Origin of the sequence: Burkholderia cepacia (genome assembly GCF_001039005.1) — a bacterium.
GTDB classification, from domain to species: Bacteria; Pseudomonadota; Gammaproteobacteria; order Burkholderiales; family Burkholderiaceae; genus Burkholderia; species Burkholderia theae.
The window spans coordinates 1-57,671 of the sequence record NZ_LDWR01000034.1; the positions used below are offsets into that span (position 1 = coordinate 1).

46 protein-coding genes (1 of these 46 running past the window's edge) are annotated in these 57,671 nt (G+C 65.2%); 20 read left to right on the forward strand and 26 right to left on the reverse strand.

The window, feature by feature from the left end; genetic code table 11:
* Positions 1–83: 83 nt before the first annotated feature.
* The 4 genes from VL15_RS19925 to VL15_RS19940 all read right to left on the reverse strand — a co-directional run bounded on the left by VL15_RS19925 (position 84) and on the right by VL15_RS19940 (position 4,252).
* Positions 84–1,241 carry a hypothetical protein gene (locus VL15_RS19925; RefSeq protein ID WP_230684488.1) on the reverse strand — a complete coding sequence of 386 codons (1,158 nt, stop codon included), beginning with the start codon at positions 1,239–1,241 and terminating at the stop codon, positions 84–86.
* Positions 1,242–1,404: 163 nt separating this feature from the next.
* Positions 1,405–2,574 (reverse strand): class C beta-lactamase, encoded by a 1,170-nt coding sequence (ampC, locus tag VL15_RS19930; protein ID WP_048248030.1) that lies wholly within the window; start codon positions 2,572–2,574, stop codon positions 1,405–1,407.
* A 295-nt stretch (positions 2,575–2,869) separates the two neighbouring features.
* A complete protein-coding gene (locus VL15_RS19935) occupies positions 2,870–3,682 on the reverse strand; it encodes an alpha/beta fold hydrolase (RefSeq protein WP_048248031.1) in 813 nt (270 codons plus the stop codon).
* Between the two features lie 87 nt (positions 3,683–3,769).
* Positions 3,770–4,252: a hypothetical protein gene (locus tag VL15_RS19940; protein WP_048248032.1), complete on the reverse strand. Its 483-nt coding sequence runs from the start codon at positions 4,250–4,252 to the stop codon at positions 3,770–3,772.
* A gap of 402 nt (positions 4,253–4,654) precedes the next feature.
* On the opposite strand from VL15_RS19940, the gene VL15_RS43590 reads away from it, so the two are divergent.
* Positions 4,655–4,789, forward strand: coding sequence for a hypothetical protein (locus tag VL15_RS43590; RefSeq protein WP_048248033.1), 135 nt, complete (start codon positions 4,655–4,657; stop codon positions 4,787–4,789).
* 6 nt (positions 4,790–4,795) lie between these two features.
* Here the strand turns inward: VL15_RS43590 and VL15_RS19950 are convergent, their stop codons facing one another.
* Both VL15_RS19950 and VL15_RS19955 read right to left on the reverse strand, forming a co-directional pair.
* On the reverse strand, positions 4,796–7,684 hold the full coding sequence (locus tag VL15_RS19950) for a glycoside hydrolase family 2 protein (RefSeq protein WP_048248034.1): 2,889 nt from the start codon (positions 7,682–7,684) through the stop codon (positions 4,796–4,798).
* A 28-nt stretch (positions 7,685–7,712) separates the two neighbouring features.
* Positions 7,713–10,205, reverse strand: coding sequence for a glycoside hydrolase domain-containing protein (locus tag VL15_RS19955; RefSeq protein ID WP_196319603.1), 2,493 nt, complete (start codon positions 10,203–10,205; stop codon positions 7,713–7,715).
* Between VL15_RS19955 and VL15_RS42745 the strand changes: the two genes are divergently transcribed.
* Positions 10,204–10,545: a hypothetical protein gene (locus tag VL15_RS42745; RefSeq protein WP_196319604.1), complete on the forward strand. Its 342-nt coding sequence runs from the start codon at positions 10,204–10,206 to the stop codon at positions 10,543–10,545. The genes VL15_RS19955 and VL15_RS42745 overlap by 2 nt on opposite strands.
* A gap of 245 nt (positions 10,546–10,790) precedes the next feature.
* Here VL15_RS42745 and VL15_RS19960 read toward each other — a convergent pair whose 3' ends face one another.
* From VL15_RS19960 to VL15_RS19980, 5 genes are all read right to left on the reverse strand, one after another.
* Complete coding sequence (locus VL15_RS19960; RefSeq protein ID WP_048248036.1) at positions 10,791–11,978, reverse strand: beta-propeller fold lactonase family protein; 1,188 nt, start codon at positions 11,976–11,978, stop codon at positions 10,791–10,793.
* 122 nt (positions 11,979–12,100) lie between these two features.
* Complete coding sequence (locus tag VL15_RS19965) at positions 12,101–13,603, reverse strand: M81 family metallopeptidase (protein ID WP_048248037.1); 1,503 nt, start codon at positions 13,601–13,603, stop codon at positions 12,101–12,103.
* Positions 13,604–13,747: 144 nt separating this feature from the next.
* Positions 13,748–15,172, reverse strand: coding sequence for an aldehyde dehydrogenase family protein (locus tag VL15_RS19970; RefSeq protein ID WP_048248038.1), 1,425 nt, complete (start codon positions 15,170–15,172; stop codon positions 13,748–13,750).
* A gap of 36 nt (positions 15,173–15,208) precedes the next feature.
* Entirely contained in the window at positions 15,209–16,606 is a 1,398-nt protein-coding gene (locus tag VL15_RS19975) for an aspartate aminotransferase family protein (protein WP_048248039.1), read from the reverse strand.
* A gap of 50 nt (positions 16,607–16,656) precedes the next feature.
* Positions 16,657–18,048: an APC family permease gene (locus tag VL15_RS19980; RefSeq protein ID WP_048248040.1), complete on the reverse strand. Its 1,392-nt coding sequence runs from the start codon at positions 18,046–18,048 to the stop codon at positions 16,657–16,659.
* 251 nt (positions 18,049–18,299) lie between these two features.
* Here VL15_RS19980 and VL15_RS19985 point away from each other — a divergent pair, with 251 nt between their 5' ends.
* A complete protein-coding gene (locus VL15_RS19985) occupies positions 18,300–19,394 on the forward strand; it encodes an AraC family transcriptional regulator (RefSeq protein WP_048248041.1) in 1,095 nt (364 codons plus the stop codon).
* A 30-nt stretch (positions 19,395–19,424) separates the two neighbouring features.
* Here VL15_RS19985 and VL15_RS19990 read toward each other — a convergent pair whose 3' ends face one another.
* Positions 19,425–19,814: a surface-adhesin E family protein gene (locus VL15_RS19990; RefSeq protein ID WP_048248042.1), complete on the reverse strand. Its 390-nt coding sequence runs from the start codon at positions 19,812–19,814 to the stop codon at positions 19,425–19,427.
* A gap of 277 nt (positions 19,815–20,091) precedes the next feature.
* Between VL15_RS19990 and VL15_RS19995 the strand changes: the two genes are divergently transcribed.
* Positions 20,092–22,527, forward strand: a complete 2,436-nt coding sequence (locus VL15_RS19995; RefSeq protein ID WP_048248043.1) for a PEP-utilizing enzyme — start codon at positions 20,092–20,094, stop codon at positions 22,525–22,527.
* Between the two features lie 70 nt (positions 22,528–22,597).
* A complete protein-coding gene (locus VL15_RS20000) occupies positions 22,598–23,365 on the forward strand; it encodes a DUF169 domain-containing protein (protein ID WP_048248044.1) in 768 nt (255 codons plus the stop codon).
* 33 nt (positions 23,366–23,398) lie between these two features.
* On the opposite strand, the gene VL15_RS20005 is transcribed toward VL15_RS20000, so the two are convergent.
* Positions 23,399–23,773 (reverse strand): hypothetical protein, encoded by a 375-nt coding sequence (locus VL15_RS20005; RefSeq protein ID WP_048248045.1) that lies wholly within the window; start codon positions 23,771–23,773, stop codon positions 23,399–23,401.
* 282 nt (positions 23,774–24,055) lie between these two features.
* Between VL15_RS20005 and VL15_RS20010 the strand changes: the two genes are divergently transcribed.
* A complete protein-coding gene (locus VL15_RS20010) occupies positions 24,056–25,033 on the forward strand; it encodes a bifunctional helix-turn-helix transcriptional regulator/GNAT family N-acetyltransferase (protein ID WP_048248046.1) in 978 nt (325 codons plus the stop codon).
* An 84-nt stretch (positions 25,034–25,117) separates the two neighbouring features.
* A complete protein-coding gene (locus VL15_RS20015; protein ID WP_048248047.1) occupies positions 25,118–25,942 on the forward strand; it encodes a lysozyme inhibitor LprI family protein in 825 nt (274 codons plus the stop codon).
* A 90-nt stretch (positions 25,943–26,032) separates the two neighbouring features.
* Here VL15_RS20015 and VL15_RS20020 read toward each other — a convergent pair whose 3' ends face one another.
* The gene (locus VL15_RS20020; RefSeq protein WP_048248048.1) at positions 26,033–26,503 is read right to left on the reverse strand and encodes a GNAT family N-acetyltransferase; all 471 of its coding nucleotides are present in this window, start codon (positions 26,501–26,503) and stop codon (positions 26,033–26,035) included.
* Positions 26,504–26,871: 368 nt separating this feature from the next.
* Here VL15_RS20020 and VL15_RS20025 point away from each other — a divergent pair, with 368 nt between their 5' ends.
* Both VL15_RS20025 and VL15_RS20030 read left to right on the forward strand, forming a co-directional pair.
* A complete protein-coding gene (locus tag VL15_RS20025; RefSeq protein ID WP_080970893.1) occupies positions 26,872–27,093 on the forward strand; it encodes a hypothetical protein in 222 nt (73 codons plus the stop codon).
* Positions 27,094–27,334: 241 nt separating this feature from the next.
* Positions 27,335–28,444: a polyamine ABC transporter substrate-binding protein gene (locus VL15_RS20030; RefSeq protein ID WP_048248049.1), complete on the forward strand. Its 1,110-nt coding sequence runs from the start codon at positions 27,335–27,337 to the stop codon at positions 28,442–28,444.
* Positions 28,445–28,532: 88 nt separating this feature from the next.
* Here VL15_RS20030 and VL15_RS20035 read toward each other — a convergent pair whose 3' ends face one another.
* The 5 genes from VL15_RS20035 to VL15_RS20055 all read right to left on the reverse strand — a co-directional run bounded on the left by VL15_RS20035 (position 28,533) and on the right by VL15_RS20055 (position 33,506).
* On the reverse strand, positions 28,533–29,090 hold the full coding sequence (locus VL15_RS20035) for a DNA-binding protein (RefSeq protein WP_048248050.1): 558 nt from the start codon (positions 29,088–29,090) through the stop codon (positions 28,533–28,535).
* Positions 29,091–29,126: 36 nt separating this feature from the next.
* Positions 29,127–30,374 (reverse strand): MFS transporter, encoded by a 1,248-nt coding sequence (locus tag VL15_RS20040; protein ID WP_048248051.1) that lies wholly within the window; start codon positions 30,372–30,374, stop codon positions 29,127–29,129.
* Positions 30,375–30,667: 293 nt separating this feature from the next.
* Positions 30,668–30,997, reverse strand: coding sequence for an H-NS family nucleoid-associated regulatory protein (locus VL15_RS20045; protein ID WP_048248052.1), 330 nt, complete (start codon positions 30,995–30,997; stop codon positions 30,668–30,670).
* A gap of 321 nt (positions 30,998–31,318) precedes the next feature.
* Complete coding sequence (locus VL15_RS20050) at positions 31,319–32,668, reverse strand: reverse transcriptase family protein (protein ID WP_048248053.1); 1,350 nt, start codon at positions 32,666–32,668, stop codon at positions 31,319–31,321.
* 265 nt (positions 32,669–32,933) lie between these two features.
* Positions 32,934–33,506 carry a plasmid fertility inhibition factor family protein gene (locus tag VL15_RS20055; RefSeq protein WP_048248054.1) on the reverse strand — a complete coding sequence of 191 codons (573 nt, stop codon included), beginning with the start codon at positions 33,504–33,506 and terminating at the stop codon, positions 32,934–32,936.
* Positions 33,507–34,311: 805 nt separating this feature from the next.
* On the opposite strand from VL15_RS20055, the gene ugpB reads away from it, so the two are divergent.
* The 7 genes from ugpB to VL15_RS20090 all read left to right on the forward strand — a co-directional run bounded on the left by ugpB (position 34,312) and on the right by VL15_RS20090 (position 42,395).
* Complete coding sequence (ugpB, locus tag VL15_RS20060; RefSeq protein ID WP_048248055.1) at positions 34,312–35,631, forward strand: sn-glycerol-3-phosphate ABC transporter substrate-binding protein UgpB; 1,320 nt, start codon at positions 34,312–34,314, stop codon at positions 35,629–35,631.
* Positions 35,632–35,718: 87 nt separating this feature from the next.
* Entirely contained in the window at positions 35,719–36,603 is an 885-nt protein-coding gene (gene ugpA, locus VL15_RS20065; protein WP_048248056.1) for a sn-glycerol-3-phosphate ABC transporter permease UgpA, read from the forward strand.
* A gap of 67 nt (positions 36,604–36,670) precedes the next feature.
* The gene (gene ugpE, locus VL15_RS20070; RefSeq protein WP_048248057.1) at positions 36,671–37,516 is read left to right on the forward strand and encodes a sn-glycerol-3-phosphate ABC transporter permease UgpE; all 846 of its coding nucleotides are present in this window, start codon (positions 36,671–36,673) and stop codon (positions 37,514–37,516) included.
* Positions 37,517–37,530: 14 nt separating this feature from the next.
* The gene (locus VL15_RS20075) at positions 37,531–38,613 is read left to right on the forward strand and encodes a sn-glycerol-3-phosphate import ATP-binding protein UgpC (RefSeq protein WP_048248058.1); all 1,083 of its coding nucleotides are present in this window, start codon (positions 37,531–37,533) and stop codon (positions 38,611–38,613) included.
* A gap of 100 nt (positions 38,614–38,713) precedes the next feature.
* Entirely contained in the window at positions 38,714–39,922 is a 1,209-nt protein-coding gene (locus tag VL15_RS20080; RefSeq protein WP_053077679.1) for a porin, read from the forward strand.
* Positions 39,923–39,974: 52 nt separating this feature from the next.
* Complete coding sequence (ugpQ, locus tag VL15_RS20085; RefSeq protein WP_048248060.1) at positions 39,975–40,712, forward strand: glycerophosphodiester phosphodiesterase; 738 nt, start codon at positions 39,975–39,977, stop codon at positions 40,710–40,712.
* A gap of 33 nt (positions 40,713–40,745) precedes the next feature.
* Positions 40,746–42,395 (forward strand): Na/Pi cotransporter family protein, encoded by a 1,650-nt coding sequence (locus VL15_RS20090; RefSeq protein ID WP_048248061.1) that lies wholly within the window; start codon positions 40,746–40,748, stop codon positions 42,393–42,395.
* Between the two features lie 82 nt (positions 42,396–42,477).
* On the opposite strand, the gene VL15_RS43595 is transcribed toward VL15_RS20090, so the two are convergent.
* From VL15_RS43595 to VL15_RS20115, 6 genes are all read right to left on the reverse strand, one after another.
* The gene (locus VL15_RS43595) at positions 42,478–42,600 is read right to left on the reverse strand and encodes a hypothetical protein (RefSeq protein ID WP_268991210.1); all 123 of its coding nucleotides are present in this window, start codon (positions 42,598–42,600) and stop codon (positions 42,478–42,480) included.
* A 100-nt stretch (positions 42,601–42,700) separates the two neighbouring features.
* Positions 42,701–43,666, reverse strand: coding sequence for a dTDP-4-dehydrorhamnose reductase family protein (locus tag VL15_RS20095; protein WP_048248062.1), 966 nt, complete (start codon positions 43,664–43,666; stop codon positions 42,701–42,703).
* A 134-nt stretch (positions 43,667–43,800) separates the two neighbouring features.
* On the reverse strand, positions 43,801–44,271 hold the full coding sequence (locus VL15_RS20100; RefSeq protein ID WP_155420264.1) for a hypothetical protein: 471 nt from the start codon (positions 44,269–44,271) through the stop codon (positions 43,801–43,803).
* Positions 44,265–48,707 (reverse strand): RHS repeat-associated core domain-containing protein, encoded by a 4,443-nt coding sequence (locus VL15_RS20105; protein WP_048248063.1) that lies wholly within the window; start codon positions 48,705–48,707, stop codon positions 44,265–44,267. Before VL15_RS20105 ends, VL15_RS20100 begins: the two co-directional genes overlap by 7 nt.
* 84 nt (positions 48,708–48,791) lie before the next feature.
* The gene (locus tag VL15_RS20110; RefSeq protein ID WP_048248064.1) at positions 48,792–49,223 is read right to left on the reverse strand and encodes a DcrB-related protein; all 432 of its coding nucleotides are present in this window, start codon (positions 49,221–49,223) and stop codon (positions 48,792–48,794) included.
* Between the two features lie 40 nt (positions 49,224–49,263).
* Positions 49,264–51,195, reverse strand: coding sequence for a type VI secretion system tip protein VgrG (locus VL15_RS20115; RefSeq protein WP_048248065.1), 1,932 nt, complete (start codon positions 51,193–51,195; stop codon positions 49,264–49,266).
* 341 nt (positions 51,196–51,536) lie between these two features.
* Here VL15_RS20115 and VL15_RS20120 point away from each other — a divergent pair, with 341 nt between their 5' ends.
* The 3 genes from VL15_RS20120 to tssF are packed head-to-tail and all read left to right on the forward strand — an operon-like array spanning position 51,537 to position 55,020.
* Entirely contained in the window at positions 51,537–52,673 is a 1,137-nt protein-coding gene (locus VL15_RS20120) for a hypothetical protein (RefSeq protein WP_048248066.1), read from the forward strand.
* On the forward strand, positions 52,670–53,179 hold the full coding sequence (locus tag VL15_RS43215) for a hypothetical protein (RefSeq protein ID WP_230684489.1): 510 nt from the start codon (positions 52,670–52,672) through the stop codon (positions 53,177–53,179). The genes VL15_RS20120 and VL15_RS43215 overlap by 4 nt, the downstream gene beginning before the upstream one ends.
* A gap of 11 nt (positions 53,180–53,190) precedes the next feature.
* A complete protein-coding gene (gene tssF / locus VL15_RS20130) occupies positions 53,191–55,020 on the forward strand; it encodes a type VI secretion system baseplate subunit TssF (RefSeq protein ID WP_048248067.1) in 1,830 nt (609 codons plus the stop codon).
* Between the two features lie 100 nt (positions 55,021–55,120).
* On the opposite strand, the gene VL15_RS20135 is transcribed toward tssF, so the two are convergent.
* Positions 55,121–55,534 carry a DoxX family protein gene (locus VL15_RS20135; RefSeq protein ID WP_048248068.1) on the reverse strand — a complete coding sequence of 138 codons (414 nt, stop codon included), beginning with the start codon at positions 55,532–55,534 and terminating at the stop codon, positions 55,121–55,123.
* 1,058 nt (positions 55,535–56,592) lie between these two features.
* On the opposite strand from VL15_RS20135, the gene fliD reads away from it, so the two are divergent.
* Positions 56,593–57,671 carry the 5' portion of a flagellar filament capping protein FliD gene (fliD, locus tag VL15_RS20140; RefSeq protein WP_048248069.1) on the forward strand. The gene runs 433 nt beyond the window's last position, so only the first 1,079 of its 1,512 coding nucleotides appear in the window; its start codon is at positions 56,593–56,595; its stop codon lies beyond the right edge, outside the window.

Below are 57,671 nucleotides of genomic sequence, written 5' to 3' on the forward strand. Positions count from 1 at the left end.
CAGATCGCGACGCCGCCCGCCGGCACGACGACCTATACCGACAGCAATCTCGGCCTGACCGCGGCCGGCACCTACAGCTTCGATTACGTCGTGCCGGCGGGCAGCGTCGCGATCTGCTGGCCCGCGCGGTAGATCGCGATCGCGCCGCTCGAAGGCGCGGCCCAGGTCAGCACGACACTGTGGCCGTCGGTGCTCGTCGTGCCGGCGAGCTGCGACACCGGTTGCGCGCCGATCAATTCGCCGCCGTCCATTTCATATGCGGACGGCGCGGGCAACGCACCGAATTGCGCGAGCACGGTCGGCGCGATGTCCGCGATGCTGGCACGCGTGTGCAGGTCGGCCAGCGACGCCGGCTGCGCGGCACTGCCGAGGCGCCCGTTGTCAGCCTGGTTCATCGCGATGAAGGTCGTCGCTTCGGACAGCAGCGGCAGGCCGTCGCTGCCGCCGGCCGCGTTCAGGCCGTGGCCGCCGGTCACGACGACCAGCCAGTTCTCCTTGTTGCGCTTCGCGGTTTCGGCGACGAGCGCGCCGACGGCCGTGTCGAGCTGCTTCAGCGTGTTCGCGTATGCCGACGCGCCGAGGCCGTAGTTCAGCGCCGCATCCTGCGCCGAGTGGTATTGCGCGACGACCAGCGCGTAGCCCTGCTGGATCATCGTGGTGCTTTGCTGCGTGACGCAGCTGTCGACCGCCGCGCAGTTCGCGAGCGTGTCGAGGTTGCCCGCATTGCGCCCGGCGGTCAGCAGCGACGCCAGCGCCGGCGACCCGACGGCCGCGCCGAGCAGGCCCGCGTTCGCGGTCTTCAATGCGTCGAACGCGGTCGGCGCCTGCAGCGCCTGGTTCGGCGCATCGGACAGCACCTGGTGGCGGTTGCCCCATGCGCCGGTCAGCAGCGTGGCCCAGCTCGGCGTATCGAGGTTCGGCTGCTGCGACAGCAGCCCGTTGACGCCGCCGCTATAGGCGGGCGCGACATGCAGCTTCGCGAGGTTCGGCAGCGTGCCGCCGGCGATGCCGGCCGTCAGCGCCGCGTACGTCACGCCGTCGAGCTCGATCACGAGCGCGCGGTTCGCGGCCTGCTGACCCGGCGGCGTGCCGCCGTTGCCGGTGCCGTTATCGGTGCCGCCGGCCGCGTTCGACGCCGTGCCGCCGGCCCCTGCCGTGCCGTCCATGTTGCCGCCGCACGCGCCGAGCGCGCCGACCAAGGTCAGCCCGCACAGCAACCGTGCGAGAGTGGTCTTCCGCATGTTTCCCCCTGATTGGAATATCCGGACACGCCCGGAGATCTGCCCGGATTCTGCTCAGGGGATGCGATGCGCGTATTTCGTTTTGCAGAAGCGCGCCGATACAGGTATCAGTTTTTTTGGGGCGGGCCGGACCCGCGGAACAGCCGGCCCGCCGGTGGAAACGTTACCGCCCGTCGCCGAGCGACCCGAGAATCTGGTACGCGACCTTCACGCGATCCTCGATCGGGTAATTGCGATTCGCGAGCATCACGATCGCGATCCGCTTCGCGGGGACGAACGCGACATACGTGCTGAAGCCGTTGGTCGAGCCCGTCTTGTTGATCCACATGTTCGGGCTCGGCGCCAGCGGCGGCGTGATCGCGCTCGCCGGCGTCGCGTTGAACAGCATCTTCGGCGCGTTGCCTTCGAGCAGCGTCGGCAGTGCGACCGGATACGGATACTGTTCCCAGATCAGGTCCTGCGTCAGCGGCGCCGAGCGGAAATAGCCGGTGTGCGTGCGTTCGATCGCGCGCTGCAGTCGCGGCGCCGTGTCGACCAGCCCCATGTTCGCCTGCACGAAGCGCAGCAGGTCGGCCGCCGTGGTCCGCACGCCATATGCCTGCTGCCACAGCATGCCGCCCGTCATCCGGATCGGCTTGCCGTCCTGCGTATAGCCCTGCGCATAGTCAGTCTTGCGCGCGTCGGGCACGTTGATATACGTATGCGTCATCCCGAGCGCGGGGAACAGCCGCTGCTCCATCAGCACTGCGAAATCGCGGTTCATCGCCTTCGCGGTGAGCCACCCGAGCATCCCGATCGCGACGTTGGAATACGTGCGGCGCGTGCCGGGCGTATACGCGGGCCGCCACGCGTCGAGATAGCGCATCAGGCCGGCTTCGTCGTGGATGCTGTCCGGTACCTGCAGCGGCATGCCGCCGGGCGTGTGCGTGCCGAGCTGGAGCAGCGTCAAGGCCCCGAACGGCTTGCCCTGCATTGCGGGCAGGTACTTGCCTGCCGGGTCCGACAGCGACAGCTCGCCGCCCTCCTGCGCGTCGGACGCGAGCGTCGCCGTCAGCGTCTTGCTGACGGAGCCGATCTCGAACAGCGTGTCGCCGGTGACGGGCTTGCCGGTTTGTGTCGACATCACGCCGTAGTCGAACACGTAGGGCTTGCCGTCGGCGACGACGCCGATCGCCATGCCGGGAATGGCGTACTGCTTCATCAGCGGCGCGACGTGGCGGGTCACGGTGGCGTGGATGTCGTCCTGCGTGACTGCGGCCGCGCGGCCGGCCGTGGCGGTGGCGCACGCGGCGACGAACAGGGTCGCGGCGAAGCGGGTCGCGTTGAATCGCATGGTTGCGGTTCCTTTGGTATCGGATGGTTGCGTGAACAACAGATCCGGCCGCGCCGCGCGGGAATCACGGCGGCCGGCCTGTCGAAGCAGGACTATCCGCTACCGGCCGGCCGCCAACAATCGACGATATGTTGCGCGAGCCTAAAGAAAATCTTATGAGATACGCGTGTTGCTGGATTGGCTCGCGTGCAGCCGTTTCAAGCGCCGTGAATATGAACGGCCTATGCGCGATTGCAGGAAGCCGAGCGCGACCGGCAGATCAACGACAACCAAGCGATCGAGATGGGCGCGCGCGTCAGCCCGACAGCCGGTCGAGAAAGGCCAGCATCGCCGCGTTGAACCGCGCGGGCCGCTGCAGCGGCGCGAAATGGCTCACACCGGGCAGGATCGTCAGCGTCGCGCCCGGAATCGTGCGCGCCAGATACGCCGCATGCTCGGGCCGAATGAATTCGTCGTGCTCGCCCTGCACGATCGTCACCGGCACAGCGATCGCGGCGAGGTCCTGCGTGCGGTAATTCGGTTGTGTGCGCATCATTTCGCTGACGGCCGCGACGAATGCGTCGAACTGGTCCGGCGTCGCGGACAGTTGTGCGTAGTCCTTCCGGTGCCGCGCGAAACAGCGGTCGATCAACGGGCTCGGCACCATCTCCTTCGTGCCGCCCGGATCCATGTTGCACGCGAAGAAGAACACGCCGGCCGCACGTTCCGGCGCGCGGGCGGCGAGCACGAGCGCGATGCACGCGCCGTCGCTCCAGCCGACGAAGCGCGCGCGATCGATGTGCAGCGCGTCGAGGACCGCGAGCACATCGGACGCCATGCGTTCGTAGGAATAGGGTTGGTCGTCGCGTGTGCTGCGGCCGTGGCCGCGGCTGTCGATCAGGATCGCGCGATAGCCGGCCGCGAGCAGCGCCGGCACCTGGTTGCCCCAGTTGCCGCCGTGGCCGAGGCCGCCGTGCAGCAGCACGACCGGTGGGCCATCGCCGAACGACGCGTGCCAGATGCGCGCGCCGTCATGTTCGAGCCATCCTTCGGCATCGGCCGCCGGCAGCGGCGTGCCGCCGTGCGCGTCGAAGCGGACGAGTTCGTCGTCGTCGAGTTCCGCATTCATCGTTCTGCCGTCCTTTCGAGGGAGACGAGCTTGCGATTGTAATGCGTACGACGAAAGCGGCCGCGACGATCGCGCGGCCGGAACGCGTCACGCCTGCGTCGACACCAGCCCGCCCGACGTCGAGCCGCCCGACTTCTCGAGCGCCGCGGCAAGCTGCGAGATCGCCGTCGCCAGCGCCCCCGAGATCGCGCTGGCTTCCGCGCTCAGCGACTGCTGTTCGATCGCCGCGGACGGGTCGTCCTTCGCGCGCTGGGCCGCGCTCGCCATCTGCCGCTCCAGCGTCGCGAGCTGCTGCTGCAACCGCTCGATCAGCGCCTTCAACTGGTTGACCGCCGGACTATCCGACGAGCCACCCGATGCGCCGAGCGTTTCGCCGGTGCCGCCGGTCGAATCCTTCGTGCCGGTGGTACTGGTCGTGCTGGTCGTGCCCGTGGTACCCGTCGCGCCATCGCTGGACGAAGTCGCGGCGGATGGGGCCGACGTCGCCGTCGCGGCACCCGGCGACGCGTTCGCGGTCAGGCTGCCATCGGTAAGCGGGGATCGCGCGGTCGTGGAGAAATCGATCTGCATCGTATCGGTCCGTGTGTCGGTAAATGCATCATGACAGGGGGCAGGAATTGCCTTCCAACTCGTTTACGGCATTCGTCACATGAAACTTGAGTATCGGGGCCGGACTGATTTTCGCGAGGATCGCGGCGCTTGAGCCACGAAAGGGCCAGATTCGCGACGAAGCGACGCTGGTAAAATTGCCGCTTCGCCGGCGGGATCCGCGCGCCGATCGCCCCCGGGCTCGATCGCGCAACGCCGCCGGTGTCGATCCCGCCCGTTCGGGCGCGGCCCGCAACGCGTGCCGACGCCGCCGTCACGGCTTCGCGGGTCGCCTTTTCCGTCCGCCTTCGTGTCTCGCTCGCCGGTTCGAGCGGCCAGCGCCGTGCGGCACGGTGACGTCATCACGCATTCGAGGAACACACGATGGCCCGCATCGGCGCCTTCTGCATCACGACGTGGCTTGCCGCCGCGATTCTCTACTTCGGCCAGCACTCCGTCGCGATGATGGTGCTCAGCGGTGTCGTCGTCTTCGGCGGGTTCGATCTGCTGCGTCCGTAACGCGCCTCAGCAAACCGCGAACGTCGGCACCGCCTGATCGACCGCCAACGCGCGCTCGTTGAACACCACCGGCACGCCGCCGAGCCCCAGCCTGCAGTTCGGGCGATCGAGCCGCCACCCGTCGACCCGCAACGCGACGCGCGACACCGGCGCGCCGCTCGCGTGCGGCAAGTCGATCGCAATCTGCCGCTTCGCGCCCGGCACGAGGTTCAGGTAGTTGTCGCTGTAGAACGCGGGCAGCACGCGCGCGCCGGTCGACGGATCGAATACCTGCAGGTGCGTCATCAGCGCGAGCGTCGCGCCGACGTTGGCGACATCGACCGTGATGCGCGTCGTCACGTCGTCGGCCTCGGCCGCCGTCGCACGGACGGCAACCGCCGCCCCCGGCATCGTGTCGAGCGATGCGTACGCGTCGTCGCCACCGTCGCGCTGCCGCCAGTAGACATTCTCCGCCAGCGTATTGCCGCCCGAATCGACGAGCGCGAGCGCGACGATGCACACGTCGGATTTCGCGGCGGCCATCGCCGACGCCAGGTTCGCCACCACACGATACGACGCCTTCGCGACGCCGCCGACATCCGCGGTGGTCCAGCTGCTCAGCGTGCCGTCCAGGTTGTACACGCGCATCTCGACGCGTCCGGTGACCGACGCGGCCGTGTGATTCGCGATCGTCACGTCGGCGGTATTCGCATCGAGGATCGCGTTGACGCGGCGGCACCCGTGCCGAACCGCGAAAAACGACGCGTGCTCCTCGAGATCGTGGCTGTACATCTGCCACACGAAGCTCGGTTGCGCGGGGTTCGTCATCCACATGATCACGCCGGTGGCCGGCGACGTGATCTTCCCGGCCACGGGGCCGATCATCACGGCCGCATTCGCCTCGTAGATCGAGCGAATGCATTCGTAGTTCATCATCTGCGCCTTGCGCACGAAGTCGGCGAGATTCCGGATCGCGCCGTAGCGCAGCGCCGTCATCGCGATGTACCCCGCGCCGCCCTGCTTGCCGACCGCGTCGTAGTACGCGCCGTTGCCGTTCATGTCGCGGTCGGCCCAGAAGTCGTCGGGGCATTCGACCGAACCGGCCGGCAGCATCGCTTCGACGCATTCGAGCGTCGGGATCGAATGCGAGCCGACTTCGTTGTGAAACGCGACCGACGTCGTGCCGTAGCCGCGGCCGAACGCGGCCTGCGGCGACGCCCAGTTGTACGGGCCGCCGGACGAATAGCCGTTCACCGCGCCGGCGCCGGTGTCGCCCGCCGAACTCGTGAGGCACAGGCGTTGCGGGTCCAGCTCGGCGACGAGCGCGTCGAGCCCCTTGACGAGCGCCGGCGGCGGCGCGCCTTCGTTGCCGCCGCACCAGAGCAGGATCGACGGGCGATGACGGTTGTGCGCGATCACGTCGCGGATGTTGTCGAGATCGCGCGCCACGTTGGCGGCGCCCGACCCGTCTCCTTCGGTCGAGAAGAAGAAGTCCTGCCAGACGAGGATCCCGTAGCGATCGCATGCATCGAAGAAATCGTCGCTCGTGCTCTGTCCGTTCCAGTTGCGGATCAGGTTGAGATTCGCGTCGCGATGGAGCCGCACCTGGTTGAACAACCGTTCGCGCGGAATGCGCTTCAGCGCTTCGTCGAGCCCCCAGTTGCCGCCCATCACGAGGATCGGCAGGCCATTCACGGTGATGCTCAACTGCGGGCCCATGCCGATGTCGCGCGCGTAGTCGATGCGACGCAGGCCGATGTTCAGCGTGCGCTCGTCCGACCGCTTGCGCGCCACGTCGATTCCGATCGTCACCGCGTAGAGATTCGGCTCGCCATACCCGTTCGGCCACCACAGGCGCGGCTGCCCGATCGACAGCGCCGCGATATCCGACGACGTGAGCGACACCTTCATCGTCGTGCTCGATGCGGGAATCGCGATGTCGTGGCGGAACGGCGCGCCGTTGCCGACGGTGCCGACGACGGTCGCGACGAGGTCCGTGCCCGAGCCATTGTCCAGTTCGAGATCGAGCCGCAACTCCGCGCGCGAAAGATCGGCGGACAGCGTGTGGGCGATATTGATCGCCGCGATGCGCACCGCACCGGTCGTGAACCACGCAACCGGTTGCCAGATGCCGAGATTGCGGTCGGGGATCGTCGGCAGCCAATCCCAGCCGGCCGAACAGAAGAACGTCGGCCCGTTCTTCAGCGTGATGCCGGTCGGGCCGCCATTGCGCCCGCCGCGCGTGACGCCGCTCTGGTAGTTCGGCAGCAGCGGCCCTTCCGAGAAGTCCAGCTTGACGACGCGCACCGCAAGGCTGGCCGCGCCGCCCGCCTGCGGCACCAGCCGCGTGATGTCGAACGCACCTTGCTTGAACGCGCCCTCGAGCCGGCCGACGAGCGCGCCGTTCAGCCAGATCTCCGCGCAATAGTTGACGCCGCCGAAGCGCAGCCACAGCCGCTGCCCCGGCTGCCGGGCCGGTGCCGCGAAGGTCGTCCGGTACCAGTAGTCGGTGTCCTTCAGCGTATCGGGAATGGTGTCCGTGACGATGCGGCCATGGAACGGATCGGGATACTTGCCGTTGACGATCATGCTGTTCAGCACGGTGCCGGGCACCGTCGCCGGCGCCATGCCCGTCGCGCCGGCGGCGCTCGACAGTTGCGCGCCGCTCGCGCCCGGCAGGCTGCTCGCGGACGCGAACGTCCAGTGCTCCGACAGTTCCTGCACGGCCAGCAGGCTGTGTTCCGGGTCGGCCGGCACGCCCGGCGCGATGGGCGTGACCGTCGCCGGGCCGTCGGCGCCCGGTGTGCCGGATACGCCCGACGTCGAATCGATGTCGCCATTGCAGCCGGCGAGCCAGCTCGTGCCGACCAGCGCGGCGCTGTAGGACAGGAATTTCCGGCGTTCTTTCGATGTCACGTTGTGTTCCTCCCTGATTGCGTCGTCGTCAGTGCGAGCTGGTCTGCCGTATCCGCATCACGTCGGACGAACCGCTGGCCGTCATGCGCGTGTAGTCCGCATTCGGCCCGGACGGCGGCGTCAGGTTGTCGGCGGCCGCCCATTGCGTCGGTGTCGCCGACAGCGCGTAGTTCATCGTGCCGCCGTTGGCGATCCTGCCCAGCGGCAGCCACGAACCCGCGTAGTCCGCACCATTGACCTTCAGCGACTGGATATACGCGAACGACGGGTGACCCGAGTCGTCCATCGCGACCTGCTTGTCGCTTTCGAGCCGCAGCGTCTTGCCGTTGCCGAGCCAGACGGTGATCCCGCTGAACTGCGGCGTGGACAACGTGAGCCCGGCTTCCGACGGAATGACCGGGAACATGCCGAGCGCCGCCCACACGTACCAGCTCGACGTCGCACCCATGTCGTCGTTGCCCGGCAGCCCGTCGCGACCGGTCGTGAATGCTTCCGACATGATGATCGGGAGAACGTACTGTGCGCCGCTCGGCTGCCCGGCCCAGTTGTACCCCCACGGCGACTGGAACGACGGTTCGTTGCCGATGTACAGGTTGTCGGACGATTGGCCGCCGTTCAGGTCGCTGGAGGCCGGCACGGTCGAGAACGGCGTCGTGATCGCAAACAGCTTGTTCAGCCGCGTGACGGCCGCCTGCTTGCCGCCGATCGCGTCGATCAGCGCGGTCCAGTCCTGCGCGAAAGTCCAGAAGTAGTTCGGCTCCGTCGATTCATGGAACTCACCCTGCACGAGCGTACCCAGCGTGCCGGGAGGCGAGCCGGCCGGCGGTGCATTGCGCGCGGCAATCACCTTGTTCGTGTAGTCGAAGATGTTGCGCCACCAGCCTGCCCGCGTGTACAGCGTGCCGATGTTGTCCGGCGTCACGCCGACCGACGGCGCATTCAGCACGCTCGCCGGCAGCGCCTGCAGGAACGCGGCCGCCGAGCGGTCGCTCAGCACGCGCTCGATGGTCGCGGACGACGAGTGACCGTCGTCGCTCTGCGACAGGTAGTGGGCCGACAGGAAATGGGCCAGCCCCCCATCGCTCGGGCGGTCGTTGCAGGCACTCGACGGGTCGAACACGGATTGCTTGGTCAGGCGCGCGGCCGACACCAGATCGAAGTCGGTCGCACCGAACTTGTAGGCGCCTGCAATCACGTTCAGTGCGTTGTCGCCCGCCATCGGCGTCGAGTCGTCGCTGCCGTCGACCCAGTGCGGGAATGCGCCGCATTGCAACGCGTCGACGACGAGCGACTGCATCATGTCGCTCGATTCCTTCGGCGCGAGAAGCGCCAGCAGTTGCGCCTGCGACCGGTACGTGTCCCACAGCGAGAAGCCCGTGTAGTGGTTGCCGGCTCCGCCCTGCGAACCGTCGCCGCGCCGGAACGCGTAGTCGCCGACCCTGGCCGTCGCGCGCGGCGGAATGGTGCCGCTCTGGTCGACCGACTTCGGATAGCTGCCGTCCGGGTTCCTCGGCTGGCGCATGCTGCGGAATTCGCCGTTCGTGTCGCTATAGAGCGTCGGCGTGCCGAACACGTGATAGAGCGCGGTGTAGAACTTCGTGAGGTTCGCCTTCTGCGTTGCGTTCAGCGACGCGGGATTCGCGGCCTGGTCGATCTGGACCGTGTTGAGGCGGTCGTTCCACAAGCCTGATGCGTTCGTGCGTGCATCGTCGAACGCCAGCTTCTCGCCTTCGTCGTGCAGATTGCGCTGCGCGTTCTCGACGCTGACCGACGAGACGCCGACCTTCACGGTCACCGTCCTGTCGGAGTCGGTCAGGTCGAACTGCAGCGTTGCCGCGCCGTTGCTGACGGTATTCACCGCCGACGTGCCGGCTTGCTTGCGCAACGGCTTGTCGAAAGTTGCGTAGAAATACACGGGCGCATTCCACACCGTGCCGTACGGCGTGCAGAACGCCGGCGCCACGGCCTGCCCGCTCATCGACTTGCCGTCGCTCGCGATCGCCAGCGTGACCTTCTTGGCGGTGACCTTCGTGCTACCCGAATCGCTGTTGCCGTTCAGCTTCGCGTCGATCGAGAAGAAACCCTTGTCCTTGTTCGTGTATGTGAAGCGCGCAATGCCGGAGCGGGCGGTCGCGCTCAACTCCGTCACGATCCCGTTCGCGAGGCGGACCTTGTAGTACCCGGGTTCGGCCGTTTCATCCGCATAGTTATACCCGATGCCGATCGGCCGGCCGCCGGACGCGACCGCGGTCGCGGCATCGCTCGGCAGCATCGCGACCGCGCCCTGCCCCGGGCAGCCGACGCCGCTCAGGTGCGTCACGCTGAAGAAGTCGATCGTGCCGCCCGACCCGCCCGACGACAGGTAGCCGCCCGAACCGTTGAAGTCGTAGCGCGGCGTGTTCGGCCCGAAATTCACCATGCCGAACGGCACCGTCGCGCCCGGGCTCACGTTACCCGCGTAACCGGAGTCCGAGTTGACCTGCGTGCCGATGAGCGGATTGACGAACTGCGTCAGCTGCATGTTGGTGCGCTTGGGCGGGGTCGGCTGCGACGGTTGCCCTGGTTGCGACGGCCCCGAAGTCGGTGGCGGCGAGGTCGACGGCGTGTCTCCCGCGCCATTGGCAGGTGTCGCGCCAATGGTGGATGTCGCGCCATTGGCAGATGTCGACGCGCTGTTCAAATCGTCGCCGCCACACGCGGCAAGCGCTGCGCAAGTCAGTGCAGCGACGATCAAGAGTCGTGGATTTTTCATTTTTCGTTTAGTGATGTTAATTAAAATGAATCGTCCGGCGTCGACCACCGCCGCCCTCCTCCTGCATCCGGGAATGTCACAGGCTTCCCAGGGGCTTACAGTGCCGTAACGACTGTTTATTCACCACGAGAAGTTTCCCGAATTTTCAGTTTGTTTAACTAAACAAATGGGAGTTAAGTGTCTTTGGGTACAAATTGCCGCTATTTGTTGCGTTGCAGCGGCGCTGGAGAGGGTCGTGCACCGGCAAGCGCCCGGCAAAATCCGGGCGCCGCGTGACCGCGGGGATGAGAATGAATCGCCGACGCTCGCGCCGGCACGTGCGTCAGTGTCGGCGTCGGAGCGATACGACGCGCATCAGCGCGGCAACGTCCTCAACGACGACGGCCCGCCCGTCAGCGCAATCCGCTTGCCCGTATCGCGCAGCTTGCCGCCTTCCACCACATACAGCGCAAGCTGCCGTTCGACGTTGAACTGCACGATCACGTGCCGGCTGTCGGCGGTAAAGACGATCCCCTGCGCCGCTTCGCCTCCGGGCAACTCGCTGGTCTTCACCGCCTGCCCGTCGCGGATCTCGAACAGCAGCACCTTGCCGAGCTTGTGGCGGCCCGGATTGTCGGGCGTCAGGTTCGAGCCGTCCATCGCCTGCACGGCGATCCACTTCCCGTTCGGCGAAATCGCGACGCCTTCCGGCAGCGACGGCACCGTCAGGTACTGGACCGTGCGGAACGGCACGCGCGACACGTCGATCAGCGCGATCGAATCGGCGTCGCCCGCGAGCGTGCCCGTATAGCCCGGCAGCCCCGCGAGCCCGACGTTGCTGACGACGGCCCAGCGGTTGTCGCTCGACACGTCGATCGTGTACGGCGCGACGCCGGTGCTCAGGCGCGTGCCGCTGTCGGTCACCTTGCCGTCGTCGACGTTCAGCACCGCGACGCCCTGCTCGTCGCGCAACGACACGAGCGCATGCTTGCCGTCGTGCGTGAAGCTGATCCCGGCCAGCCGCTTCTTGCCGATCTTCAGGTTGCCGTCGAGCGTCGCATGCGTGCCGTCGATGCGCAGGATCGAGACGCTGCCGTCGACGTTCGCGACGAGCGCGAGCCGGCCCGAGCGGTCGATCGCGATCCCTTGCGGATGGGCGCCGAGTTCGATGCGCGTGATCGCGGGCGGCGCGGCGTCGAGATTCACGACCTGCAGGAACGTGTCATACACGAGCTGCTTCGCGGCCGTGTCGTAACGCGTCGGCGCGCCGACGAGCGCGAGCTTCGCGTCGGGCGTGATCGCGACGGCCTGCGGCGGCCCCTGGATGCCGTTCTCGACATCGACCTGCAGGGCAACCTTCGGCGGGAACGTGCTGGCGTCGAGCAGCGTCAGCGTGTCGGCGGGCGGTGAGGCCAGATAGGTGTCGCGGCCTTCGACGCGTTGATACTTGCCGTCGTTGCCGGACACGATCCAGTCGGCGGCGTGCACGGCAACAGCGGTCGTAACGAGGGTCAGCGCGGCGAGCAGGCGCGCGCTGCGCAGGTGGAAAGGCTTCGAATGCATGGCGGTCGGGTCTCCGGATCGGTTGCGGACGCAATGGATTGCTCGACCCTGCTGCTCGACGGGTCGATGCCATCGCATGATGCCCGAAAGCGGACGAAGCCGGCGTCTCGCGCCCGTTTCCGTCAGGCCATCGTTCGCGCGCCAGGCGCCCACCCGTCGACGTCGTCGAGCGGATACACGGGCCGCGCAAGCCGCTCGTAGCGAAACAGGCCGTAGTCCGAGCCCGTCACGCCGCGGCTGTCGCATTCGACCAGCGCGGCCGCGATCGGCACGAACACCGGCCGGCAATACATCCGCGACTTCAGCAGCAGGAAGCGCGCGCGGCGCGGATCGACGCCGACGCTCTCGAACACGCCGAGATCCCACGGCTCCTGCGTGCGTTCGGTGACGACGAGCGTCGCCGCGCCGATGTCGAGCACGGCCGTGCGGCCCATGTACGCGCGCTGGCCCGTATAAGTCGGCCCCGTGATCAGGTATTCGCCGTCGGTTATCGCGCGCACGACGCCCGTCGCGCGAAACGGCTCGCGCCGCACGCCGCCGTGCGACGGCAGCCGGTTGCCGACCGGCACCGCGACGGTCGCGCCGACGCCTGCATCGATCAGCGCCGCGACCGCTTGCGGGTCGCACACCGGCCCGCTGACGATGCCGTCGAGCCCGTGCGCGAGCGCGGCCTCGAGCAGGTCCATCGTGTCGCACGGGCCGCCCGACATGCAGTTGTCGCCGTGATCGAGCATCAGCACGGGGCGGTCCGCGCCGCGCGCGAGCGCCGCGGCCTGCGCGACCGACTCCGCGAGCGGCGCACTGCGGTACACGAACTCGTCGCGCGCCGCCCAGATCTGCCGCGCGATGCGCTCGGCCACCGCATCGGCCACGGCGCGGTCGCCGTCGGCCACCACGACGACGCTGATGCACGGTGCGGGAATGTCCGCGAGCGAGAAGCCGGGCAACACCGACACCGCGAGCATCCCGTCGGCCTCGGCGGCGCGCGCGGCCTCCACCGCGCGCCGCATCGCGCCTTCCGCGCTCGCGCTGCGCAGCGTCGACGTCATCAGCGGCGGCTGCCGCCACGCGAGCACGGGCCGCGCGCGACCGTGGAGCCGGTCGAGCAGCACGCGCGCCGCATGCTCGCCCGTCTCGTACATGTCGACGTGCGGATAGGTCTTGAAACTGACGATCACGTCCGCATGGTCGATCATCGTCTGCGTGACGTTCGCATGCAGATCGAGCGCGACCGCAATCGGTGCGTCGGGCAGCGCCACGCGCACGCGCGCGAGCAGGTCGCCCTCGCCGTCCGCGCTCTGCTCGGCGACCATCGCGCCGTGCAGGTCGAGCATCACCGCGTCGCAGCCGGGCGCGGCCGCGACGATCGCATCGCAGATCGCCGCGTACGCGTCGGCCGCGACGGGCCCGCTCGGGTTCGCGGCCGCCGATACCGGCGTCACGACTTCCGCGCCTTCGCGCGCGGCCGCGTCGAGGAACGCGGCCATCGCGGTGCGCATCCCGTGGTTCGCGCGATACGCGTCGTCGCCCCAGTCGGGGCCGTTGCGGCCGAACGCGGCAAGCGGCGTCGGCACCGGCGAGAACGTGTTGGTCTCGTGGTTCATGCGGGCGATCAGGATCTTCATCGCGTGCGGCCCTCCGCGAGCGCGGCCGCGCCGCGCATGCCCCCGGTCATGTCCAGAACCTGCATCGTCGAACTCCTCGCAATCGATGAAACGGCGCGGCGCCCCGCAGGACGCCGCCGCCCGGTTGGCGCATCCGCGCGTCGCTCAAGCGTACCCCGTCGTGCCCTTCGTCTCCAGATATTCGACGAGGCCGAACTCCGCATACTCGCGCCCGTTGCCCGAACGCTTGTAGCCGCCGAACGGCGCGGCCGGGTTCCACGCCGGGTAGTTGATGTGGACATTGCCGACCCGCAACCGTGCCGCGACGCCGCGCGCACGCTCGAGATCCGTCGACTGCACGTAGGCCGCGAGCCCGTAGACCGAATCGTTCGCGAGCGCGACGGCCTCGTCCTCGGTCCGGTAGGTCATGATCGACAGCACCGGCCCGAAGATCTCCTCGCGTGCGATCGACATGTCCGGCGTGACGTTCGAAAACACCGTCGGCCGCACGTAGAACCCGTCGCCGAGCCCGTCCGGCCGCCCGGGGCCGCCGGCGACGAGCGTTGCGCCTTCCTCGATCCCGAGCCGGATGAAATGCTGGATGCGGTCGAACTGCGTGCGGCTGACCACCGGCCCGATACCGGTTTCCGGCGAACGCGGATCGCCGACGACGGTGCGTTCCGCTTCCCGGCGCGCGACCTGCTCGGCCAGCGCCAGATGATCGGCGTGCACGAGCATGCGGGTCGGCGCATTGCACGACTGGCCGCTGTTGCTGAAGCAGCTGCGCACGCCGCGCGTGACCGCATCCTCGATGTCGGCGTCGGGCAGGATCAGGTTCGGGCTCTTGCTGCCGAGCTCCTGGTGCACGCGCTTCACGGTATCGGCCGCGGCCTTCGCGACCTCGACGCCCGCTCGCGTCGAACCCGTGAACGACACCATGTCGACATCCGGGTGCCGCGACAGCGCGTCGCCCACTTCATGCCCGTAGCCGTGCACGAGGTTGAACACGCCGGGCGGCACGCCGGCTTCGTGCAGGATCTCCGCGAACAGGATCGCGCTGAACGGCGCGATCTCGCTCGGCTTGAGCACCATCGTGCAGCCGGCCGCGAGCGCCGGCGCGACCTTGCACACGATCTGGTTGATCGGCCAGTTCCACGGCGTGATCAGCGCGCACACGCCGATCGGTTCGTGCGACACCAGCAGCGAATCGGTCTGCGTGCTGAACCGGAACGACTGCAGCGCGCGGATCGTCTGCTCGAGGTGCGCGGTGCCGACCGCGGCCTGCATCGCGCGCGCGAACGCGATCGGCGCGCCCATCTCCTGGCTGATCGTTTGCGCGACCTCTTCGTAGCGGCGCTGGTAGATCTCGAGCACGCGCCGCAGCAGCGCGACGCGCTCGTCGACCGGCCAGCGCGAATACGTGTCGAATGCGCGCTTCGCCGCGCCGACCGCATGGTCGACGTCGGCCGCGCCGCCGATCCTGAGCTGCGCATACGGCTGCGCGGTGGCCGGGTCGATCACGTCGATCGCCGGCGCGCCGGCCGGATCGAACCACTGGCCGTCGAGATAGGACTGTTGTGACGTTCGCATCGAATGCTCCTGTTTTGACGGATGCCGGCGCCGCGCTCAGCGCGTCGCTCGCGCATAGGTATCGACGAGGATGTCGCGGATCTGCGCGACGAACCATACGATCTCGTCGCGCGACATCACGAGCGGCGGCGAGAACTGCACGATCGGCGTGCCTTCGTGATCGACGCCCGCGCGGCACAGCAGCCCCGCGTCGAAGATCGCGGGCGCGAGCAGCGTCGACACGAACGCCTGCGCGCTGATGCCGGTCGCCCAGCGGCGCGCGGCCTTGTCGGTCACGAGTTCGAGCGAGTAGTGATAACCGTCGCCGCGCACGTCGCCGACGCACGGCAATTCGAGCAGGCCGTCGAGCGTCTGGCGGAACACCGCTTCGTTGTCGCGGACGTTCGCGAGCACGCCTTCGCGCTCCATGATCGCGAGGTTCGCAAGCGCGGCCGTGCACGCAACCGGATGGCCGCCGTACGTCGCGCCGTGCAGGAACATCTGCTGCGGCCCGTCGAGCACCGCATCGACCACCGCGTCGCTCGCGATCACGCCGCCGAGCGGCATGTAGCCCGACGCGATGCCTTTCGCGAACGTGATGATGTCCGGCTTCAGCCCGTAGCGCGCCGAGCCGAAATATTCGCCGAGCCGGCCGAACCCGCAGATCACTTCGTCGGCGACGAGCAGCACGCCGTGCCGGTCGCAGATGTCGCGCAGCCCGGCCGCGTAGCCGGCCGGCGGCGTCAGGCTGCCGCCCGCGTTCTGCAGCGGCTCGACGACGATCGCGGCCACCGTATCGGGACCTTCCTGCACGATCAGCGACTCGATCTCGTCGAGCAGGTGGCGCGTGAACTGCGCTTCGGTCTCGCCTGCCGGGCGGCCGTAGCGCTTGGTGTTGCCCACATGCCGCACGCCCGACATCAGCGGCTCGAAATGCTTGCGGAAGTTCGTCATCCCGTTCAGCGCGAGCGCGCCGAACGACGTGCCGTGATACGCGACGCGGCGCGCGATGAACTTGCGCCGCTGCGGCTCGCCGCGCGACTGGTGGTACTGGCGCACCAGCTTGATCGCCGCTTCGTTCGACTCCGAGCCGCTCGACGTGAAGAACACGCGGTTCAGGCCCTCGGGCGCGAGCGCCGCGAGCTTGTGCGCGAGCCGGATCGCCGGTTCGTGGCCATAGCCCCAGTTGGTCGCAAAGGGCAGCCGCACCATCTGCTCGCGGATCGCGTCGCCGATCTCCGCACCGTGGCTGTAGCCGACCTGCACGCAGTACAGCCCGGCCAGCGCATCGAAATAGCGCTTGCCGTTGCGGTCGACGAGCCAGCAGCCTTCGCCGCGGTCGAACACGGTCAGCGCGTGGTCGCGATACGCATCGGCATGCGTGAAGTGCATCAGCAGGTGGCGCTTGCCGAGCGCCTGCAGGTCCGCATCGAGATTGACGTCAACAGCGTTCATGGATCATTCCTCCTTCAGGGTTTCAAGGCCGGCATCGCGCGCCAGGCCATTCAATTCATCGACAGCGTCGGCGCCGGGCGCGTGAAGCCGCGCGTCAGCCACACGAGCTGGCAGAGTCCGAGCACGAGCCAGCCGATACCGACGTAGAACGTCTGGCGCGACAGCCCCGACCAGAGCCATACGTTCATCGCAAAGCCGATCGCCGGCATCACGCCGAACGTGATCCAGCCGGCGACATGACGGTGCTCGGGCCGGCACAGATAGCTGCGCATCACGCACAGGTTCACGATTGCGAACGCGACGAGCGCGCCGAAGCTGATCATCGTCGACGCGAGATCGAGCGTGATGAACAGCGCGGACAACGACACGACGCCGACCGCGAGCGTCGCGCGCACCGGCGTGCGCAGCCGCGCATGCAGGTGGCCGAACACGCGCTCGGGCAGCACGCGGTCGCGGCCCATCGCGAACAGCACGCGCGTCACGCTGGCCTGCCCGGCCATCGCGCTCGCGAAGCAACCGGCCACGTACACCGCGACGAAGAATGCCGACAGCGTGCCGCCGCCGATGCGCCGCATCAGTTCGAGGCTGGCCGAATCGAGATCCTTGAACGCGTGCCAGTCGGGGAACACCACTTGCCCGGCATACGCGATCAACATGAACAGCAGGCCGCTCGCGAGCGTGCAGAGCAGGATCGCGCGCGGCACCGTGCGCCGCGGATCGCGCGTTTCCTCCGACAGCGTGGTAACCGCATCGAAGCCGAGAAACGACAGGCACAGGATCGCGGACCCGGCGAAGATCGCATGCGCATCGCCGGACGTCGGCAACGCAACCGCCAGCGACAGCCCTTCGCCGGCCGCGACCTGCGCCGATGCGATCACGAAGATCGCGATGAACACGAGCTGGCTCGCGATCAGGATCAGGTTCACGCGATTGACGAGCCGGATGCCGACGATGTTCAGCCCGGTGATCAGCACGATGCTCCCGACGATCCATACGCTGGCCGGCACCATCGGAAACAGCTGCTTCATGTAGATGCCGATCGCGAGGTAGCTGATCATCGGGATGAACAGGTAGTCCATCAGCAGCGCCCAGCCGACCATGAAGCCGGCCGACGTGCCGAAGTTGCGGCTCGCGAACGTATAGGCCGACCCGGCGCTCGGCATCAGCCGCGCCATGTGGCCGTAGCTGCGCGCGGTGAACAGCATCGCGATCAGCGTGACCGCATACGCGGCCGTCAGATGCCCGTTCGTTTCGCTCGTGACGAGCCCGTAAGTCGTGAACACCGTCATCGGCAACATGTACGCGAGGCCGAAGATCACCAGCGTCGAGAGTCCGAGCAGATGCGGCTGGCGGCGTCCGTCCGAGTCGTCTCGATGCATGCGCGGCCCGATGTCATTCATCGCGGCGACTGATGCGGATCGACCTGGCCTGTCGTTGTCCATGCTGTCCTCACGTGGGTGGCTTCCATGACTTCAACGCTCGTTCGCGCGGCACGGCCGGCGTGTCACGATTCGAAGAAAGTGTGGTGCGCCAAAAAATCGAGGACGAATGAGAAAAGCGGACGTAATCGGGGGATATTTCCGGACGCGTTGCCGCGCATCGCGCCGGCCGGTCGTCAAGGATGCTGCGCCACACTGGCGTTTCGCGGACATTCCGGCTATGTTCTACGCGAACCCGTCGCCCCGTCAGCACCATGGATAGCAGGTCTCATCGAAACCAGAGCAGGGCCGAGCGCAGCCTGCGTTCGTCGCTCGGCCTCGCGCGTCCGGCCGGACGCCAGGAGGACATTCCCGCCACCGTCCACGCGATCGCGGTCGCGCTGGACGAGTGCCGCGTGCGGCACATCGACAGCGCCGCGCTGCTCGAAGGCACGGGGCTCGGCGCGGACGAAGTCGCATCGCCGAACCTGCACGTGAATCGCGGCCAGGAACAGCGCTGTTTCAGCAACCTGCTGCGCTGCAGCGGCGTGCCGTCGATCGGGTTGTCGATCGGCGCGCGGCTGCACGTGTCGACGCTGGGCCTCGCCGGTTACGCGATGCTGATCAGCGGCTCCGTGATGCAGGCGTTCCGCTGCATGAGCCAGTTTCCGCTGTTCATGGGGCTGTATTTCGATGTGCGTATCGACGCGCACGCGGACGGCATGAGCGTGACGATCGGCCGCTACAACGGCGAGCCCGATCTCGAGGTGTTTCAGGTGGACATGTGCCTGTCGAGCCTGCGCCTGATCGTGTCCGATCTGGTCGGCAAGCCGGTCTGGCCCGAGCAGTTGCAGCTTGCGCGCCGCACGCCGCGCAACGCGGCCGACTACGCACGCCACTTCGGCTGCAAGGTCGCATTCAATGCGGGCGACAACCGCCTCGTGTTCACGTCCGTGAACGGCACGGAAGCGCCGCGTCTCGCGAACGAAGTCAGCTTCAATGCGCTGCACGGCCAGTGCGAGGCGCTCGAACGGCAGTGGGCCGCGTCGGTCGGCACGCGCTTTGCCGATCGCGCGAAGGAGCTGATGGCACGCGACCTCGCGCGCTTCAAGTCGATGACGGCGCTCGCGGACGCACTGCACCTGACGGAGCGCACGCTGCGCAGGCGGCTCGACAAGGACGGCATCACGTTTCAGTCGCTGCTCGACGAAGTGCGTCACGACGAAGCGGTGCGGATGCTCGACGATCACACATTGACGGTTGCGGCGATCGCCGAACTTCTCGGCTACAGCGAACCGCGCAGCTTCCGTCACGCGTATCGGCGCTGGACGGGCAAGACGCCGCGCGCCGACGCGGACGTCGACGCGTGAAGCGGAAGTTCTACGGCTTCATGACCGGCATCACGACTTCTTGCACACGTAATCCATCACGAGTTTCTGCATGGAATCGGGCACGACATTGTCGTAGTCGTCCGGGTATTCCGGAGACACGCTCACCTCACCGGGCGCCGTCCCAACCATCGTCGTCTCGCCCATGGACCAGGTCTTGTCGGCGCAATTGAACGACCACAGGGACACCATGCTCTTCGTCGGAAACGGCGCCGAATAGGGCTGGGGATCGCCGAAGACCACCCTGACCCGGGTCCGGGTCAGGTTCTTGTCGTGGACGACGGAAGACGTGTCGACATAGACGGCTGTGGTCGACCCTTCGATGAGCGTGGTCCAGTTCGCGGCACACGCCCCGTTGATCATGAACGCAAGCATGGCACCCGCGAGCGCGCTTCTTTTCATTGTCACTCCTTGAGTCTTGCCGGGGAATTCCGATGCGTGATTCTACGTTCTTCGCTTAACGCGTCATGCAGGCGAATCGAGTCGCGTAGAATGCGCGCATCAAATCAACCAGAACGGGGCCGCGGCCGCTTGCCGATTCCACCCGAGACGCGTCTGCCGATGCAGTCGATCCGACTCGCAACGACCCAGCGCAATCATCGGTAACCGCGGCGGCGATCGACGTCGTCGCCTGCCCGGGCGAACGTCGCCGCGACGATCGTCGACCGACGAAGCATCCATGAGCAAACCGATCCTGTACCTCCTCGCCGGCAACGGCAGCGCGGCCGACTGGTGGGACGATGCGCTGCCCCACTTCCGGCACTACCGGCCCGTGCCGCTGGAACTGCCGGGCTTCGGCGACCATCCCGCGCCGCCCTGCGAAGACCTCGCCGCCTACGCGCAAGCGTTGCTGGAGGCGACCGAGCCGGGCCACGCGATCATGGCGGTCGGCGTGAATGCGCTGCTGGTGCTGCACGCGTTGCAGCGGCGCCCCGGCCACTTCAGCCGCAGCGTGCTGCTCGCGCCCGTCGGTGCGTTTCTGTGGGAACGGCGCCTGCCGAAGCTGATGGCGCCGCGGCCGCTGCGCAAGACCATTCACTGGCTGCTCGCGCACTACCCGACGCTGTTCGCCCGCAAGTTCTCGAACCAGACGTGGACACCCGCGCAGTACCGCCGCATGGGCGCCGGCTACGCGCGCTGCCGCGCGTTCCTGCCGCACTGGGATCTCGTGCGTGCCGATACCGCTCTGCCGCTGCTCGAATGGGTCACCGATCGCATCGAACTCGTGTGGGGCGATCAGGACAACGTGCTCGGCGTGCGCCAGGCCGCCGCGTGGTCGGCCATCCTCGCGCGTGCCGACCTCACCGTCACGCTGCAGGCGGGCTGGGGACACTATCCGTGGATCGACGCGCCGGCGGCGTTCGCGCAGTGGCTCGAAGCAGGCGACACCGGCTTCGTCGCGCACACGAAAGGCGGGCGCCTGGCGCTGGCCGCGATGGCCGGGCTGCCCGTGCCGCCCGCGCTGTCGCTGACCCGCGCCGACGACCCGCGCCTGCCCGGCTTTCTCGCGAGCCAGCCCGACGCCGTGTGGGCAATCCGCTCGTCGAGTCATGGCGAAGACCAGGCCGATGCGGCCAATGCCGGCCTGCACACGACGTTCCTGCGCGAGCCGGCGTCGCAGGCGGCCGCGCGCGTGGCCGAACTGCTCGACGGCGGCCTCGAGGAAGCGGTCGTGCAGCGCTTCATCACACCCGTGCTGTCCGGCATCGCGTTCGTGCGCCATCTCGCGGTCGAAGTGGAATGGGTGCAGGGCCACCTCGAAACGCTCGCCGACGGGCAGGCGAGCCCGCAGCGCGCGATCCTGTCGCGGCTCGGCGCCCCCTGGCAGAGCGGCACGTTCCCGACCGCACACGGCCTGACCGCGCAGCAGCTGTGGGCCTTCCTGCAACGCGTGCTGCGCGCGTTCCATTACGTGCCGGGCGATGTCGAATGGGCATGGGACGGCACGCAACTATGGCTGCTGCAGTACCGCCCGATCAGCAGCTACGGCTGGCACCGGCACCTGACCTCGGCCAACATCGCCGAGATCCTGCCGCCGCAGCCGAGCCGGCTGGTCGAGTATGCGCAACGCCGCGCGGCCGGCAGCATCCCGGCCATCATGGCGCGCTGGGATACGCGCGTGCTGCGGGACAACGAACCGTTCACCGCGCTCTATGGCGGCGCGTCGTACATCAACAACGACCTGTTCCTCGCGCGCCTGGCCGACTGGGGCGTATCGGCCGGCAACTACAGCGGCGAGATCGGCGGCGCGACGCCGCCGCTGCGCTGGCGCCCGCTGCGCCTGCTGCGTTCGCTGCCGGTGTTCTGGCGCATGCTGCGCGTCGCGCGCGGGCATCTGCCAACGCTCGAGCGCGGCTTGCAGCGCTTCGACCGGGAACTCGCGACGCTCGTCGAACAACGCGCCGACGGCCAGCAACTGGCCGACTGGTTCACGCGCTTCTACGTATTCGTCGTACAGGGCAACCTGTGCATCGCGGCATCGCTGGCCAGCAGTGGCGGCGCACTGTGGGGACGCCCGCCCACCGTCTACGGCCAGCTCAACGACAGCCCGCACCGGCTGCCGTGGGAAACCGATCCGGGCACCGCGCGGCCCGCGGCCACGGACCTGCCGCTGCAGGCGTTTCCCGACTGGCCGCTGCCGGTCCGCATGCTCCACACGCTCGGCGCGCCCGGCATGCGCGGCTGGTATCTGCAGGTGCGCGAGTGGTATCGCGACAACCTGATGCGCGTGTTCTTCCGCCTGCATCACGCGATGCCGGCCGCCGACCGCGATGCGTGGTTCGCCCCCCATCCCGAGCGCCGCGAACGCAACGGCAGCTTCTGGCAGGACGGCGGCGAAGGCACCGACGAGGCAACCGGCTTCATGATCTATCCGGGCCACACGCAGGGCGTGCTCGGCCACGACATCCTGCTGGAAGACACGCTCGACCCGGGCCGGCACGCGCAGTATCAGGCCGCGCGTGCCGTGATCGCCCGCATGGGCGGCCGGCTGTCGCACGGCGCGACGCTGCTGCGCGAACTGCGCAAGCCGTCGGCGGTACTGCCGCGCGTCGATGCGGCCTGGGTCGGGCGCGAAGTGCGGCTCAGCGACGGCCGGCTGACGCTGGTCGAGTAAGCGCCCGCCGTCGTGTTGAACGGCACGGCGGCGGTCGCTACACTGGTCCGGCGAATTCCGGAGACCCCACATGAAAGAAGCGCTCGCAAAACTGTCGGCGGACCTCGAACGGCTGCTCAAGCTGCGCAGCATCCCGTTCGGGATGAAGCTGTTCGAACGGCGCGAGGACATGGAAGCCGTGCCGCGCATTCGCCGCCCGAAAGCGATCCATTCGCTCGACCAGATCGTCGGGCAGACGGCGCGGCTCGGCTTCACGCTCGGCATCACCGCCGACGACCTGGTCGGCGCGCAATGCCGGTCGGTCATCGGCCTCGGCCACGCGAAGGATGCCGAGTGGACGTCCGGCCAGCAGATGGCGGGCGTCTGGTATGCGACGCAGGAGGATTCGCGCGCCCATCAGGCCGCAATGCACTGCGTGCCGGACGGCAAGTACGAAGCGCTCGTCGTGTCGCCGCTCGCGGCCGGCCGCATCGAGCCCGACATCGCGCTGTTCTACGCGACGCCCGGCGCGATGATGTACTTCATCAACGGGCTGCAATGGTCGGGGTACAAGCGTTTCGACTGGAGCGTGGTCGGCGAATCGGCATGCGCGGATTCGTGGGGGCGCGCGCTGGCGACCGGTCAGCCGAGCCTGTCGATCCCGTGCTACGCGGAGCGCCGCTACGGCGGCGTGCTCGACGACGAGATGCTGATGGCGTTGGCGCCGGATGCGCTGGAACAAGCGATTACCGGGATGGAGGCGCTGGCGCGGAACGGGCTGCGCTATCCGTTCGCGCAGTACGGCATCCAGCAGGACGTTCGCGCGGGGATGGAAGTCAGCTACCCGAAAACGACATGATGCGTCGCGGTCGACCCGCGCCGGAATCGGACCTTAGCGCAGCGGCGTGCGGATCTTGCCATCCACCTTCAGCGTGCGCCTGTCGTGCGCGGCCTCGTATTCGACCGTCTGCGCGGGCGTGACCGCACCGTACGACCGACCGTTCACATAGACGATACCGTCCCGCAGTTCGACCTTGTCGCCGTTGACCATCGCGGTGGCCCGCTCGCCCTGCAACACCGCGCCCGAGCACCCGGCGGTCGAAAAGCTGCGGACCGACGTGCCCGGCATCGCGGCGTTGCCGCCCGGGTCCGCCGCGTTCGCCGCGCTGCAGGGCGGCGCATCCATGCCGCCGGCCGCGCGGAGCGTTCCCGCGCTGAGGCCGCATCCGGCCAGCAACGCAATCGTCATCGGCAGCAGCTTGTTCATGGTGATCTCCGTTGTCCGTGACCGCGGATCGAGACCGCGGTATCACGTCGACTGATAGCCCTCGCCTGCAGGTCGGCCAGATGTACCCAGTATGCGACCACTTCCCGGCGCTCAGCCATCCGCTTCACTACCATTCACCGCCCATCCCTGCCGGCGGGTCCCGACCCCTGAATCCGCTTCAACGCCGCCGCCGGCGCAACCGGTTCGCGTGAAAATCCGCCTTGATCAAGTTGCGACCCGCAACTATTATTGATTGCGATACGCAACCATTCCAGGCAAACCATGGATCTCATCGACGCTCCCGCCAAGCCTCGCGACGCGACCATCCTCGAGCTTCGCGACTTCTCCCGCAAACTGGTCCGCGAGCTCGGCTTCATGCGCGCCACGCTGGCCGACAGCGACTGGGCGCCGTCGGCCGTTCACGCGATCCTCGAGATCGGGATGACGCCCGGCATCAACGCCAGGGATCTGGGCCATGTCCTGCGGCTGGACAAATCGAACACGAGCAGGCAACTCGCCCGGCTCGAGGCAGCCGGTGTCGTGGAGCGGCGCGTGTCGAGCGACGACGCACGTGCGACCGAGTTGACCCTGACTGCCGACGGGAAAAAGCTCCAGAAAAGAATCGACAAGTTCGCGACGGATCAGGTGTCGAATGCGTTGCGTCGCATGATTCCCGCGGACCAGCAGACGCTGCTGCGTTCCCTCGCGCTGTATGCCGATGCGCTCGCGCAGGACAACGCGGCCAGGACGCCCGCCGCGACACCCGAAGCACCGCCGATTCGCGAAGGCTACCAACCGGGCTGCATCGGCGACATCGCGAGCCTGCACGCACGCTTTTATTCGGAGCACTGGGGATTCGGCGCCTTTTTCGAAAAGCGCGTGGCGACCGAGCTTGCCGAGTTCGCGGGCACGTTGCCGGCCGACGGCAAGGCGCTCTGGCTCTGCCAGGAAGACGGGCGCACGCTCGCGTCGCTCGCGATCGACGGAGACCCGGCGACCGGCGTCGCCCACCTGCGATGGTTCATCGTCAACGATGCGTTGCGCGGATCGGGCGTCGGGCGCCAGCTCATGACGCAAGCGATGCGCTTCGTCGACGCGCAGCGGTTTCGCGAGACCTACCTGTGGACGTTCAAGGGCCTGGATTCGGCGCGCCATCTGTACGAGTCGTTCGGCTTTGCGCTGACCAGCGAGTCGGCGGGCACGCATTGGGGAACCGAGGTGGTCGAACAACGCTTCAGCCGGCCGGGGCCGGGCCGCTGATGGTCAACGGGCAGCGTCCGTTCCGAATGCCGCCATAGTCTCTCGACGAACCATTCCCGACTCGCCGACACAAGGACGCAACGCATGTTCGAACGTCTCGCGGCCCTCGCGCTCTGCGCGGCGATCACCGCACCGGCCGCCGCAGCCGGCACCGATCCGATCGACCAGCAGATGACGCTGTGCCTGAACGACCCCGAGCACGCATCGACGGGCGGCCAGGACGAATGCATCGGCGACGCGGGCCGCGCATGGGACGCGCGGCTCAATGCCAGCTATCGCGCGCTGCAGGCATCGCTGCCGGCCGCGGACCGCCCGGCACTGCTGCACGCTCAGCGCGCATGGCTCGCACGCCGCGATGCCGACCTGAAGCTGATCGATGCCGTCTACGCGACGACGCACGGCACCGTTTATGCGCCGATGAATGCGAACGACGTGATGAGGCTGACGCGGCAACGCGCGCAGACGCTGCAGCGTTTCGAATCGGATCGCGCCGCACACCGCTTCAGCGTGACCGGGCGTCTGCCGCCGGCAACCGAAGCAAAGCCCGAACGTGTCGCAACCGTCCCGCAACGCGGCGCGCGCTTCGAACGCGCGCACTGCGCGGTGCTCGCCGATCTCGACGCAATGGGCCGCTGCGCGGCGCAGGCCACGCCGCTGTATCTGCAAGACATCGACGACGCGACGAAGGCGATCGAGCGTCGCCTGCCGCGCACGTCGCGCGATGCCATGCGGATGTCGTCGCAGAAATGGCAGGCGTTTGTCGCCGCCCAGCCGCCGCTGATCAGTGCGCTCTACCCGGCGGCAAATTCCGCCGGCGTGAAGCCTCTGGTCGCGATCGAAATGCGCGACGAAGCCGCCGCACGGCTGCAGCAACTCGTGTACGCCGAAGACAAGATCGGGGCCGATTGACGCGGCGGCATGCGCACGATTTCCCAGGCAAGTATCTGGTTGCGATCGGCGCATTCGAGCGAATCAGCAATAAGCTGACCGTCGATATGCTCACGAAAACCGTCTCTCCATCTTCACGATTTCCAGTTGAATCGGGCTGTTCCCGTGGGAGAAGTGCCCTCGTCCGATCACGTCGAAACCATGCCGGCCGTAAAACGGCACTGCGTTTGTCGTCGCCTCGAGATACACGCGGGCATACCCGGCTCGGGCGATACCTGACACGGCGGTCTCCAGTAGCGCCTTCCCCGTGCCACGCCGCGCGCGATCGCCGCGAATGAACAGCTTGGTCAGTTCTTCGCCGGCCGTTTCCGCGAATCCGAGCAGGTCGATGTCTTCCGCAACCCACAGCGCGTGACGCCGGATCGCATCGAGATACATCGCCGGCGTGCGCCCGTCCAGCCAGCTGGCTATCTGCTCGCGCGAGTAATCCCCGGCGCACAATCGCGTGGCGGAATTCAGATGGACATCGAAGATTCGCTGTATGTCGGATTCTGTTGCGGATCGGATTTCAAAGGCGAACACGTTCGCTCCCGGTTAATCGCCGCACAGCGTGCAGGCATCAGACCGTCGAATATTCTCATCGCTTCCGATACATCAAGATCCGGGAAAACCCTCGCATACATGCCATTTCGCGGCGAGTGGTTTCTCGCGCCGAACGCGCGCATCGGCATTCGAATCACTAGGGAAAATCCGGAGACATCCTTACAGCGATTTACCTGATGATTCACATGAGCGTCATGTTTCGGCGATTCCGCAGCATGCCAAGCTTTCAGTCTGCGTCATGAAGCCGATGCCGCCGCGCGGCAATCGCGATGACTGAAGACTGAAACGGCAGTCGTTGGTGTATCGTCAGGTGTTCAATACTTTCAACAACCCGGTCGAGAGTAATCGTGAGAATCCGTGGCCCGCTGGTGCGGTGGAGACGAGGCGATGCGCGCAACCTGCGCGCCGCGATCGCGTCCGCCGACGACAGTGACGGCCGGCAAAGTCCTCGCCTGCCTCTGTCGATCTACACCATCCTGTCCCGCCGTTCCGTGCGCCGTCACAACGCCGTCGCCGCGCGCGCCTCCGTCGCGATCCATACCGACGACGTGGCGTCGCTGCTGCCGTAGCGCCCCACTTTCCTTCCCGTTTTCCGTTCGACCTGCCCGCCGTGTCGCGTAACCGGTGAAGGGATCAACTCGCGCTTCTTTTTCGCTCGAGCCGGCGCAAGGTCGAATGGACTCCTGATCGTTGTGCCCAGCCAGCGCTCGCGCGAGCGGCGGTCGTGCACGCCCGCTCCATCCGAAGAACCGTCGCGCAACGACCCGCGAATCGCGGATCGATACGCGCACCGCCATGGAAACCCTTGTCATGCGAATCCGAACGCTTCGCCGCGCCATTGCAACCGCCGCCGTCATGTCGCTTGCCGCCTACGCCGGCACGAACGCCCACGCGGCCGGCGAACTGAACATCTACAACTGGTCCGACTACATCGCGCCGGACACGATCCCGAGCTTCCAGAAACAGACGGGTGTGCACGTCCGCTACGACAACTACGACAGCGACGACACGCTGCAGGCGAAACTGCTGTCGGGAAATTCCGGCTACGACATCGTCGTGCCGACGTCGAACTACATGGCCAAGCAGATCCAGGCGAGCGTCTACCAGCCGCTCGACAAGTCGAAGCTGCCGAACCTGTCGAACCTCGATCCGCTGCTGATGAAGATGGTCGCCGACGCCGATCCCGGCAACCAGTACGGCGTGCCGTGGGCCTACGGCACCGACGGCATCGGCTACAACGTGCAGGCCGTGAAGAAGGCGCTCGGCGACAAGGCACCCACCGACAGCTGGGCGCTGGTGTTCGATCCGGCCAACATGGCGAAGCTGAAGAGCTGCGGCGTATCGTTCCTCGACCAGGCCGTCGACGTGTTCGCCGCGACGCTGCAGTACATGGGCAAGGATCCGAACAGCACGAACCCGGCCGACTACCGCGCCGCGTACGAGGTGCTCAAGAAGGTGCGCCCGTACATCACGCAGTTCAACTCGTCGGGCTACATCAACGATCTCGCGAACAACGACCTGTGCGTCTCGCTCGGCTACTCGGGCGACGTCGGCATCGCGCACCGCCGCGCGGCCGAAGCGAAGCGTCCGTACGAGATCCGCTTTGCGAATCCGAAGGAAGGCGGCCTGCTGTGGTTCGACATGATGGTGATCCCGAAGGATGCGCCGAACCGGGATGCCGCGCTGAAGTGGATCAACTACCTGCAGGACCCGAAGGTCAACGCGGGCATCACCAACGCGGTGTTCTATCCGACCGCGAACAAGGCTGCGCGCCAGTACGTGAAGCCCGCGATCGCGCGCGACCCGTCGGTGTATCCGGCCGACGAGGTGTTGAGCAAGATGACGCTGCTCAAGCCGATGTCGCCCGAGATTCGCCGGCTGCAGAACCGGCTGTGGGCGCAGTTGAAGACCGGGCGCTGAGCAAGCCGCCGCGATACCGGACCGTGCCTGCGGCGGATAGCGCCGCAGGCACGCCTCGCAACGAACACGGTCGAAGTCGATCTACGAACTATCGCAACGCCTGCGCCTGCTCCGCCACAAACGCGTCTTCCACGAACCGGATCACGTCATCGAGCGACGACGTGCACACGGCGCCGGCGGCAAGCTCCCGAAACGCGCCGTCCGGCCCGAAGCAGACGAGCGGCTTGCGCCAGCGCTGCGCGAGCGAAATCTCCTCGGTCGTGCCGGGCCCGCCCGGCAGTGCGACGATCAGGTCGCTGCTCAGCACGTTCACGTAGTTGCGGTTGATCGTCTGCGGATCGGCGCCCGGTTCGCGGCGCGGCAGCGGCGTGAGGATCGGAATGTCGACGAACGGATGCGGATAGCCGTCGAGCGGCACGAAGCCCGCGAGCGGATCGGCCTGCGTCGGCAGGATGCCGATCGATCGGCCGGCCCGCCCGGACACGCCGACGAACGCGCGCGCGACCGCCAGCATCACGCCCTGCCCGCCGCCCGTCAGCAGGTTGAACCCGGCCTGCGCGAGCCATGCGCCCAGCGGTTCCGAAAACGCGAGCCACGGTTCCTTGCCCGAGCCCATCACGCCGATCGTCTTGTTCTTCTGTTGCATCGTGGTTTCCGGTGAAGTCGTTGCGGTGCGCCGCACTCATTCGAGCTCGACGCCCTTGAGCTCGGGAATCAGGAACAGCGTCGCGACCATGTCGAGCACGTAGAGGCCGGCGAGCAGCGCGATGGCCGTCTGGAACGAGTAGTGCGCGGCGAGCGCGCCGACCGCGACCGGACCGAAGCCGCCGACCGCGCGGCCGATGTTCCACAGCACGTTCTGCGCGGTCGCGCGCGCGGCCGTCGGATAACCTTCGGACATCAGCGTCCCGTAGCCACCGACCATCCCGTTGACGAACATGCCCATCAGCACGCCGGCCCACAGCATCGCCGTCGGGTCCGACAGCCGCGCATACGCGATGACCGTCACGACCGAGCCGAGCTGGTACAGCAGGAACGTCGGCTTGCGCCCGATGCGGTCGGCCAGTTGCCCGAACACCCACACGCCGATCATCATCCCGACGACCGTCGCCGCCGTCCACAGCCCCGACTTCGTCAGCGAGAAGCCCATCTGTTTCGACAGGAAGGTCGGCAGCCAGATCATGATCCCGTAGTAGCCGAAGTTCTGGACCGAACACAGGATCACGATGCCGAGGCTCGTGCGCGCGGTGCGGCCGTCCGCGACCAGCATGCGGAACGTGTTGGACTTCGGCTGCGTCGCGCGCTGCACGAACGCTTCCGGCTCGTGCAGCTTGTTGCGCATCGCCCACGCGAGCAGCGCGGGCAGCACGCCGACCAGGAACATGCCGCGCCAGCCGATGTGGAGCAGCAGGAACGGCGTCAGCAGCGCGGCCAGCAGCACGCCGGCCTGCCAGCCGAGCGCGACGTAGCACGACACGCGTGCGCGCTTGCTGGCCGGCCACGCTTCCGCCGCGAGCGCCATGCCGATCCCGAACTCGCCGCCCAGCCCGATGCCGGCGATGGTGCGGTAGACCAGCAGATCCCAGAAGCCGCGCGCGAACGCGCACAGGCCGGTGAAGATCGCGAACAGCAGGATCGTCCAGGTCAGCACGCGCACACGCCCGTAACGATCGCTCAGCGCGCCGAACACGATGCCGCCCGCGACGGCGCCGATCAGCGTCCACGTGACCAGCGCGCCGCCCTGCCCGGGCGTCAGGTGCAGCGCCGCCGTGATCGCCGGCAGCATGAAGCCGAGGATCAGCAGGTCGAAGCCGTCCATCGCATAGCCGATCGCCGAGCCGGCCAGCGCTTTCCACGCGTACGGCCCGACCTGCTCCACGCGCGGGGCCGACTGGCCGCCGAGCGACGAAGATTTCAAGTTTGCTGCCATGGTGTCCTGCCACGAATGTCCGGCGACATTCTAAGGCCTGTGCCCGCGCACGACGGGCCGGCAAACGCGCCGGTGGCGGCCACCCGGGCGCGCGTCGGCGCCCGCTTGCGGGACGGCAAGCGAGAATCTGCGGGCAATGAACGGGAAAGCGGCGATCCGGTGTCGGCGGCGAAGCCGGCGATGTCGCGGTCAGGCCGGACACCGGATGAAAGACAGCGTGCCGGCGGGGTATTGCCGGCGGGCCCGCCTGCGCGGCCTGGACCGCGCCGGGCGGCCTGGCGGCGCGGCCGGCTTCAGCCCTGATCGTCCCCGGGCCACCAGGCCTTGGCCTCGCGGTCGACGACGAGCATGTCGAGATCCTTGCCTTCGAGCCATTTCGGGCGCGGGCCGCGGCCCGACCACGAGCGGCCCGTCGTCGGATCGTAGTACTTGGCAGGCGCCTTGCGTTTTCGCTGGACGATATAGCCGAGCGCGCTCAGCACTTCCTGCTGCGAAATGCCCAACAGTTCGACCTGTTCCTTGAATGCCGCGAGCGCGGCCTGCTTCTCCTTCTGCTTCGCATCCGACAGCTTGATATTCAGGTCCCGAAGTTGTGCTTCGAGTTCCTGCAGGGCCTGGGTCATGTATTCATCCTCTCTGGGCATGTTTTTGCAAAAAGCTCCGATGGGCGAACCTACCACGAAGTTCCGCGGATCGGTGCTGTCATATGTGTGAATCGTTTGCCTGATCCGGCATGGTTTGCGCGATGCGCAAAAACGACGTCGTGCGTCAATGACGGACAGGGCCGGGCCGGCAACGCGCGGCACGCCGCATGCACATGCACGGCGAACGGCTGCGGCAAGTGTTGCGCCGCACCTGGCACTGGCGCGGCATGGCGCGAATGATAGCAGTGCGCGGCGGCGTGTTGCACGAGTCGCGGGCCGGAGTCGATACGGGCCGGCGGTTTACCGGTCGACGCCGTGGGCATCCCACGCGATCCGGTCGAACAGCGCGCGCAGCTTTGCGCCGCGCGCCGCGTTCAGCGCGGCCGCATGCGCGACGCGCCCGGCGAGATGCGCGCGGAAATCCGGATGCGCGCCGCGATTCTGCGAAGCCGGGCCGCGCCGGATGCAGTTGGTCAGGATGGCCTTCAGGAGATCGAACTCATCGCGCGCCAGGTTCGGATGACGATTGACCACCACGCCGGCCAGTTGCTGCCGCGTGCCGCGCCGCATCACGCGCGTCTTGCGCAATTGCAGCGCGAAGCCTTCCTCGAGTGCGATCGCGGCAACCCTGACCTGCAGCCGTTCGACTTCGCGCGCGAGTGCGCCGCCGCCCGAAAACGCGAGATCGTCGGCATAACGCGTGTAAGTCGCATCGAGCGAACGCGCGAGCGCGGCAAGCCGCATGTCGAACCGGAAAGCGCTCAGGTTCGCAAGCGCCGGCGACGTCGGCGCGCCCTGCGGCAGGTGCCGTTCGCGATAGCGCTGCCGGCCGATCCAGTCGAACCGGTCGCGCAGGTCCCGCGCGAGCAGCCGTGCCGACGGCACACGATTGGTGCACAACCCGGTGAGCGTGCGCGCGACTTCGGCCGGATACCCGAGCGTCACGAACAGCGCATGGATGCGAGCGGCACGCACCGACACGAAGAAATCCGCGAGATCGAAGCGGACCACGACATCGCGATCCGCGTGCGGCGCCGCAAACGACACGATCCCGTGCCCCTTGCGGAAACCGTGTACGGCGCCGTGCGGCGCAATGCGATCGAGCAGCCCGTGCAGGATGCGGCGCTGCGCTTCGCGCAGCCGTCCCTTCGGGATCTCGACCAGGCGGCACCCGCCGCTGCGCTTGTCGACCGCAACGTACGTGTAGTGATGCAGCGGCGTGGCGCTGTCGCGCGCGTCGACGCGCCAGTGGTCGGACAGCCAGTCGAGTTCCGCAGCGCTCATGCCGAGCCAGCCCGCGAGATCGCCGGGCGTCGCCCATTGCGGCACGTCGCAGCCGGCAAGCGGCGCCGGCAACGGCCGCTGGACCAGCGGCCGCCGCACGACGCGGATCACGGTCGGCCGATGGTCGCCGTACCATGCGCTCACGAACCCGGATGTATCGGCTACGGCCACGGCAAGCGCATCGAGGTCGGCGTCGGCCCAGTTCGCGCCGAAGCGCGCGAGCGCGTCATCCGCGGCTTCGTGCGCCCAGGCCGGCGCATCGCCGAGCACGGCCGCAATCCGCGCGACGACACCGCCGCGTTCGGGCGAACCGGCCAGCATCGCTTCGGCAATCACGCGGGCGGTATCGCGCAAGGAGGAGTGCATGGGCAGAGATGGGCGGGACGATGAGTCAACGTGACCGGTACTGCGAGAGCCGCCGTTGCGCGACGCGCAACTCGGGCTCTTGCGACGCATCGGGGGGTCGATCTCATCCACGGGGTAGCCCCGTAGTCCTGGAACATCGAATGCCTGTTCCGGGCGTGTGCTTGACCCACCGCCCCGCGACGCGACTTTAATGGCCGGGAGGCCGGCATGTCAAACGTGACGGCGATCTGGCGACGCCCCTGCGCGCCGGATCGCGTCGCGGTGCCTACCTGCACCGGGCAAACAGTTCGCTGAACGCGATCGGCGCGACGCCGACGCCCGCCATGTTGTTCAGCATCGCCGCCCAGGTCGCGTCCGCGACGCTCACCGGAAACGACCGTGCGCGATTGGCGAGCAGCCAGTAGGTGCGCGTCATGCCGTTGCTCATCGCGACTTCGTAGCCACGTCCGTCGAGCCAGTAGCCGACCGGCGGCAGCTCGACCGGCTCGAGTCGGCCGGCCCGGAACGCGGCGGCGGCCGACGCGTACTTGCTGTCGAGCGGCATGATCCGGCGCGGCACGCAGTCCTGCGAATTCGGTTTCGGGAAGGCCGGGCTCGTGCCGAGCCACAGGCCGTAGAACGTGTCCGCGTCGAGATGCACGGCGTAGCGCTCCGTCTCGCCCGGCGTCGCCGCCAGATAGCAGTCGGCCTGGCCCGGAACGGCGACGCGCCACGTCGCGCGCTTCGCGTCCAGGTCGACCAGTTCGCTGGCCCGCGGGCGTGGCTGGATGGGAGATGGTCGTCCCGCGTCGCGCAGGTCGCGCGCGCGATCGAGTCCGATACGAAGACGTGTCAGCATGGGCCCTCTCTTTCTCTCGTGATTTGTTCGAATCAGTCAGGGCGCGGGCCGACACCGTGTGGCGCGTGTGCGGCCGGACGGCCAGCCCGTGCGGGGCGGCAGGTCGCGCCGTCGCGATACGTGTGCCTGGCGCCCTGACATTCCCGACATGTTCGGGAACCCGCGCAGTGTATCGCCTTTCCATGCCGCATCCGCGACCCGATCTCGGGGTGCGGGCAGCCGGCGCCCCGAGGTCTCTGGTGCGATGTGCGAGCAATCCTCGAACGCATGACGCAGCGGATCGAGACGCTTCGCGCTCGGATCCACGTTCCGTAGACACACGCGTCACGCCGATGCCCCGAGCCTTGCCTGGCAAGGGTTGTCGGGCGCAACCCCGGTTCAGGGGCGCCGGGCGTCGATGCCCACGACGACGGCCGCTCGCCGAATGTTCGTAAACGACAAATATGAACATTTTATGAAATTGTTTACATTTCATTTCGACGTTGGTAACGTTCGCAATCGAACATTTGGCGTTCACTTCTGTTCGTTCGAAGACCCGTCGGACAACAAGACACGCGCTCGCCCCTTCACAACAGGGCTGCGTGCGCGGCGAGTTCCGCCCACATGCGCCCTCCCGTGCGACTGCACGAGCCGCACGCGATCACGGACAAACACGAAACTCGCAGCTTAGTTTTCCTAAGTAAAACGTTTTCGTACGAAAAATACAAATCACTCGAAGGAGACACAAACGCATTCCTTGAGCAGGCCGACGTTCAAATTATCGAGCCGCACCATCCTGATGCAGACGGCTCAACGGAGGAGACACATGAAGTCGAATTTGTACAAGCGCGCGGGGGTTGCACTCGCGCTCGCAGGCATTTCCACGTTCGCACACGCCGCGACCGAAATTCAATTCTGGCACGCGATGGAAGCCGCACTCGGCGAGCGCGTCAATGAAATCGCGGCTGATTTCAACAAGTCGCAGAGCGAATACAAAATTGTCCCGGTCTTCAAGGGCACCTACGACCAGACGCTCGCGGCCGGTATTGCCGCGTACCGCAGCGGCAACGCGCCGGCAATCCTGCAAGTCTATGAAGTCGGCACGGCGACGATGATGCAGGCGAAAAAGGCGGTTGTTCCCGTCTCCGACGTGTTCAGGCAAGCCGGTGTTTCGCTCGATGAAAAGGCGTTCGTGCCGACCATTTCGAGCTACTACAGCGATGCGAAAACGGGGCACCTCGTCGCGATGCCGTTCAACAGTTCGACGCCTGTCCTGTACTACAACAAAGACGCCTTCAAAAAGGCAGGACTCGATCCGAACAAGCCGCCAAAGACGTGGGCTGAAGTCAAGACCGACGCGGAACGGCTACGCAAATCCGGCATGAGCTGCGGCTTTACGACCGGCTGGCAAGGCTGGATACAGCTTGAAAATTACAGCGCCTGGAACGCTTTGCCGTTCGCAAGCCGCAACAACGGCTTCGACGGCACGGATGCAAGCCTGGAATTCAACAAGCCGCCGCAAGTCGCGCACATCGCGCTCCTGCAGCAAATGGCGAAGGATGGCACGTTCACTTACGCCGGCCGCAAGAGCGAAGCCGAATCGAAATTCAATAGCGGCGATTGCGGCATTATTTCCGCATCCTCGTCGGCGCTCGCGAACATCAAGAAATACGCGAAATTCGATCTCGGCACCGGGATGCTGCCTTACGACGCCAGCAACAAGGGCGCGCCTCAAAACGCGATCATCGGTGGCGCGGCACTTTGGGTACTCGGTGGCAAGGACGCAGCGACCTACAAGGGCACGGCCGAGTTTCTCAAGTATCTGGCATCGCCGGCTGTTGCCGCGAAATGGCACCAGGACACGGGTTATCTGCCGGTCACGACGGCCGCTTACGATCTGACGCGTAATCAGGGCTACTACGCGAAGAATCCGGGCACGGAAACGGGCATCAAGCAAATGATGAACAAGCCGCCCCTGCCTTTCACGAAGGGGATGCGGCTCGGCAACATGCCACAAATCCGCACCGTGATCGATGAAGAGCTCGAGCAGGTCTGGACGGGTGGCAAGACGCCGAAAGACGCGCTCGATAGCGCCGTTGCACGCGGCAATGAATTGCTGCGCCGCTTCGAAAAATCCGCCGGCTGACCTGTAGTGGACCAAAACCGCAAGCTGCTTCCGTGATTTCACGGGGGCAGCGCGGATACAACGAAAATCTCTCGATGGAGACAAGCCTTGTATTCCCGTTCTTACTACGGCAGAAGCCTGTTGCCCTATCTCCTGATCGCGCCTCAGCTTGCGATTACCGGCGTGTTTTTCCTATGGCCTGCCGGCGTCGCATTGTGGCAAGCGATGCAACGGCAGGATGCGTTCGGCACGTCGAGCGAATTCGTCGGCCTCGCTAATTTCGCACAACTATTCTCTGATCCGCTCTATCTCGACTCGTTCAAAACGACCATTCTCTTCAGCGCAATGGTGACGGTCAGCGGTCTTGTCGTGTCGCTGCTGCTCGCCGTGTGCGCGGATCGCGTTGTTCGCGGCGCCAGGATCTACCGCACGCTGCTGATCTGGCCGTACGCCGTCGCACCGACCATCGCGGCCGTGCTGTGGGCGTTCCTGTTCAACCCGAGCATCGGCATAGTCACCTACGTCCTGTCGAAATACGGGGTCGTCTGGAATCACGCACTTAATCCTGGCCAGGCGATGTTTCTCGTCGTGCTTGCGTCGGTGTGGAAACAGGTGAGCTACAACTTTCTGTTCTTTTACGCTGGGTTGCAGGCAATTCCCCGCTCGCTTATCGAAGCGGCCGCTATCGATGGCGCGGGCCCGGTGCGCCGTTTCTTCAACATCGTTCTTCCGTTGCTGTCGCCGACGAGTTTTTTCCTGCTGACGGTGAACCTGGTCTACGCGTTTTTCGACACGTTCCCGGTGATTGATGCGGCGACGGGCGGCGGTCCCGCACAGAGCACGAAGACGCTGATCTACAAGATCTTCACGGAAGGTTTTCAGGGATTGGATATCGGTAGCTCCGGGGCGCAATCGGTTGTGTTGATGGTGATCGTCGTCGGCCTGATGGTGATTCAGTTCAAATTTGTGGAACGGAAGGTGCAATATGCATAGGGTGATGGTCATGCGCGCACAGCGCACGAAAGTCCGTCGTGCGAAAGCATCCAGAATCGAATCGTCCATGATCGAGAATCGGAAAGGTTTCGATCTGTTCTGTCACGCGATCCTGATCGCGGGCATCTTGTTGATCGTGTTTCCGCTTTACGTTGCGTTCTGTACGGCGACGATGAACTCGGAACAGGTTTTCACCATTCCGCTGTCGCTCACGCCAAGTACGCACCTGTTCGAAAATGTCGCGCATATCTGGCAGCACGGCAGCGGCGGCACGTCGGCCCCGTTCGGCAGGCTGCTCGTCAACAGTTTTCTGACGGCGTTGGCCATCACGGTCGGCAAGATCACAGTGTCGATCCTGTCGGCGTATGCGATCGTTTATTTCCGCTTTCCTTTTCGCAACCTCGCGTTCTGGTTGATCTTCGTGACGCTGATGCTGCCGGTCGAAGTGCGGATTTTTCCGACGGTGCAAGTCGTGTCGACGCTCCATATGACGAACACGTATGCGGGCCTGACGTTGCCCTTGATCGCATCCGCAACCGCTACGTTCCTGTTCCGTCAGTTTTTCATGACATTGCCCGCCGAACTGATGGAAGCAGCACGCATCGACGGCGCGGGGCCGCTGCGCTTCTTCTGGGATATCGTGCTGCCGCTTTCGAAAACCAGTATCGCGTCGCTGTTCGTGATCACCTTCATCTACGGCTGGAATCAGTATCTCTGGCCGATCCTGATCACGACGGATGCATCGTTGTCCACGGCAATCGTCGGCATCAAGACGATGATCGTGGCCGGCGACGCGTTGACCGAATGGCATTACGTCATGACCGCGACGCTGCTCGCGATGCTTCCGCCGCTGGCCATCGTGCTGATCATGCAGCGCTGGTTCGTGCGCGGCCTGGTCGATTCTGAAAAGTAAATGGGGAGATTGAAATGGCTACGCTGAGCCTGAGGAACGTCAAGAAATCCTACGACGAAAAGCATACCGTCCTGCACGGTATCAACGTGGATATTGCCGACGGTGAATTCGTCGTGCTCGTGGGTCCGTCCGGTTGCGGGAAATCGACGCTGCTTCGCATGATCGCGGGGCTGGAAAACATCACGTCGGGCGACATCGCAATCGGCAAGCGCGTTGTCAACACGCTGGAACCGAAGGACCGCGATATCGCGATGGTATTTCAGAACTACGCGCTGTATCCGCACATGACGGTTGCGCAGAACATGAGTTACGGCCTCAAGATTCGCGGCGTCGACAAGAAGACGATCGATACGCGAGTGGCGGCCGCTGCGAAAATTCTCGACCTGGAGCAGCTGCTGGAGCGCAAGCCGAGCGCGATGTCGGGCGGTCAACGCCAGCGCGTGGCAATGGGTCGAGCGATCGTACGCGAGCCGTCCGTGTTCCTGTTCGATGAACCGCTGTCGAATCTGGATGCGAAGTTGCGCGTGCAAATGCGTCTTGAGATTCAGCGGCTGCACGCGCGTCTGAAAACGACCAGTGTCTACGTCACGCATGATCAGATCGAGGCGATGACGCTGGCTCAACGCGTGATCGTGATGAACAAGGGCTACGCGGAGCAGATCGGCACACCGATCGACATTTACGAAAAGCCCGCAACGACGTTCGTCGCCAGTTTCATCGGTTCGCCAGCCATGAATCTGCTGCACGGCGAACTGAGCGAAGACGGCAAGACGTTCAACGTTGCCAACGGCCCGGCACTTCCGGTCGCCGGTGCGCAGGGTATGCCCTTCGCGGTCGCGCGCGGACGGGAAACCATTCTTGGCATCCGCCCTGAACACATGACGCCGCGTGGCGATACGCCATCGGCGACGCTGTCCGTCGATTCGTGCGAATTGCTTGGCGCAGACAATCTGGTGCATGGCCGGTGGGGCACGCACGATCTTTCGGTTCGGCTGCCGCACGCGGATCGCCCTGCACGCGGCGCCAACCTGCAGGTGTCGCTACCTGCCGACAAGCTGCATTTCTTCGATCCGCACACGAAACAGCGCCTGAACTAGCCACGGGCATCCGACTTCATCGACGCAATTTCCCGGCAGGAGGAGACATATAGAAAACGTCCAACCATAAAAAAACGAATTCAAATTTTAGGAGACCTCAGTGAAAAACAAGTTCGGATGGGTATTGGCGGGTACTGCCGTACAAGCGCTGTTTGCACAAGCCACGTTCGCTCAAAGCAGCGTGACGCTGTACGGCCTCGTCGACAACGGCCTCGCTTACGTGAGCAACCAGTCGTCGGTCGGGTCCACGAGCGGCGGAAAATCGGCTGTCAAATTCAACACCGGCGCGTGGGCAGGCAGTCGATTCGGCCTCATGGGTTCCGAAGATCTGGGCGGCAATACGAAGGTGATTTTCAGGCTGGAATCCGGGTTCAACACGGCCAACGGCAATCAACAGTTCGCGAACGCGGAGTTCGGCCGTGAAGCGTCGCTCGGCGTGACGAACCCTGCGTTCGGTACGTTCAAGATGGGGCGCATGAACACGGCCTATTACACGATGCTGTCTCCGTACAGCCCGACGAATTACCTCACCGGCTTTACCGGCGCGCATCCGGGCGATATCGATTCGCTCGATACCGGTTACCGTGCGAACAATACCTTTCTGTACCAGACACCGACGTGGAACGGCCTGACGGCCGCTGCGTCCTACTCGATGGGTGGCGTTGCCGGAAGCTTCAACAGCGGTTCCACGATCGCCGCGGGCGTGCAGTATCTGAACGGACCATTCGGCATCGCAGCTGGCTACACGAAAATCAACAATTCCACGTCGGGTGGTGGTGCGTGGGGCGCGAACTCCACCACGTCATCGGGCGGCCAGGCGGGTATTTCGGCGCTTACGAACGGCTACCAGACAGCGCAATCCCAGCAGCGTATTGCCGTGACGACGGGCTACCAGATTTCCGGTGCGTTTGATGTATCTGCGTCGTATTCGAACGTGCAATACACGCCGGGGACGGGCTCGAGTTTCAAGAACAAGGCCGTATTCAACTCGGCCGGTGCCGTGCTTCATTGGAAACCGTCGGTCGTCTGGGACTTCGCGGCCGGCTACGCCTATACGCGCGCATCGCAATCGAACGGCATCGAGAAAGCTGCGCAATACCAGCAAGTCAGCCTGTCGCAATACTACAGCCTGTCCAAACGCACGGGCCTCTACATGGTTCAGGGCTACCAACGCGCGACCGGCGAAACGCTCGGCACGAACGGCGGGATTATCCAGGCCACCGCGAACGTCGGTGACGGCATGAACGGTACACCGTCGTCCGGCCGCTCGCAGTTCGTCGCGGCAGGCGGTCTGATCCATCGCTTCTAAATCAACCGGCGCTCGGCGTTTCCTGACGCCGAGCTTTTCGACGAGAAGATATATGACGACGACAAGCGCACCGTGGGTCTATCCGACTTTTCTCGCGCATCGTATCGGCGGCACGCTGGCCCCGGAGAATACTGTTTCAGGTATCGACGTGTGCGTGAAACACGGCTACCGAATGGTGGAATTCGATGTGCGCCTGACCGCAAACAACGTGCCGTTCCTGATGCACGACGATACGCTGGAACGCACGACGAACGGGCACGGGATGTCGAACGAATGGCAATGGATCGACCTGTACAACCTCGATGCCGGTTCGTGGTTCGGCGAACAATTCGCAGGCGAGAAGTTGCCGGCCCTCTACCAGATGGGAATGGTTTGTCAGCGTCACGACATCCTGGCCAACATCGAAATGAAATCCTGTCCGGGAAACGAACGGCGCACGGCTACACACGTTGCGCGTGCACTGAATATGTTCTGGAAGGACAGGTGGCCGCTGGTGTCGTCGTTCTCCCAGGAAATGCTTGCCGTGTTCCGGGAATGCGCGCCGGACTTTCCGGTCGGGATGCTGTTCAAGGACATCCCCTCGGACTGGAAAGACATCGTCAAACGGCTCGATTGCTCATCGGTTCACGTCAAGCATACGTTCCTGAACGCGGAAATCGTCAAGGAAATGCACACGCTGGGGCTCAAGGTGATGGCGTATACCGTGAACGACGTCGATGCGGCGCAAGCGTTGCTTTCCATGGGCGTTGATCACATTTGCACGGATCGTCCCGATTTGCTTCGTTGCTGAATCAAATCAGAACTTAGGGGGAATAAGCGGGTCATGCTTATTTTGCTGAATCTTCTTTCTGCCGTCGCGCTGCTTGTGTGGGGTTCGCACATCGTGCGCACCGGTATCCTGCGTGTATTCGGCTCGGACCTGCGCACCATGATCAGCCGCAGCACCGACGGCAAGCTCAGGGCATTCGCGGCGGGCATCGGCGTGACGAGCCTCGTGCAAAGCAGCAACGCGACAGCGGTCATCGTCGCATCGTTTGCCGCGCAAAATCTGCTGCCACTGACGAGCGGACTTGCCATCCTGCTCGGCGCGGATGTAGGTACGGCCTTGATGGCCCGTGTGCTGACGCTTGATCTATCGTGGCTGTCTCCGCTGTTCATCCTCGTCGGCGTTTTTCTGTTCCTGTCGAGAAAGCAACATCGCGTCGGACAAATCGGCCGCACCGGGATCGGTCTGGGCATGATCCTGCTGGCCTTGCATTTGATCGTGGAAGCCGCGCAACCGATGATGGAAGGGAACGGAATTCGCGTGATGTTCGGCGCACTGACCGGCGATACGATGCTTGATGCGTTGGTCGGCGCCGCGTTCGCGATCGTGTCTTATTCGAGTCTCGCCGCGGTCTTGCTGACCGCCACGCTGGCTGCATCCCACGTGATTTCATTGAAAGTGGCGTTGTGTCTCGTCGTGGGCGCAAACCTCGGGAGCGGTCTGCTCGCGATGTTCGGCACACTCGCGCAGAACGCAGCCGCCCGTCGTTTGTCGGCCGGCAGTTTGCTGTTCAAGTTTGCAGGCGCAGTCCTGATTCTTCCGTTCGCCGCCATGCTCGCAGACGGATTGCCGCTGCTGATTGCCGATGCACGCGAAACCGTTGTGACTTTTCATCTGGTCTACAACGTTGCACGTTGCGTCGTGTGCCTGCTGTTCATCGGCCCGGTCGCGACTCTCTGCACCCGCTTCCTGCCGGACAAGCCAATGCCCACGGACGGCATTCGTCCGCTGCATCTGGACGAAACCGCACTGACTACGCCGACCCTGGCGCTCGCGAATGCCGCTCGTGAAGTGCTGCGCGTTGGCGACATCATTCGCTCGATGCTCGGCAATGTCGGGGAATTGATCCGGAGCAATGACGCCACGAAAGCAACGGAAACGGTTCTGCTCGATAACGACGTGGATGAGCTTTACCGTGCGACCAAGCAATACCTGTCACGCATCTCCCGTGAAGACCTCGACGACGCGGACAATCAACGCTGGACGGACATATTTGCGCTGACCATCAACCTCGAGCATGCAGGCGACATCATCGAGCGCATCGCGAACGACGTGAAGGAAAGGAAGATAGCGCAGCGTCTGGCGTTTTCAGAAGAAGGCGCCGCGGAACTCAACGACCTGTACACGAGGCTTCAGAGCAATCTGCAACTCGGATTGTCGGTGTTTTTCAACAACGACCTGCGCTGCGCGGAACAGCTGTTGATGGAAAAAGAATGCTTCAGGGATCTGGAGCGGAAGTACGCGAACGCGCACGTCGATCGACTGGTGAACCAGACGTTACGCAGCATCGAAACAAGCGCACTGCATCTCGACATGCTGAGCGATATGAGACGATTGAACTCGCTGTTTTGCTCGACGTCTTACTCGGTGCTGGAAGCGGCGAGCAAGCTGCACAGATCACGTCTGCGTGGACGCACGAACGGTTGAGTCATTGACCCGGCATTCGATCGAAAGAACAACCTTTTGATCGTCCTTCCCATTGACCCTTATGTCGTCTCTCCATCCAGGGTCAATTTTTCGGCGGGCATTCTGGAATCCGGACGCCCGCTATTTTTTCCCCGGGACCGACGAGCAGCGCGGCGTGGATGGCTTCGCCGGCCGTGACTACGCTGACGGGTTCCCGTTTGTTCATGAATGGACCTCGTGCGGCGAGTCAGACTCCCTCCTGCCGCACTGACCGACGCCGGGGCAAACCCAGACTGCAGTCGTCATGCGTCCAGTAGCGCCCGATCCTACAGCGCCTGCGGCGCACCGCCCAGCACGGTGCGCAACGCACTATCGAACGGCGTCGCGTAATCGATGCCGAGCTGGCGCACGCGCGAAGCGTCCAGATGGCAATCGTACGGGCGCGGCGTCGCATCGGTCGGCTGGTCGATCCGCGTGAGCGATGCGTCGATGCCGAGCGCGGCCGCGATTCGCCGCGCGATGTCGTACTTCGTCATCGGCTCCTCGCCCGACCAATGACGGATGCCCGTGACGGACGTGCCGGCGAGATGACGCAACGTCAGGTCGCGGATGACCTGCGCGACGTCCGGTGTGTAGGTCGGATAACGGATCGCCCATGCGTCCATGCCGACCGCGTCGGCACCCGGGCGCGCGGACGCGACGATCGCCGGGACGAGGCTCGTGACGGCCGATTCGCTCCAGTCGGCGATCGGGCCGTACAGCAACGGCAGGCGCAGCACGCATGACAGCGGCGACGCGGCGAGGAGTGCCGCCTCGCCTTCCAGCTTCGTGCGGCCGTAAATGTTCAGCGGATTCGGGGTGGCGTCTTCACGGTACGGGGCGGCCTTGCCGTCGAATACGTAGTCGGTGGAGATGCCGAGCGTCCACGCGCCATATCGCGCGGCGAGCGCGCCGATGCGGGCCGGGGCGGTGACGTTGATCGCGCGGGCGGCGGCGGGGTTGTTTTCGCAGACGTCGGGGCGGCGTTCGGCGGCGCAGATGATGACGGCGGCGGGTTTGCGGGTTTCGAAGAGGCGCTCGAGGGCCGGTTGGTCGAGGGCGTCGAATTCGGTGATGTTGTCCGGTGGCAATGCGAGCAGTTTCGCGCCCGCGCTTTGCGGGTTCCGGATGGTCGCGATGAGGGACAGCGACGGTTCGCTGACAAGGGACGCGGCGACCGCGCGGCCGAGCAGGCCGGAGGCGCCGATGAGGAGGACGGACGGAAGTTCGGGTGATGAAGTTGGGCTTGGCATGGGCGGCGATTCGGGTGACGTGGGGAGGCGCGCGGTCGGCGTTCCGGCTCAACGTTCGAGCCATGGTTGTGCCGAGGATAGCCGAGTTTGCCAACAGATGCAGCGTGGCCCCCCAATTCATTTCAAACAAATCATCAGACAGACAATCTGATCAACTCCATCACGTCTTTTACATACTTTTTTGCAGCCGGAATCCGTGACTTCTTTACATATTCTTCGAGATACTGTTGCCCTTTGATCCCTAACAGAAACTCAATGGCGTACATCACCAAAATTCCACGAGAAAAGCCAAGGATCTTCTCCTTTTTGTCGAAATCCTCAACCTCCTCTCCCTTCGGGAAATCCTGCTTGGCCTCATGCGTTCTGAAGAAATCGATCTTTGCGGCACAAAAATCGATAAATCTTTTATCTTTCTCCTGCACCAGGGCCTTGATTTCATCCGAGCTCAACCCGGACACCTCAACCCTTCCCTTATCAAATCTGAAAATTACATCGTTATATTGCGCATGAATAGATATACCTTCCCGCCCGCAAAGTTCATCAAGGACCTCTTGATATTGAGGAGAAAAAGCAAATTCATACAAACCTTGGATATCCTCTACCATGTGTCTATTCCCTTTATCGTGCTGATCAAGTCTTCGCCGGTGTGTCGATAAGGATCGACCGCCTCATGCTGCCAGGGCGTCAACTCGCTGAGGTTCGATGGCGCATGCACGCCTGTTCCCCCAACACGCTGCGGTATCGTGGTGTGATGCAGTTCCATCGCAACGTCCTTGGTTGAGATCGCGCCTGTCTTCCGGTTGATAACCTCGACTGTCATCTTTGGCGCTCTACCCGCCGCCATTTCGTTGATGTTGTTTTGCGAATACCGTCCGGTCGGATTCAAATTTTCTTTCTCACCGACGGACTTCCAATAATTCTTGCGCTCGGTACTCCAGCACGCCCAGCCCCACGGATCGATCCAGCTTAGCGGATTCGGCGCATACCGATACTGATTCAACCCACCCGCCAACCCGATCGGATCCGGTGTGATGAACCGCCCGACGTCCGGGTCATAGTACCGGAACGTGTTGTAGCAGAACCCCGTCTCCAGATCCTCATACTGCCCCTGGAATCTCAGCGTCTGGGGCAGCGGCTGCATGACATCGCCGACCGGGTTCGGCTGGAACTCCTGCGCATACTCCTGCAGCACCGTATTGCCCCACGCACGATACCGCGTGCGCCACACCACCTTGCCGTCGCGGTCGGTCATTTCCTCCGGCGCCCCGCTCACGTTCGCATGGAAGTAATAGATCTTCGCGTCCGGCTTCGCATCCGCCGGCGGCTTGTTCCGTTCATCCTCGTGATACAGCCGCCACAGCCAGTGACTGTCTTCATGAAGCGCGTCGATTCGCGCGAGCGGCACGTACCCGCCCCCCTCATACAGATACGTCACCGCCTGATGCCCGCGCTGCTCCTGCGCGAGACGCATCCCGTCCCACACGAAACGTGTCGTGCCGAACGCATCGCGCTTTTCGGTCCGGCGTCCAAGCGCGTCGTAGCGGAACCGTACCGTCTGCTCGACACCGCGTCGATTCGTGTTCACCTCGATCAACTGATGCTCGGCGTTGTACTTCAGACGCTGGATCGTATGACCGCCAGTCAGTTTCTCGATGAGCCTGCCATGCACGTCATACCGGTAGCGCCGGTCGCCGCTCATCAGCAGGCGGTTGCCTTCGACGCGGCCCGGTTGCCCGGACGGCCGCAAATTCGACGCCGCGTCGTACGCGAACTGCTCCGTCAGCACGCCCGCCGCATCCGTCCGCCCGCCCGCGCCCGCAGCCGCGCTGCCCAGCAAGCGCCCGGCAGGGTCGTAGCTGTACGTCAGTTCGCCACCGAGCGGATCGATTCGCGCGGTCAGTTCGCCCGCGCGGTCATACGCAAACGCCTTGCGCAGCACGTCCTGCCCCTGCCGCGCGCCGAACGCGGTCCATGCGCCCGGCGCGTGCTGCGCATCGCCGATCCATTGCGCCACTTTCCGCGACAGGCTGTCATAGCCCGTCGCCAGTGTCAGCGCCCCCTGCGTACGACTCACCTCGCGATGCAGCCGATCGCGCTCGAAGTCGCACACGACCTCGTCGTTCGATGCGATCTGATGCAAATGGCCGCTGCCGTAGTACAGCCAGTTCACGGTCCGGTTGCCCGGCAGCGTGGTTGCCGTCCGATTGCCAAGCGCGTCGTATTCGTGCGCCAAACGCGTCGCCAGCACCTGGCCCTCATCGCCGACCGTCTCCGCCACTTCCTCGATCAGCCGGTCCAGCGCGTCGTACGCAAACGTCACCGTATCGATCGGCCGGTTGTCGCGATCCGTTCGCGCGACGCGTTCGAGCCGCCCCGCCTCGTCGTAGCCGTACGTCGTCACGGTCTCGGGCGTACGCTTGCGGACCAGACGCCCGAGCGCGTCGCGCGTCAATCCGACCGTGATCTGCTGCGGCGTACCGGCACCTTGCCTGACCACGATCGGCGCACCGCGCGCGTCGTGCTCGTATTCGACGCGCATGCCGTCCGGACCGACCTGTTCGATCACCCGATCGGCGGCGTCGTATGCGAACCGGTAGCTGTCACGGACTTCGTTGTAGAGCGTGCGCAGGTTCCCGGCCGCGTCGTATTCGAGGCTGACCCGATGCCCGTTCGCATCGGTTCTCGATGTCACGCGTCCGGCCGCATCGTAGTCGAACGAAGTGGCATGACCATTGCCGTCGACGGCAGCCGCGAGGCCGTCGGCCGCGGACCAGCGGTACTGCTGGCCGCTGCCGTCCGGCAACTGAACCTCGATGGTCCGGTCGCGGCCGTCGTGACGATAGCGCGTCGCGTGGCCGAGTGCATCGACGAGCGCGGTAACGCGCCCCCGCGCGTCATACTCGAACCGCGTCGTGATCCCTGAACAATCGGTACGGGCAATCAACCGATGCTGCCGATCCCAGCCGAACTGCGCGATCCCGCCGCGCGCGTCGACGATCGCTGCCGGCCTGCCCTGGCGGTTGAGCCGGAACTCGGTGCGCTGCCCGAGCGGATCGATCTCGCCCACGCAATTGCCGCGCATGTCGAACTCGTATTCCCGCTGGCGCCCGTCCGCGAGCGTCTGTCGCTCGAGCGTCATCCACATCGGATGCCACTCGAACTGCGTCGTCTGCCCCAGCGCGTTCGTCAGTTCGGTCGGCAAACCGCGCTCGTCGTCGTAACGAAGCTGCGTCGTCGCATCGCCCGGCTCCACGATGCGCAGCAGCTCGCGAGACGGACTCCAGTCGAACCGCCAGGTCTGTCCGAGCGCATTGGTATGCGCGGTCACCAGGTAATCGGTATTCCATTCGCACAGCTGCTCGCGGCCGAGATGATCGGTCACATGGGTGGCTTGTCGCGCGAAATCGTAGGTCAGTCGATAGCGCTCGCCGTCATCCGTCCAGTGCTCGACGACACGCGCCTCGCGCCCCGTGAGGCCGTTCTCTTCCGCAAGCGCGTCGCGCTCGAACTCCTCCCATGCATAAAACGCCGATTGCCCGCTCGGCAGCCGATGCATCGTCATGCGCGCGGCCGGGTCATAGGCGAACCGGCGCCGCTCCGTGCCGTCGCCGTCGGCGACGCGCTCGAGCAACCCGTCAGCGGTATAGCCATAGTTCACCAGGCATTCCGTACCGCCGTCGGTATGCAGCATCACACGCGCCATCCGCTGCGCATGCACCGCGTCATAGTCGATCGTCACGCGATGGCCGGCCATCGTCGCGAGCTCGACCAGCCGCCCCTGCGCGTCGTAATGGAAATTGAGCCAGTTGGCGTTGCGGTCCTCGATCACGCGCGGGCGCAGCGTCTGGACCATTTCGCCCGGCACCGGCAAGCCGAAGTCGAAACAGGTGCCGTCGTCCTGCTCGATCATCCAGTGGCCACCCGGCGTGCACGCGAAGGTCAGTGCCTCGCTGCGATTGAAGTATTTCTGCCCCGGCTGGAGATCGGGCACGGGCGTCCGCCGCCCCTGCGAGTCGATCCACCGATGCGGATTCTCGCCGCCGGCGCCGAGCCGCAGTTCGACCGCATACGGCACGTTCCAGCCGCGACCGAGCGGCCGGTCCGTGCGCGGATCGAGACTGCTGTAGAAGCGTTGCCAGACGATCGGCACCGGCGCGTCGAGCACGAAATCCAGATCCTCGTCTCCGTCGAGAATCTTCGCGCCGGTCGGCAGGTGAACCGGATGGCCGAGGCGGCCGGACATCGCGGTGCTGACGAGTTTGTCCGCGGCGACGTTGATCGCGAAGTTCATCGCGAAACAGGCGAGCTTGCTGGCGAGCGATCCGTGACCGCGTAACGCCTGGCAGATCGCGATTGCAAGACCCGCGTACTTCGCGATCGTCGCGAGCCACGGCGGCATCTCGCTCGTGACTTCCCGCACGCGCAACCGCTCGCCGCCGATGCTGACGTTGGTGGAGCCGGTGTTGATCTTGCCGTCGCAAGTCGTCGCATCCTTGATGCGCGATGCGGGCCGACCGTTGATGAAGACGCTCGACGAGCCTTCGGCCAGATGCTCGCCTTTCGGATTCGGGTGATTCGAGCAACCGACCAGGTCCTGGTCGACCGGCGTGAACAGGTCGGCGACCGACTGCGGTTCGACCCCCACCGGAAGCGGCGGCTTCGGCACGCCTGCCGCGCGCGCGGCGCCCTTGCTATTGACGAATACATCGGCGGAGCCGGTCAGGATCGCGCCCTTCACTTCGCCGGGAATGAAGCTATCGATCAGTTCTCCTGCCTTTTCTGATAAATATCCCTCCAGCGAATCGCTGCCGAGGAACTTCGACGTCGCGGCGTTAACGACTTGCGACAGCACCGCACCGACGATCGCGCCCACGACGACCGCGCCAAGCCCGCCCGTCCCGACGATGAAGACCGCCGCCGCCCCGATCGCCGCGCCGACCAGCAACCCGGCCCCGATGGTCGACGCAACCTTGAGCATCTGTGCGAGCAGGGACGTATGGGTAAAGGTATCGCCCAGGCGGGCAGCGGCGAGCAGGGACATGACGGGATCGATCCTGATTCGTTACGGAATGGCCGCGCCGGGAACGCAAGCACGGGCACTCGGCGTTCGATGAAGTAGGTGTTCCTATCCGTGAGGGTGATAACTGTCGAGCAACTGCTTCCACGCGGTGCGATGCTCGTCCGACAGCGGCGTCTGGCTCGACAGCGTGATGACGAGCAGGCGCGGCGCGTCGACGACGGTCATCGCCTGGATCTGGTGAAACGTCGACCCCGATTGCCGGAACGTACTCTCGAGCTCCAGCGCCGGCACGTGTTGCGCACCGATCTCAACCTGCCGCCGCGCGATCTCCTTGAAACCCGTCACGTGCCGCGTCATCAGGCCGATCTGCCGCTGCATGCAGCGTTCGAGATCCTCTCCTCCGACAAGCTGGTCGCGGCTGACGACGATCTGGTACGTGCCGCTCGTCTGCGGATGCGCGAGCGTCAGCACGTTGACGGTGCGATCGTCGGTCGGCGACGGCACATCGAAACTGCATTCCTGAATGAGATATTTCATATGCGTTGTCGTCTTCGGAATAATCCGGCGCCCTCGCCGGTCAGGGGTTCAGATCGATCTTCTTGCCCTGCATCAGGAAGTAGTCCGACGCGTTCTCGACGATCTGCACGCCTTCGAGCCGGATGACACCGTCCTTGGTCAGCGTGATGCGCGCCTTGCCGCACTGGATCACGATCTGTTCGGTGACGTTGAGCGTGTAAGTACCGGCGTCGGGCGGCGGCGCGTTGTCGGGCGGCAGCGCACCGACCGTCATCGCAAAGCCGCTGCCCACGCCGACCGTCTGGTTGTTGCCGGTGTTCGACGCATGATCGACCTTGACGTTGAGCGTGTGATTGCGGCCGACGGCCCAGCGATGATCGTTGCCGACGACACGCAGTTCGTCGTGCTCGACCTCGGTGCGCATGTCGCGTTCGGCCTGCAGCCAAAGCTCTTCTTCGCCCTGCTTGTCCTCGAAGCGAATCGCGTTCGCGGTACCCGAGTGGCCCTTGGTCGAGCGCGACAGGATGCCGCTCTGCGTCGCATTCTCCGGCAGCTTCCACGGCGGCATGTTCTGCGCGTTGTACACGCGCGAGATGATGATCGGCCGGTCGGGGTCGCCGTCGAGAAACGACACGACCACCTCGTCGCCGATACGCGGAATCTGCACGCCGCCGAAGCCGCCGCCCGCCCACGGCTGGCCGACACGAACCCAGCACGAACTGCTCTGGTCGCGCTTGCCGAGGCGATCCCAGTGGAACTGCACCTTCACGCGGCCGAGCGAATCCGTGTGGATCTCCTCGCCCTTCGGCCCGACGACGATCGCCGTCTGCGGACCGGCGATGACCGGCTTGACCACCGACAGCGACGGCCGCCACGGAATCTTCTTGCGGATGCACTGGAAGCTCGCCGAGTACCGGCCCGAGCCTTCGTTCGACTGGTAGTTGTTCATGCCGTGGTGCCGCACGGCCGTCACCAGGAATTGCCGGTCGGTCTCGTTGCTGCTGCCGGGATCGTAGTGATCGGTCAGTTCGAAATAGCGATCGGGCGACAGCGTGCGGCAGTTGGTGGCGCCGGAGAATGCCTTGCCGTTGGCGGCCAGCGCCTCCAGCCGGAAGCGTGCGAGCTCTTCGCCATGATCCGTCGAATCGAAACCGTACCCGCCGAGATAGTCGTAGATCTCGTAGTGGTCGACGTCGCCCTGTTTGATCGGTGCGTCGCCGGACACATAGCGCCGCGCATTCGGCACCTTGTAGTCGAACGTCTTCATGCTGACGCTATCGGACGACAGGTGTCGCTGCGCGACCCATTGCGTGACCACGCTTTCGTCGTCGAACGCTTCACCGGCCGCGGCATAGCGCAATGCCGACGGTCCGTCGATCGGCTTCGCATTGGTCGACGCGTCGGTCACGATCAGCTTGTGGCTGTCCTTCGCATGCTCGAAATAGAAGAACAGCCCGTCCTGCTCCAGCAGGCGCAGCACGAAATTGAGATCGGTTTCCCGGTATTGCGTGCAATAGCTATACGGCTTCAGCGTTCTCGATACACGAAACTCGTAGGACGCGAGTTTCGAGTAACGCGAAAAAACATCGCCGAGAATATCCTGGACATTCTTGTCCTGGAAAATGCGCGAATCGACGCGACGCGACAGCATCCACAACCACGGCCGCACGGTTGCCGTATAACTGGCCAGCCCGCCGTCGGTTCCGGTATGCGCGAACTGCGTCACGTAACCGTGGAAAACCCGTTCGTCGCTGCTCGCCAGCGCATTGCTCAACTGCAACGATACCGTCACGGGCTGCCCGATCATCTGCTTCAACTCGATGTTCGGGTTTCTCGACGCGAGTCCGAGTTGCATGTCGTACAGAACCGACAGCCCCTCATTGCATTGAAAGTCGCCCAGCACGAGTTCCGACGACCCGGACAAGGGTGTTTTGATCGTCAGCAGACGGCTGTTCTGCAGGTTGAGAAAACCTGCCAGATCGGACAATTGCATAATGGCCCCCTCAGATTGCTTTTGCCCTTGTCTCGGGTATCAAGCCGCAAAATCATAATCCACGACCGGCCAAAAAGGGGACTCCGGAATCGTTATTTGACAGTTCAACGAACGAACCCCAATAATCAATATAGAAATAATTACCGACATAAAATCGACTTGAAATATATTGCGGGAATTATTACCTTTCCGTTGACTTTCCCTTTATTGACAACGACTTCCTTTCGTCCATCCGGCTGGTTTTCGTCATGCAGCAGGATTATATTTGCGCTGATCGCCGAAAGCGTCGGCACGCTCACTGGCCTCATCGATAATCAACTCAGCATTATTAATACGACGCCATGCCGAAATCACCCGCACTGTGGGAACCCTATTGCCACCGGGCCGACGCCGAGTTTCACCTGTCGAATTTCGCCGGACGGGTACTCGGCCCCAAGGCGGGCGTGATCTTCTTCGACGGCCTGGCCGCGGCGCGGCTCAAGCCCGCGCTTCCCGACGCCGACGGTCATGCGCTGGATCTCGTCGTATCCGCGTCGAGGTTTCCCCTTGCGGCGCCCGATCCGTTGAGCAACGCCAGCCCGCAGACCATCGCGCAGCTGTCGCATGCCTGGTCGCAACGCGTCGCGGCGGCATCGGGGCCGACGGCGCTCGACAGGGGGCTCGCGGCGACACGACAATTCATGGGCGAGCACAAGATTGCATTTGGCGCGGCGGCCGTCGCCGGCGATGCATTCGGGGTGCTGGCAGGCGTCGTGTCGCTGGGCATACTGTTCGCCGGGGGCGCCGTGCTTCTCCCGGCACTCGGCGTGGTCGCCGGCGCCGCCTCTGCCGTGCTCCTGTTCGAGGACGGCAAGATGCTCAGCTACGAGCTGACCGGCGACGAAGTCCACCGAAAGGCGCTCGAAAACTCGTGGCATTACAAGCTGGTCGAAACGATCGGCCCGATCCTGCTGTTGCCCGATCTCGCATTCAGCGGTGTACGAACACTGGCGTCACTGCCCAGGCTTTCACGGGAAGCCGGCGAAGCAGCGGAGGAAGCCGCTCAAGCGGTCAAGCGGCTGGCCAATCAACGCAAGGACATCGATGCGTTTACCCGCAACAACCTCGATCACCCGAATCAGGCGCTGATGCGTGAACAGGCCAATCAGATGCGCGGACAGGCAAGCGGTTTCGCGAACGACGTGCGTGAGGCACAGAGAAAACTCGACAAGGCCCACCGCGAGCTGATGCTGGCGCGGACCATCGGCGCGCCGGCATACTTGACGACGACCTACGGCACCGGTGTCTACGGCGTCAATTCGCCCAACAACTGGCCGGAAATCATCGCGTGGGTGCAAGAACATACGCATCAGTTCGCGGACCATGCAGCCGGTTTGCTCATGCCGCCGCGCGTGGCCAACGATACCGGGGCCGGCGACCCGACAACCGTGTTGCAGTTCCAGGTCGGTATCAGCCGCCATCCGGAGCACGCGCAATGACCGACCTCGATCGACGGTCGATCGCTTTCGACGACCCGCAGCCGGAGCGCCCGGGCGATCGTCCGCGCGGTGCGCCCGCACAAGCCGCCATTGCAGGCGGTGCATTCTTCGTGGCGGCGGGATTCACGTTCGTGGAACTCGTCTATGGCATCGCCTCGCTGATGCACGTCGGCGACGAAGTCGTGATGCTGCCGACATGGATCGTGCTGTCGATCGTCATGCTCACGGTCGGTATCGGCGTAGGCCGCGGCAAGCTCTGGGCCGTCCGCCTGTTTCGCTGGCTCTCGTTCGTCGCAATGGCGCTCTATCTTCCGTTGCTCATCCTCGCGCTCTACCTGAACGCGGGCCCGATACCTATCGATCGTGGACTGGCCGTCGTCATGTTTGTCTCGGCCGCCGTCAAGCTCCTGCCGTTCCTCATCATCTACCGCGCACTGCGCAAAGTCCGCTGGCTCGACCCCGATTCGCTGCCCCATGAATGGGAACCGCCCTACATCCAGCGCTGACCCGATCGAGGATGGACGAACTCCTGCCCCACTATGAGCGCGAGCTGGCGCTGCTGCGCCGCTCGACGCGCGAGTTCGCCGCGCGCTTTCCGAAGATCGCCGCGCGCCTCGGGATGACCGACGGCGAAAACGACGATCCGCATCTCGGCAGGCTGCTGCAGTCGTTCGCACTACTGGGCGCGCGCATCAGCAGGACACTCGACGACGACTATCCGGCGTTCGCGCAGGACGTCATCGACACGCTCTATCCCGAGCAACTGCGCCCCATTCCGTCGTGCTCGATCGCGCAGTTCGACGCAGGCGTCGCGCTCGGCCAGCTGACCGAACCCGTGACGATGCCGCGCGGCACCGAACTCGAGGACCGGGCCGGCACCTGCCGGTTCCGGACCAGCTACGACATCACGTTCGCGCCGATCGCGATCGATCGGGTCGGCGTCGCGCCGGCCGCCGCGTTGTCGCCGCGCGGCAAGCTGCCGCCGAATACGTCGATCGTGCTGTCGATTACGTTCGCATCGCTAACGGATGAGGCGGCGTTTCGCACGGCAACGCCGGAGCAGATCCGCATCCACTTCCACGGCATGCCGGCACTGTCGTCCACGCTGGCCGATGCGATGCTGCTGCATGCACCGATGGCGTTCGTCGAAAGCGATCGCGGCGGCCACTGGAAACGCCTGCCGCAATTTCCGCTGAAGCCGGCCGGGTACGACGAACGCGACGCACTCGTGCCGCACGCGGAAGCGGAACACGCGCCGTGGCGCCTGCTGCGCGAATACTTCGCGTTTCCCGACAAGTTCGCATTCGTCGACATCGACTTCGGGATGCTCGCGCGCGCGGCCGGCCCGTGCCGAAAGCTGACGCTGCACGTGCCGATCGTCGACGTGCCGGAATCGTCTGCCGCACGCGTGCAGCTCGACGCGATCACGACCGACCACCTGCGGCTGTGCTGCACGCCGATCGTGAACCTGTTCAGTCGCGACGCGATGCCGATCACGCTCGGGCCCGACGCCACGGCCTATGCCATCACGCCGCACGTGTTGAGCATGCGCGGCATCACCGTCCGCTCGATCGATTCGGTTCGGCTGGCCGCCGAGGGCGCACCGGAGACAGCAGGCGGCACACCGGTGCCGTGTTACCGCGGCTTCGTGCATGAACGTTCATCGCGCGACGCGCCGGCCTACTGGCTCGCATCCGTGCGCGAATACGACGACGACGCCAACGCGTCGCGACACCCGGAGATCATGCTCGTCGACCTGCCCGGGCGTGCGATTGCACGAGCGGGCGGCCAGCTCATGCTCGGCCTGACCTGCACGAACGGCAACCACCCTGCGACGCTGCCGTTCGGCGCCCCCGACGGCGACCTGTTCAACGAGAACGACAATCTCGCGGGCCGCGTGACGCTGTTGCGCGCCGCGTCTCGCTGCCGCACCGTGCCGCGTCGACAGCGTGCGCTCTGGCAGCTCGTCGCCGGCCTTGCGCCGCATGTGCTGACCCTGAACCCGGCCAGCGTCGAAACGCTGCGGGCATTGCTGCGCCTGCTGGCGGCCGACGCAGCGGGGCCGACGCCGATCATCGACGCGATCGTCGGCGTCTCGCACCGGTCCGCCATGCAATGGACGGCCGTCAAACCCATGTCGACGTTCGTGCGCGGCATCGAGATCACGGTGAGCATCGAACCGTCCGCATTGAATACGGCAAGCCTGTACGCATGCAGCCGCATGCTCGAGCCGTTCTTCGCCCATTTCGCGCCGGCCAACGGCTTCGTGCAATGCGTGATCCGCGATGCGTCCGGCCGCGAGCGGGTGCGCTGCCCGCCGCGCTTCGGCACGACGGCGGTGCTGTAGGCGACGCCTGCGCGCAAGCCCATCCACCAACAACAAAAACAAGGCCCGGTGCACTTCCGCGCACCGGGCCCATCCTGCTTCACGAAATTCCCGCGCTATCTCACTTGCGGTCGAGCGAATACCGCCCCGGCCCGCTCAGCGCGAGCAGCAACAGCCCGCCGATGATGCTCACGTTCTTGTAGAAGTTGATCATCGCCATGTACTGGTCCATCCCCTGCAGCGCCCAGTAGCGGTGGCCGATCAGTGCAGTTGCGAGCGTATAGGCGGCGAACACGAGTGCGAGCGGACGCGTATAGAAGCCGATCGCGATCAGCAAGCCGCCGGCCAGCTCGACGGCCACCGCGATCGCGGCCGCCAGCTCGGGCGCCGGGTTACCCGTCGACGCCATGTACGCGACCGTGCCCGAGAAGCCGGTCAGCTTCTGCCAGCCGAACAGCACGAACAGGATCATCAACAGCACGCGAGCCGCCAGCAGCAGCTCGTCCTTCTTCGATTCCAGCGAAAAGTAACGCATGACAATCACCCTTGAATTGACGGTTTGATGCATCCGGTGCCGATACGCGCCGAATCAGCGCGCCAGTCCGGCAACGGACCACTCCTCGCACAATCGGACAGCGGGCCGACCGGCCCGCCGCCGAGGAATCCGATCCGGAGGGCGCCGTTCCTGGCGCGCTCCGGATCGGTTCTGGCGAAGCACGAGTGCAGTCTACTGTCTCACCAAGAATCATCAATCCGTTAAAACATGATTCGCTGTCTCGATAAAGTGGACAATCGGAGACGACAAGGCCGTACAAGGCAGCAGACCGGGCAGCGTCAATGAACCTGTTCCCGTGTTTCAAGACCATGAAAATTGCCCGGCCTTTTACCGGTCACCGTCTCCAATAACTATTCCCGGCTTCAATTGACGCGCACCGGCCGCAACAACGCGCCACAACCGCTATTCAGCGACACGCTCAATGCGCGACTTCCTCACGATCACTTCAACCTGACAACTCGACGGTCTTTGCAATTGCCGAAGCATCATGTTCCGCATAAGGACACACGGCCCGGGAATGCGAAGTGGCAAGCGAAAGCGTTTCACGTGCATGTGGCCTGGTGTCGCATGTGACGGGATGACGTCCGGTGGGCAAGGCTCACAGCTCGACGCCCGCCGGGAAACACGCGTTCTCCGCGCAGTCGATCCGACCGATGTTTAGCGAAATGCACGAAAACTTCTTCATCAAACATTCATGCTTTCAGCAAGATTTCAATGCTGGCGGAAATCCTCGAATAAATGCAATTAAAATCATGCGCTTACGCTAAAAAATCGCTAACCGCCCTCGCACATCCACCCGCCCGCACCCCGTCTACAATTTTCTCAAGAAGCATTACAAAAAATTACCAATTAATACCGATTTAAATATAGGATAGCGCTCTGTCACGTTCTTACGTTTCCCCGACACCGCCCGTGGACCCGGAAGGCGTCGCGCGGGAAACGGCATGCAGGCGAATCGCGACGAGGCCGCCCGGATCACCCGCACGCGGGCTCGGCGGCCGCTCGTCTGAGGATCGCCTTTCAACCGGAGCTCACCCATGCCAACGAACACGCCTGTGAATAGCAGCGCGAACGCAAACAGCCTGATGCAACAGGCGGCGCAATCGATCATCAGCGGTTCGACCGGCAATCCGTCGGTCGACGTCGGCGCGCTCGTCAAGTCGCTGGTGAACGCGAAGACGGCCGGCCATGCCGCGTCGCTTGCCGCGTCGCAAACGTCCAGCAACACGCGGATTTCCGCATTCGGCGCGCTGTCGTCGGCACTGGGCGCGCTCCAGGCGGGCCTCACGTCGCTGACGAACGGCGGGCTGCAATCGACCTTCACCGCGGTCGCGAGCGGCAAGGGCCTGACCGCGACGTCGGGTGCGGGCGCGGTCGCCGGCACCTACACGGTCGGCGTCACGCAGATCGCAACCGCGCAGGCGCTGTCGTCGGCGGGTTTCACCGGGAACAAGGCGCTCGGCACCGGCACGCTGACGCTGTCGCTCGGCAGCCAGTCGTTCAAGGTCGAGGTCGGCGGCACGAACAACACGCTGTCGGGCATCGCGGCCGCGATCAACTCGGCATCGAACAACCCGGGGATCAGCGCGACGGTCATCAACGGCACCGACGGCGCGCACCTCGTGCTCGGGTCGTCGAAGACGGGCTCGGCGAACGCGATCAGCGTCGCGGTCGGCAACGTGGCCAACGACAACGGGCTGTCGAGCCTCGGCGTCACGTCGACGGCCGACACGACCGGCGGCGCATCGAAGATCGACTCGGCGAACAGCGCGGCCGCGTGGCGGCAAAGCGCCGTCGCACAGGACGCGAAGTTCACGATCAACGGGATCGCATCGACCAGCGCGAGCAACGCGGTGTCGGGTGTGTTGACGGGCGTCACGCTGAACCTGTCGGCTGCCGCGGTCAGCGCGACCGATACGCAGACGCTGACGGTCAGCACCGACACGAAGTCGCAAGCGGCGACGATCACGAATTTCGTGAACCTGTACAACACGGCCGTCAAGACGATGGGCGCGCTGACGAGCTACACGGAAGGCGCGAGTTCGCAGGGCGCGCTGATCGGCGACTCGACGCTGAACACGATCCGCAACTCGCTCGCGTCGATCGTCGCGCGCGG

Coding starts and splice junctions, on each gene's coding strand:
- VL15_RS19925 (WP_230684488.1), bottom strand. CDS start 1,241: ATGCGGAAGACCACTCTCGCACGGTTGCTGTGCGGGCTGACCTTGGTC.
- ampC (WP_048248030.1), bottom strand. CDS start 2,574: ATGCGATTCAACGCGACCCGCTTCGCCGCGACCCTGTTCGTCGCCGCG.
- VL15_RS19935 (WP_048248031.1), bottom strand. CDS start 3,682: ATGAATGCGGAACTCGACGACGACGAACTCGTCCGCTTCGACGCGCAC.
- VL15_RS19940 (WP_048248032.1), bottom strand. CDS start 4,252: ATGCAGATCGATTTCTCCACGACCGCGCGATCCCCGCTTACCGATGGC.
- VL15_RS43590 (WP_048248033.1), top strand. CDS start 4,655: ATGGCCCGCATCGGCGCCTTCTGCATCACGACGTGGCTTGCCGCCGCG.
- VL15_RS42745 (WP_196319604.1), top strand. CDS start 10,204: ATGTTGGTGCGCTTGGGCGGGGTCGGCTGCGACGGTTGCCCTGGTTGC.
- VL15_RS19955 (WP_196319603.1), bottom strand. CDS start 10,205: ATGCAGCTGACGCAGTTCGTCAATCCGCTCATCGGCACGCAGGTCAAC.
- VL15_RS19960 (WP_048248036.1), bottom strand. CDS start 11,978: ATGCATTCGAAGCCTTTCCACCTGCGCAGCGCGCGCCTGCTCGCCGCG.
- VL15_RS19965 (WP_048248037.1), bottom strand. CDS start 13,603: ATGAAGATCCTGATCGCCCGCATGAACCACGAGACCAACACGTTCTCG.
- VL15_RS19970 (WP_048248038.1), bottom strand. CDS start 15,172: ATGCGAACGTCACAACAGTCCTATCTCGACGGCCAGTGGTTCGATCCG.
- VL15_RS19975 (WP_048248039.1), bottom strand. CDS start 16,606: ATGAACGCTGTTGACGTCAATCTCGATGCGGACCTGCAGGCGCTCGGC.
- VL15_RS19980 (WP_048248040.1), bottom strand. CDS start 18,048: ATGGACAACGACAGGCCAGGTCGATCCGCATCAGTCGCCGCGATGAAT.
- VL15_RS19985 (WP_048248041.1), top strand. CDS start 18,300: ATGGATAGCAGGTCTCATCGAAACCAGAGCAGGGCCGAGCGCAGCCTG.
- VL15_RS19990 (WP_048248042.1), bottom strand. CDS start 19,814: ATGAAAAGAAGCGCGCTCGCGGGTGCCATGCTTGCGTTCATGATCAAC.
- VL15_RS19995 (WP_048248043.1), top strand. CDS start 20,092: ATGAGCAAACCGATCCTGTACCTCCTCGCCGGCAACGGCAGCGCGGCC.
- VL15_RS20000 (WP_048248044.1), top strand. CDS start 22,598: ATGAAAGAAGCGCTCGCAAAACTGTCGGCGGACCTCGAACGGCTGCTC.
- VL15_RS20005 (WP_048248045.1), bottom strand. CDS start 23,773: ATGAACAAGCTGCTGCCGATGACGATTGCGTTGCTGGCCGGATGCGGC.
- VL15_RS20010 (WP_048248046.1), top strand. CDS start 24,056: ATGGATCTCATCGACGCTCCCGCCAAGCCTCGCGACGCGACCATCCTC.
- VL15_RS20015 (WP_048248047.1), top strand. CDS start 25,118: ATGTTCGAACGTCTCGCGGCCCTCGCGCTCTGCGCGGCGATCACCGCA.
- VL15_RS20030 (WP_048248049.1), top strand. CDS start 27,335: ATGCGAATCCGAACGCTTCGCCGCGCCATTGCAACCGCCGCCGTCATG.
- VL15_RS20035 (WP_048248050.1), bottom strand. CDS start 29,090: ATGCAACAGAAGAACAAGACGATCGGCGTGATGGGCTCGGGCAAGGAA.
- VL15_RS20040 (WP_048248051.1), bottom strand. CDS start 30,374: ATGGCAGCAAACTTGAAATCTTCGTCGCTCGGCGGCCAGTCGGCCCCG.
- VL15_RS20045 (WP_048248052.1), bottom strand. CDS start 30,997: ATGACCCAGGCCCTGCAGGAACTCGAAGCACAACTTCGGGACCTGAAT.
- VL15_RS20050 (WP_048248053.1), bottom strand. CDS start 32,668: ATGCACTCCTCCTTGCGCGATACCGCCCGCGTGATTGCCGAAGCGATG.
- VL15_RS20055 (WP_048248054.1), bottom strand. CDS start 33,506: ATGCTGACACGTCTTCGTATCGGACTCGATCGCGCGCGCGACCTGCGC.
- ugpB (WP_048248055.1), top strand. CDS start 34,312: ATGAAGTCGAATTTGTACAAGCGCGCGGGGGTTGCACTCGCGCTCGCA.
- ugpE (WP_048248057.1), top strand. CDS start 36,671: ATGATCGAGAATCGGAAAGGTTTCGATCTGTTCTGTCACGCGATCCTG.
- VL15_RS20075 (WP_048248058.1), top strand. CDS start 37,531: ATGGCTACGCTGAGCCTGAGGAACGTCAAGAAATCCTACGACGAAAAG.
- ugpQ (WP_048248060.1), top strand. CDS start 39,975: ATGACGACGACAAGCGCACCGTGGGTCTATCCGACTTTTCTCGCGCAT.
- VL15_RS20090 (WP_048248061.1), top strand. CDS start 40,746: ATGCTTATTTTGCTGAATCTTCTTTCTGCCGTCGCGCTGCTTGTGTGG.
- VL15_RS43595 (WP_268991210.1), bottom strand. CDS start 42,600: ATGAACAAACGGGAACCCGTCAGCGTAGTCACGGCCGGCGAAGCCATC.
- VL15_RS20095 (WP_048248062.1), bottom strand. CDS start 43,666: ATGCCAAGCCCAACTTCATCACCCGAACTTCCGTCCGTCCTCCTCATC.
- VL15_RS20100 (WP_155420264.1), bottom strand. CDS start 44,271: ATGGTAGAGGATATCCAAGGTTTGTATGAATTTGCTTTTTCTCCTCAA.
- VL15_RS20105 (WP_048248063.1), bottom strand. CDS start 48,707: ATGTCCCTGCTCGCCGCTGCCCGCCTGGGCGATACCTTTACCCATACG.
- VL15_RS20110 (WP_048248064.1), bottom strand. CDS start 49,223: ATGAAATATCTCATTCAGGAATGCAGTTTCGATGTGCCGTCGCCGACC.
- VL15_RS20115 (WP_048248065.1), bottom strand. CDS start 51,195: ATGCAATTGTCCGATCTGGCAGGTTTTCTCAACCTGCAGAACAGCCGT.
- VL15_RS20120 (WP_048248066.1), top strand. CDS start 51,537: ATGCCGAAATCACCCGCACTGTGGGAACCCTATTGCCACCGGGCCGAC.
- VL15_RS43215 (WP_230684489.1), top strand. CDS start 52,670: ATGACCGACCTCGATCGACGGTCGATCGCTTTCGACGACCCGCAGCCG.
- tssF (WP_048248067.1), top strand. CDS start 53,191: ATGGACGAACTCCTGCCCCACTATGAGCGCGAGCTGGCGCTGCTGCGC.
- VL15_RS20135 (WP_048248068.1), bottom strand. CDS start 55,534: ATGCGTTACTTTTCGCTGGAATCGAAGAAGGACGAGCTGCTGCTGGCG.